At 69.5% G+C, this 55,984-nt stretch carries 53 protein-coding genes, 1 tRNA gene and 2 pseudogenes (1 of these 56 running past the window's edge); 37 read left to right on the top strand and 19 right to left on the bottom strand.

From position 1 onward, the window contains the following. Window positions 1–242 (top strand): annotated as a pseudogene (locus tag BL254_RS15925) (hypothetical protein); the annotation flags it as partial. 136 nt (window positions 243–378) lie between these two features. Here the strand turns inward: BL254_RS15925 and BL254_RS15920 are convergent. Both BL254_RS15920 and BL254_RS28460 read right to left on the bottom strand, forming a co-directional pair. Beyond that, window positions 379–957, bottom strand: a complete 579-nt coding sequence (locus tag BL254_RS15920; protein ID WP_076843806.1) for a bifunctional 2-polyprenyl-6-hydroxyphenol methylase/3-demethylubiquinol 3-O-methyltransferase UbiG — start codon at window positions 955–957, stop codon at window positions 379–381. Window positions 958–1,313: 356 nt separating this feature from the next. Then, window positions 1,314–1,514: a hypothetical protein gene (locus BL254_RS28460; RefSeq protein ID WP_235433739.1), complete on the bottom strand. Its 201-nt coding sequence runs from the start codon at window positions 1,512–1,514 to the stop codon at window positions 1,314–1,316. Here BL254_RS28460 and BL254_RS29500 point away from each other — a divergent pair. The 3 genes from BL254_RS29500 to BL254_RS15905 all read left to right on the top strand — a co-directional run bounded on the left by BL254_RS29500 (window position 1,431) and on the right by BL254_RS15905 (window position 4,248). After that, complete coding sequence (locus tag BL254_RS29500; RefSeq protein ID WP_371390748.1) at window positions 1,431–1,616, top strand: hypothetical protein; 186 nt, start codon at window positions 1,431–1,433, stop codon at window positions 1,614–1,616. The two genes, BL254_RS28460 and BL254_RS29500, sit on opposite strands and share 84 nt — an antisense overlap. A gap of 92 nt (window positions 1,617–1,708) precedes the next feature. Then, a complete protein-coding gene (locus BL254_RS15910; RefSeq protein WP_254858201.1) occupies window positions 1,709–3,532 on the top strand; it encodes an ATP-binding protein in 1,824 nt (607 codons plus the stop codon). A 50-nt stretch (window positions 3,533–3,582) separates the two neighbouring features. Further along, window positions 3,583–4,248, top strand: a complete 666-nt coding sequence (locus tag BL254_RS15905) for a response regulator transcription factor (RefSeq protein ID WP_371390742.1) — start codon at window positions 3,583–3,585, stop codon at window positions 4,246–4,248. Window positions 4,249–4,424: 176 nt separating this feature from the next. Here the strand turns inward: BL254_RS15905 and BL254_RS15900 are convergent, their stop codons facing one another. Then, the gene (locus BL254_RS15900) at window positions 4,425–4,787 is read right to left on the bottom strand and encodes a response regulator transcription factor (RefSeq protein WP_047224492.1); all 363 of its coding nucleotides are present in this window, start codon (window positions 4,785–4,787) and stop codon (window positions 4,425–4,427) included. 695 nt (window positions 4,788–5,482) lie between these two features. Between BL254_RS15900 and BL254_RS26190 the strand changes: the two genes are divergently transcribed. Beyond that, on the top strand, window positions 5,483–5,923 hold the full coding sequence (locus BL254_RS26190; protein ID WP_139342347.1) for a hypothetical protein: 441 nt from the start codon (window positions 5,483–5,485) through the stop codon (window positions 5,921–5,923). A 70-nt stretch (window positions 5,924–5,993) separates the two neighbouring features. Here the strand turns inward: BL254_RS26190 and BL254_RS15890 are convergent, their stop codons facing one another. Continuing rightward, window positions 5,994–6,404 (bottom strand): VOC family protein, encoded by a 411-nt coding sequence (locus tag BL254_RS15890; protein ID WP_047224494.1) that lies wholly within the window; start codon window positions 6,402–6,404, stop codon window positions 5,994–5,996. Window positions 6,405–6,462: 58 nt separating this feature from the next. After that, window positions 6,463–6,555 (bottom strand): annotated as a pseudogene (locus tag BL254_RS29495) (AraC family transcriptional regulator); the annotation flags it as partial. Window positions 6,556–6,576: 21 nt separating this feature from the next. On the opposite strand from BL254_RS29495, the gene BL254_RS15885 reads away from it, so the two are divergent. Continuing rightward, window positions 6,577–6,840 (top strand): DUF2277 domain-containing protein, encoded by a 264-nt coding sequence (locus tag BL254_RS15885; RefSeq protein WP_047224521.1) that lies wholly within the window; start codon window positions 6,577–6,579, stop codon window positions 6,838–6,840. 266 nt (window positions 6,841–7,106) lie between these two features. Here the strand turns inward: BL254_RS15885 and BL254_RS26180 are convergent, their stop codons facing one another. The 3 genes from BL254_RS26180 to BL254_RS15865 form a co-directional block, all read right to left on the bottom strand. Beyond that, a complete protein-coding gene (locus BL254_RS26180; protein WP_076843802.1) occupies window positions 7,107–8,099 on the bottom strand; it encodes a hypothetical protein in 993 nt (330 codons plus the stop codon). Beyond that, a complete protein-coding gene (locus BL254_RS15875) occupies window positions 8,096–9,496 on the bottom strand; it encodes a DUF6114 domain-containing protein (RefSeq protein ID WP_139342346.1) in 1,401 nt (466 codons plus the stop codon). Before BL254_RS15875 ends, BL254_RS26180 begins: the two co-directional genes overlap by 4 nt. Window positions 9,497–9,695: 199 nt before the next feature. Next, window positions 9,696–10,370: a hypothetical protein gene (locus BL254_RS15865; protein ID WP_157180587.1), complete on the bottom strand. Its 675-nt coding sequence runs from the start codon at window positions 10,368–10,370 to the stop codon at window positions 9,696–9,698. Between the two features lie 275 nt (window positions 10,371–10,645). On the opposite strand from BL254_RS15865, the gene BL254_RS15860 reads away from it, so the two are divergent. Together BL254_RS15860 and dnaE are read left to right on the top strand one after the other, a co-directional pair. After that, entirely contained in the window at window positions 10,646–11,308 is a 663-nt protein-coding gene (locus BL254_RS15860) for a Uma2 family endonuclease (protein WP_157180588.1), read from the top strand. A gap of 398 nt (window positions 11,309–11,706) precedes the next feature. Further along, complete coding sequence (dnaE, locus tag BL254_RS15855; RefSeq protein ID WP_076843796.1) at window positions 11,707–15,270, top strand: DNA polymerase III subunit alpha; 3,564 nt, start codon at window positions 11,707–11,709, stop codon at window positions 15,268–15,270. A 159-nt stretch (window positions 15,271–15,429) separates the two neighbouring features. Here dnaE and BL254_RS15850 read toward each other — a convergent pair whose 3' ends face one another. Next, the gene (locus BL254_RS15850) at window positions 15,430–15,783 is read right to left on the bottom strand and encodes a zf-TFIIB domain-containing protein (RefSeq protein WP_175648388.1); all 354 of its coding nucleotides are present in this window, start codon (window positions 15,781–15,783) and stop codon (window positions 15,430–15,432) included. 293 nt (window positions 15,784–16,076) lie between these two features. Here BL254_RS15850 and BL254_RS15845 point away from each other — a divergent pair, with 293 nt between their 5' ends. Further along, window positions 16,077–16,919 (top strand): enoyl-CoA hydratase-related protein, encoded by an 843-nt coding sequence (locus BL254_RS15845; RefSeq protein ID WP_047224499.1) that lies wholly within the window; start codon window positions 16,077–16,079, stop codon window positions 16,917–16,919. Here BL254_RS15845 and BL254_RS15840 read toward each other — a convergent pair. The 5 genes from BL254_RS15840 to BL254_RS15820 form a co-directional block, all read right to left on the bottom strand. Further along, complete coding sequence (locus BL254_RS15840; RefSeq protein ID WP_200902516.1) at window positions 16,868–17,989, bottom strand: CaiB/BaiF CoA-transferase family protein; 1,122 nt, start codon at window positions 17,987–17,989, stop codon at window positions 16,868–16,870. The genes BL254_RS15845 and BL254_RS15840 overlap by 52 nt on opposite strands. A gap of 41 nt (window positions 17,990–18,030) precedes the next feature. Then, window positions 18,031–18,795, bottom strand: coding sequence for an SDR family NAD(P)-dependent oxidoreductase (locus BL254_RS15835; protein WP_047224500.1), 765 nt, complete (start codon window positions 18,793–18,795; stop codon window positions 18,031–18,033). Between the two features lie 79 nt (window positions 18,796–18,874). Continuing rightward, on the bottom strand, window positions 18,875–19,918 hold the full coding sequence (locus BL254_RS15830; protein ID WP_076843794.1) for an ABC transporter permease: 1,044 nt from the start codon (window positions 19,916–19,918) through the stop codon (window positions 18,875–18,877). Then, window positions 19,915–21,552: a sugar ABC transporter ATP-binding protein gene (locus BL254_RS15825; protein WP_052914850.1), complete on the bottom strand. Its 1,638-nt coding sequence runs from the start codon at window positions 21,550–21,552 to the stop codon at window positions 19,915–19,917. The genes BL254_RS15830 and BL254_RS15825 overlap by 4 nt, the downstream gene beginning before the upstream one ends. Before the next feature lie 95 nt (window positions 21,553–21,647). Next, window positions 21,648–22,784: a substrate-binding domain-containing protein gene (locus BL254_RS15820; RefSeq protein WP_175648386.1), complete on the bottom strand. Its 1,137-nt coding sequence runs from the start codon at window positions 22,782–22,784 to the stop codon at window positions 21,648–21,650. Window positions 22,785–23,619: 835 nt separating this feature from the next. Between BL254_RS15820 and BL254_RS15815 the strand changes: the two genes are divergently transcribed. Then, window positions 23,620–25,554, top strand: a complete 1,935-nt coding sequence (locus BL254_RS15815) for a GAF domain-containing protein (RefSeq protein ID WP_254858194.1) — start codon at window positions 23,620–23,622, stop codon at window positions 25,552–25,554. On the opposite strand, the gene BL254_RS15810 is transcribed toward BL254_RS15815, so the two are convergent. Further along, entirely contained in the window at window positions 25,467–26,522 is a 1,056-nt protein-coding gene (locus tag BL254_RS15810; RefSeq protein WP_254858192.1) for a CaiB/BaiF CoA-transferase family protein, read from the bottom strand. The genes BL254_RS15815 and BL254_RS15810 overlap by 88 nt on opposite strands. 305 nt (window positions 26,523–26,827) lie before the next feature. Between BL254_RS15810 and BL254_RS15805 the strand changes: the two genes are divergently transcribed. Beyond that, the gene (locus BL254_RS15805) at window positions 26,828–27,988 is read left to right on the top strand and encodes an acyl-CoA dehydrogenase family protein (RefSeq protein WP_047224503.1); all 1,161 of its coding nucleotides are present in this window, start codon (window positions 26,828–26,830) and stop codon (window positions 27,986–27,988) included. Window positions 27,989–28,122: 134 nt separating this feature from the next. Here BL254_RS15805 and BL254_RS15800 read toward each other — a convergent pair whose 3' ends face one another. Together BL254_RS15800 and BL254_RS15795 are read right to left on the bottom strand one after the other, a co-directional pair. Continuing rightward, entirely contained in the window at window positions 28,123–29,751 is a 1,629-nt protein-coding gene (locus BL254_RS15800) for an NAD(P)/FAD-dependent oxidoreductase (protein ID WP_076843790.1), read from the bottom strand. A 23-nt stretch (window positions 29,752–29,774) separates the two neighbouring features. Further along, the gene (locus BL254_RS15795; RefSeq protein WP_047224505.1) at window positions 29,775–30,350 is read right to left on the bottom strand and encodes a cupin domain-containing protein; all 576 of its coding nucleotides are present in this window, start codon (window positions 30,348–30,350) and stop codon (window positions 29,775–29,777) included. Between the two features lie 395 nt (window positions 30,351–30,745). Here BL254_RS15795 and BL254_RS15790 point away from each other — a divergent pair, with 395 nt between their 5' ends. From BL254_RS15790 to BL254_RS15755, 8 genes are all read left to right on the top strand, one after another. Beyond that, a complete protein-coding gene (locus BL254_RS15790) occupies window positions 30,746–31,972 on the top strand; it encodes a cytochrome P450 (protein ID WP_076843828.1) in 1,227 nt (408 codons plus the stop codon). Next, window positions 31,969–33,060, top strand: a complete 1,092-nt coding sequence (locus BL254_RS15785) for a hypothetical protein (RefSeq protein WP_047224506.1) — start codon at window positions 31,969–31,971, stop codon at window positions 33,058–33,060. Before BL254_RS15790 ends, BL254_RS15785 begins: the two co-directional genes overlap by 4 nt. A 119-nt stretch (window positions 33,061–33,179) precedes the next feature. Continuing rightward, on the top strand, window positions 33,180–34,784 hold the full coding sequence (locus BL254_RS15780; RefSeq protein WP_256386253.1) for a class I adenylate-forming enzyme family protein: 1,605 nt from the start codon (window positions 33,180–33,182) through the stop codon (window positions 34,782–34,784). Then, the gene (locus BL254_RS15775) at window positions 34,781–35,590 is read left to right on the top strand and encodes an enoyl-CoA hydratase/isomerase family protein (protein WP_076843786.1); all 810 of its coding nucleotides are present in this window, start codon (window positions 34,781–34,783) and stop codon (window positions 35,588–35,590) included. Before BL254_RS15780 ends, BL254_RS15775 begins: the two co-directional genes overlap by 4 nt. A 13-nt stretch (window positions 35,591–35,603) precedes the next feature. Then, the gene (locus tag BL254_RS15770) at window positions 35,604–36,410 is read left to right on the top strand and encodes an SDR family NAD(P)-dependent oxidoreductase (protein WP_076843784.1); all 807 of its coding nucleotides are present in this window, start codon (window positions 35,604–35,606) and stop codon (window positions 36,408–36,410) included. Then, the gene (locus BL254_RS15765; RefSeq protein WP_083731130.1) at window positions 36,407–37,423 is read left to right on the top strand and encodes a phosphotransferase family protein; all 1,017 of its coding nucleotides are present in this window, start codon (window positions 36,407–36,409) and stop codon (window positions 37,421–37,423) included. The genes BL254_RS15770 and BL254_RS15765 overlap by 4 nt, the downstream gene beginning before the upstream one ends. Next, window positions 37,417–37,887 carry a hypothetical protein gene (locus BL254_RS15760; protein WP_047224509.1) on the top strand — a complete coding sequence of 157 codons (471 nt, stop codon included), beginning with the start codon at window positions 37,417–37,419 and terminating at the stop codon, window positions 37,885–37,887. The genes BL254_RS15765 and BL254_RS15760 overlap by 7 nt, the downstream gene beginning before the upstream one ends. Continuing rightward, window positions 37,877–38,815, top strand: a complete 939-nt coding sequence (locus BL254_RS15755; protein WP_076843782.1) for a PDR/VanB family oxidoreductase — start codon at window positions 37,877–37,879, stop codon at window positions 38,813–38,815. Before BL254_RS15760 ends, BL254_RS15755 begins: the two co-directional genes overlap by 11 nt. A gap of 217 nt (window positions 38,816–39,032) precedes the next feature. Here BL254_RS15755 and BL254_RS15750 read toward each other — a convergent pair. Next, window positions 39,033–39,105 (bottom strand) — tRNA-Asn (locus BL254_RS15750). A gap of 289 nt (window positions 39,106–39,394) precedes the next feature. Between BL254_RS15750 and BL254_RS15745 the strand changes: the two genes are divergently transcribed. From BL254_RS15745 to nusB, 16 genes are all read left to right on the top strand, one after another. Then, entirely contained in the window at window positions 39,395–39,694 is a 300-nt protein-coding gene (locus BL254_RS15745; RefSeq protein ID WP_047224511.1) for a hypothetical protein, read from the top strand. 169 nt (window positions 39,695–39,863) lie between these two features. Further along, entirely contained in the window at window positions 39,864–40,235 is a 372-nt protein-coding gene (locus tag BL254_RS15740) for a helix-turn-helix domain-containing protein (protein ID WP_047224512.1), read from the top strand. Window positions 40,236–40,515: 280 nt separating this feature from the next. Beyond that, the gene (locus BL254_RS15735) at window positions 40,516–41,448 is read left to right on the top strand and encodes a PaaX family transcriptional regulator C-terminal domain-containing protein (protein ID WP_047224530.1); all 933 of its coding nucleotides are present in this window, start codon (window positions 40,516–40,518) and stop codon (window positions 41,446–41,448) included. Between the two features lie 96 nt (window positions 41,449–41,544). Beyond that, a complete protein-coding gene (locus BL254_RS15730) occupies window positions 41,545–43,125 on the top strand; it encodes a replication-associated recombination protein A (RefSeq protein ID WP_076843780.1) in 1,581 nt (526 codons plus the stop codon). Between the two features lie 289 nt (window positions 43,126–43,414). Next, window positions 43,415–43,936, top strand: a complete 522-nt coding sequence (locus BL254_RS15725; protein WP_076843778.1) for a DUF948 domain-containing protein — start codon at window positions 43,415–43,417, stop codon at window positions 43,934–43,936. Beyond that, on the top strand, window positions 43,936–44,226 hold the full coding sequence (locus BL254_RS15720; RefSeq protein ID WP_076843824.1) for a DUF6167 family protein: 291 nt from the start codon (window positions 43,936–43,938) through the stop codon (window positions 44,224–44,226). The genes BL254_RS15725 and BL254_RS15720 overlap by 1 nt, the downstream gene beginning before the upstream one ends. A gap of 48 nt (window positions 44,227–44,274) precedes the next feature. After that, a complete protein-coding gene (gene ruvX / locus BL254_RS15715) occupies window positions 44,275–44,769 on the top strand; it encodes a Holliday junction resolvase RuvX (protein ID WP_047224513.1) in 495 nt (164 codons plus the stop codon). After that, complete coding sequence (mltG, locus tag BL254_RS15710; protein ID WP_047224514.1) at window positions 44,766–45,959, top strand: endolytic transglycosylase MltG; 1,194 nt, start codon at window positions 44,766–44,768, stop codon at window positions 45,957–45,959. The genes ruvX and mltG overlap by 4 nt, the downstream gene beginning before the upstream one ends. Then, on the top strand, window positions 45,956–47,059 hold the full coding sequence (locus BL254_RS15705; protein ID WP_076843776.1) for a shikimate dehydrogenase: 1,104 nt from the start codon (window positions 45,956–45,958) through the stop codon (window positions 47,057–47,059). The genes mltG and BL254_RS15705 overlap by 4 nt, the downstream gene beginning before the upstream one ends. A gap of 64 nt (window positions 47,060–47,123) precedes the next feature. Next, window positions 47,124–47,930, top strand: a complete 807-nt coding sequence (locus BL254_RS15700; protein ID WP_083731128.1) for an A24 family peptidase — start codon at window positions 47,124–47,126, stop codon at window positions 47,928–47,930. 82 nt (window positions 47,931–48,012) lie between these two features. Then, window positions 48,013–49,248 (top strand): chorismate synthase, encoded by a 1,236-nt coding sequence (aroC, locus tag BL254_RS15695; RefSeq protein ID WP_076843775.1) that lies wholly within the window; start codon window positions 48,013–48,015, stop codon window positions 49,246–49,248. 25 nt (window positions 49,249–49,273) lie between these two features. After that, window positions 49,274–49,978, top strand: coding sequence for a shikimate kinase (locus BL254_RS15690; protein WP_076843773.1), 705 nt, complete (start codon window positions 49,274–49,276; stop codon window positions 49,976–49,978). Between the two features lie 35 nt (window positions 49,979–50,013). After that, a complete protein-coding gene (aroB, locus tag BL254_RS15685; RefSeq protein WP_076843822.1) occupies window positions 50,014–51,144 on the top strand; it encodes a 3-dehydroquinate synthase in 1,131 nt (376 codons plus the stop codon). Window positions 51,145–51,276: 132 nt separating this feature from the next. After that, window positions 51,277–51,759 (top strand): type II 3-dehydroquinate dehydratase, encoded by a 483-nt coding sequence (locus BL254_RS15680; protein ID WP_076843771.1) that lies wholly within the window; start codon window positions 51,277–51,279, stop codon window positions 51,757–51,759. A 248-nt stretch (window positions 51,760–52,007) separates the two neighbouring features. Then, complete coding sequence (gene efp / locus BL254_RS15675; RefSeq protein ID WP_013874519.1) at window positions 52,008–52,571, top strand: elongation factor P; 564 nt, start codon at window positions 52,008–52,010, stop codon at window positions 52,569–52,571. Then, complete coding sequence (nusB, locus tag BL254_RS15670; RefSeq protein ID WP_013874518.1) at window positions 52,568–52,984, top strand: transcription antitermination factor NusB; 417 nt, start codon at window positions 52,568–52,570, stop codon at window positions 52,982–52,984. Before efp ends, nusB begins: the two co-directional genes overlap by 4 nt. Before the next feature lie 521 nt (window positions 52,985–53,505). Here the strand turns inward: nusB and BL254_RS15665 are convergent. Next, window positions 53,506–54,006, bottom strand: a complete 501-nt coding sequence (locus BL254_RS15665) for a transcriptional regulator (protein WP_013874517.1) — start codon at window positions 54,004–54,006, stop codon at window positions 53,506–53,508. 310 nt (window positions 54,007–54,316) lie between these two features. Between BL254_RS15665 and pyrR the strand changes: the two genes are divergently transcribed. Both pyrR and BL254_RS15655 read left to right on the top strand, forming a co-directional pair. Then, on the top strand, window positions 54,317–54,943 hold the full coding sequence (gene pyrR / locus BL254_RS15660) for a bifunctional pyr operon transcriptional regulator/uracil phosphoribosyltransferase PyrR (protein ID WP_076843769.1): 627 nt from the start codon (window positions 54,317–54,319) through the stop codon (window positions 54,941–54,943). Between the two features lie 132 nt (window positions 54,944–55,075). Beyond that, window positions 55,076–55,984, top strand: the 5' portion of a protein-coding gene (locus BL254_RS15655; protein WP_047224519.1) for an aspartate carbamoyltransferase catalytic subunit. Its footprint extends 15 nt past the window's final position; only the first 909 of its 924 coding nucleotides appear in the window; the start codon lies at window positions 55,076–55,078; its stop codon lies beyond the right edge, outside the window.

The following is a 55,984-nucleotide window of genomic DNA, read 5'->3' as shown; positions in this document are numbered from 1 at the left end:
GTGCGGGACTGCGCTCAAAATCCCCGAAGATGGTCCGTCAGGAGTTCTGGGGACTCCTCCTCGCCCACTACGCAATCCGCGCGCTCATGGTCGAGGCCGCTGACACCGACGGGATCGACCCCGACCGGCTCTCGTTCCAACGAACCCTGAACATCGTCCGCCGCCAGATCACCGATCAGGCGGCCTTTTCCCCCCTCGACACTCGCGCGGGCGATCACCAGAGCCATCGCCGAGATCCTTGAACGAATCACACGGGAGCGCAGACCCCGACGCTACCCTCGCGTCAGCAAGAAAGGAAACCGACACAACTTCCCGACCAAGAAGTCATCCGACGGAGGCGTGCGTTTCGCTCCAACGATAATGATCACCGGGCGGATCTTATCTTAGCGGCATTGCTCCCGAGGCTTCCGGACCTTCATCGAAGTAGTCGTGCGTGACCGTGCTTCCGGTCTCGTCGTCGAGGACGAAGCTGAAGGGATGGAACTCCGCGAGGTACAGGCACCCAACGGGAGCCAGTAGTTCAGCGACCACCGACGCCCAGCGGCTGATGTCGGGAAGCCAGTTCAGTGCCCCGAAGCTGGCATAGACAATGTCGAAGGTCTCCACCTCGACCGCCGAGACCGCGTCGTAGACATCCGCGRTCAGGAAGCGTGCGTCGATGCCGAGTTCGGTCGCGAGTCGTGAAGCCGCTCTGATCGCGGGTGGAGAGAAGTCCAGTCCGGTGACCTGCGCTCCTCGTGCCGCCCACGACAGCGTGTCCCGGCCAAAGTGGCACTGCAGATGGATCAGGCTCTTGCCCCTGACATCCCCCACCTCGGCTGTCTCGAAGTCCTTCAGAGAATCGGGCCAGGCACGAAATCCCTCCATGTCGTAGAGGGCCGCACCCAGATGAATYGGCACCCGCTCATCCCAGTATGCCTTGTTCAACTCCCGCCAGTGCCCTGCCAGGTCACCCATGAATCCGAACGATACACAGAGGCAGACTGGCGCACTACCAGAGCCTCGGCAAGATCGTATAGGGTGGCGACTCGTTGCGCTGGGTGGTTGCTCTACCGCCAGTCCTGGGCATCCTGGTTGCTCGCGCCCGCCGCGGAGGCCGGCTGGCACGTCGCCCGGCGCGCCAACTGCACGCCGGGTATTCTCTCCGGCGGTTCGAGCGACGATTCGGAAATCCAGCGGCGATGCGGCGGCGGCGCGTCGCAGAACTTGAGTTGATGGAACCCAGGCCTGTCGTTGCGAAAGAAGTGGCCTCCCGTTCGGGACAGTGAAAGCGCGACCAATCAGAACCCGAAAGATAAGGCCATCATGTGCCATCATGCCAGACCGCCGCCGCCCCGTCGAGAACGCCGGCGCCAGCCGACGAGGAAGACGTCGGCAGTATTCTTTCCGCGCTGGGCCAGGTAGCGGATTTCCGGAAACCGCGCGGGAAGATATACGAGCTGTGTTTCGTGCTCGCCGTCACGGTCATCGCCACGTTTGCGGGCGCCACCGGCTTCCGTGAGATCGGCAGCCACGCGCCCTGTAGTCCCAGCTTCGGTGGCATCCTGGCACCTTGGCCCAGTGCGCCGTGCTTGGTTACGGCCCTCGTCAGAGCTACCGGGGTGGAGACACAGTGATCGACTGTGGCGGTCGTCGACGGTGATGTCGCGGTAATGTCGTTGACAGTCGCGGAGGGCGCTGTGACGATCACTCTGTGAGAATCGAGGGGGTGGCAGGACGGGCTTTCGTGCCTCGTCCGCTGTTGTCTTTCCGTGCTCTGCTGACGCCAACGCTGGTGGTGTATCTCGCGGTCGGGTTCGGGGTGCTGCTCGGGGTGTCCGGGCTGGTGTTCAAGGTGCGGGACGGTTCGCATCCCATCGTGGACACCGTTCTGGGAGCCACCGGCGGTTTCCTCTTTCTCGCCGCCGGGGCGGTGGCGCATGCCCGCCGGCCGATGAACCGGGTGGGGCTGCTGATGGTCCTGGTCGGTGTCGGCTTCTTCGCCGAGGACCTGCAACTGTCACGCACCCCGGTGATATACACCGCCGGGTTGTTGCTGACCCGGGCGTCGAGCGGGTTCGCCACCCGCCTGGTGCTGGCCTTCCCGAGCGGGCGCCTGGCCTCACGGGCACAGCGGCTGCTCGTCGCAGCCGCGTATGCCACGGTCTTCGGACTTCCCCTGGTCGCTGCCCTGTTCTTCGACAGCCGCCAGCGTCCCATCCCGATTCCGAACCTGCTGCTTGTCGCCGACAACCTGCCATTGACGCGGGCAGTGAACCACATTGAGGAGAGCATCGGCGCAGCGATCGGCGTGGGCGTGCTGGTGGTGCTGGTCCGCCGCTGGGTGACGGCCAGCCGGCCGCTGCGGCGGGTGCTCGCACCGGTCTTCCTCACGGCTCTGGTGGGGGCCGCCGCCACGGTGGCTGGCGGGGCCGTGGGCTCGGCGGATCCGCGGCACTCGACGTTCCTGTGGGTCTACTGGGTGGCGTTCTGCCTGCTGCCGTTGGCGTTTCTCGGCGGGGTCCTGCGGGTCCAGTTGGGACGCACCGCCGTCGGGGATCTGCTGGGACGGTTGCGCGAGCCGCTGTCACCCGCCGACCTGCAAAGACTCCTGGCGCGGTCGTTGGGCGACCCGTCGTTGCGGGTCGGCTACTGGCGGCCGGAGTCCGAGGCGTTCATCGATGGGGACGGCCGTCCGCTGCGGATGCCGGAGAACGATGCGGAGCGCGCCGTGTGGCCGGTGGAACGCGACGGCCGGCGGGTCGCGGCACTGTTCCACGACCCGGCGCTGCGGGAGGACCCGCACCGCCTCGAGGCGATGGCCGCCGCGGCCGGGCTGGCCCTGGACAACCAGCGGCTGGCCGCCGAGGTGAGAGCCCAGCTCGCCGAGGTCCGGGCCTCGCGGATGCGGATCGTCGCCGCGGCCGACGCCGAACGACGCCGCCTCGAACGCGATCTGCACGACGGCGCGCAGCAACGGCTCGTGGTCGCGCGGCTGTTGTTGCGCCTGGCCCAGGAGCGCCTCGACGGCACCGTCGACGAGCAGAGCACGGCGTTGCTCGCGCGCAGCGCCGACGGGCTCGACGCGGCCATGGACGAGCTGCGGGCACTCGCCCGCGGCATCCACCCCGCCATCCTCACCGACGCCGGCCTGCTCCCCGCGCTGCGGGCGCTGACCGAGCAGACCCCGCTCGACGTGCGGCTGACGGCGACCGCCGTACCCGTGCTGACCCCCGCCGTGGAGGCGACCTGCTACTTCGTGGTGGCCGAGGCGCTGACCAACGCCCTCAAGTACGCCCACGCCGACCAGGTCCGGATCGACGTCGAACACGCCGACGGCCGGCTGCGCGTCGAGGTCACCGACAACGGAATCGGAGGGGCCGACATCACAGCCGGAGCAGCCGGAACGGCAGGGGCAACGGGAACAGCCGGCACGGGCCTGCTCGGCCTGCGTGACCGGCTCTCGGCACTCGACGGCATGCTGACCGTGCACAGCCCCGCAGGCCACGGCACCATCGTCCGTGCGCTTCTCCCGACGGGTGATCCGCAATGAAACCCTTGCCGTCCTTGCCGTCCTCGTCAAGCCGGTCCGCGGGATTACGGGTGGTGCTCGCCGACGACGCGGTGTTCCTGCGGGAGGTTGTCGCCGAGCTGCTCCGCAGCCACGGATGCGACGTCGTCGCGCAGGTCGCCGATCCGGCCGGTCTGCATGGCGCGATCGCCGCGCTGCGGCCCGACGTGGCGGTGGTCGACATCCGCATGCCTCCCACCCACCATCTCGAAGGGCTCGAGGCGGCTGTCGCCATCCGCCGGGATCACCCCGACGTCGGCGTCCTGCTGCTCTCCCAGTACCTGGAGTCCCACTATCTGCCGACCCTGTTCGGCGCGGGCGCCGGGAGCATCGGCTACCTGCTCAAGGAACGGGTCGCCGGGACGGCGGTCTTCCTGGACGCGGTCCGCCGGGTCGCGGCCGGCGGCTGCGCCCTCGACCCCGACGTGGCGGCGCTGCTGGTCGGCGGCCGGCGCCGACGTGACCCGCTCGACACGCTGACCGACCGTGAACGCGAAGTGCTCGCCCTGATGGCCGAGGGGCGCTCCAACCGCTCCATCAGCGACCATCTCGTTCTCACTCCCAGAACGGTCGAGTCCCACGTGCGCAGCATCTTCACCCGGCTCGGCCTGCAGCCGCAGCCCGACGACCACCGCCGCGTCCTCGCCGTCCTCACCTACCTCCAGGCCACCGGCACGACCGCCACCCAAAGATTGTGATCATGGTGACCGGGCGGGCCTGCCGCGGCCGGCGGCTCGCGAGCGTCGCCAGGCGGCACATGACGGACGCCGGCTACCAAAGAAGATCGCCGCGAGTTTGTTGTTCGGCACGCTTTTCGGGCTGCTGGGCGTACAAAACGACAAACATACGGGGATCTTCCCCGGCGGCCAGGGGATCACTGGCATGTGGTGGTCAGGCGCGTGAGCGCCGTCGACGACAGCTCGGATTTGAGCAGGAAGCCACATGCCCCGCCGTCGGCGATGCGACTGCCGTAGTCGGTGGCGTCCCGGGCCGAACACAGCACCACCTTGACCGTCGGCATCCTCGTACGGAGCTCGCGGCAGACCGTGAACCCGTCGATGTCGGGCAGGCGCACGTCGAGCAGCACGATGTCCGGCCGCAGCCGGGCCGCCTCGACCAGCCCGTCGGCTCCGGTCCCAGCCTCCCCGACGACCCGGTATCCACCGGTCTCCAGCATCACGCGGGCGACCGCCCGGAAATCCGCAAGATCGTCGACAATCAGAACAGTGGACGCCACCGACCGACGATCCCACCACGACCGCGTCCCCACGTCCGTGCCAGCCCTGAAGCGGAGGGCGTCATCCGGGCTGGCCTCACCCGCTACCCATGCTGGCCGGCGAGCACCCGCATGGCCGAATCGTCGCGTGGCCGAATCGTCGTGCCCAACCATCCGGGCTGACGGCCTTCGGTTTTCAGTGTTGGCACGGATGTTCCCGCGACCGATGCCCGTGAGGATCGATCTGACGATCGTGGCAGGGCCTCGAAACGGCGGTGGCACCGATCAGGAAGTGCCGCCAGTGAGTCATGACATGTTGTGGGGGAAGAGACGTGATGCGCACGGTCGGCCGGCGTTGTCGGAGATTTTCGTACCGGCGGACGAGGGCGCGGGAGGCACTGTCGGTCCCGCGTTTCGTCGTCCGTCTCCCGGCGCTTCTTCCCAGGCATGCGCTGGCCGGTTTCCTGGCGCTGTCCCTGCTTGCCACGGGCTGTCTGGACGATATGGGGGGCAGCGGTGGTTCGCGGCCGAGCGGCGGGCCGACCCGACAGAACGGGCAGAACGGGCAGAACGGGCAGGACCGGAAGCCGAAAGGGCCGGTCTGCCCCACGCCCGGGCGGCTCACGAAATCCCAGCTTCCCAAGTTTCCGTCGGCGGACGCGGTCAGCGTGATCAATCAGAATCCATGCGTCAGCATCGCGGGTCTTGCCGATCAGATGATCGGTTTCATTCCCAGGGGACGCGCGGGGGAGTTCGCGCAGTTCCGCGGCGGGCTTGAGCAGTTCATCAAAAGGGTGAACGCGGCCAACGACGTGGTGGACTGCGCCTACGAGACCGACCATCTGGCGATCGAGGTGTACCAGCATGATGACTGGCACTGGTCACTTGGTATGGTCGCGGTCGTCCGTGGGGATCTCGACGCGCTGGTCGACGGCGCGGCCTGCTGGTTGCTGAAGAGAGTGCCGTTCCCAACCGGCGGATTCGGATTCCGCGGCGAGAAGCGCGAGCCCGACCCTGCCTTCTGCGCCGACGCCGTCAGCAGAAAAAGCAAAAGCGATCGTTTCACGGTCATGTGGATCGGATCCTCGGATCTCATGTGCAAGAGCCTTGCCTACCTGGCGAATCCCGCTCAGCCGACGCCCTCGAGCGCCGGCTGAGGTGTCACTCCGAATCCTCGGATTCAGCGCGGCATGGTGTGCCCAGGATTCTCCATGTCGATTCTCCATGTCACGAAGGGTGTCCTCCCCGGGGTGCGCCGGTGTAGGTTCCGAAGGCCCACAGGTTGCCCTCCGGGTCTCGTACCACGAACTCACGAGAGCCGTAGGGCGTCTCGTTGATCTTGACGATGATGTCGGCGCCCGCGGCCAGTACCCGCTCGTACAGCCGATCGGGGTCGCTGGTCACCACATAGCCGCCCGCCGTGCCGGGCTCGCGCGTCCAGTGGCCCTCGGGCTTGTACGCGCCGAGCATGACGCCGCCGGATCCCTCGGGCCAGAGCAGTTCGGCGTGTTCGACGGTCTCGCCTTCACCGTGGCGTGCGACAAGGTCGAAACCGAAGGTCCCGACCAGGTAGTCGATGAGCACGGCGGGGTTGTGGGCCTGCAGGGTGAGCCACACGGTGGGATTCGTATCGGGCATGACCTCATTCTGACCGCCGGCCGTATCCTCCGTCCGAATGGTTTCGGAACTCTTCGGTGAGCGGGTGGACAGCGAACTGGACTCCGGCCTGGCCGCGACGCTGACGTACGTGACCCGCCCGCACGCGCGGGCCGCCCAGCACATACGGATCTGTGGGGAGACGGTGAGGATCATGTGTCGTAACATCACCGAACTGCGGGGCCTTCAGCCGCCGGCGACCGACGAGGAGATCGAGGCGGCCGCCCGCCAGTTCGTCCGGAAGGTCAGCGGTCTGCGCCAGCCTCCGGCCACGGCCGGGGACGCGTTCGAGACGGCGGTCGCCGAGGTGGGCGCCGCGGTCCACCGGCTGCTCGACACGCTGCCGGCCCGCCGCCAGCCGCCGGCCACACTCCCGCCGCTACGACGCCCGGAGATCCGCGCCCGCCTGAACACGTGAGCATCCCGGGTACCAGCCGGCCGGCCCGCACAGGCCGGCCCGGCCGCTGCCCAGACGTCCGTCGATGCCGTCGATGCCGGCCATCAGGCGCCGCGGGCGGCGTCCGCGGCCAGCCGCGGGGAACATGATCTGGGCTGTTTTGTCGTTGTGTACGGTTTTCGGCCCCAGTGGCGTACACAATGACAAACTCGCGGCGATCTTCTCTGCCTCCGTCGGGCGCGGGGCACTCGGAGAGCGTCACGAGGGTCCGGATCACGAGGTCCGGATCACGAGGGTCCGGAGAGGACGCAGAGAAGGTCCAGGGGATGACACCGTCGGGACGGCGTCGGCTGACCGGATGCCGGTGTCGTCGGTGCGGGGGCAGTCCCCGGCGGTGGCGCGGCCGGGCCTGGGGTTCCCGCACCGCCCGCGCCGGAGGCGGTCGCTGGCGCTGTCGCTGGCGTTGTCGCGGGGACGGTGGCTGCGGGGGTGACACCGGCCGTTCGTGTGCCCGCGGCGTCGTCCTGTGCCCCGGTGCGCTGCGCCCCACCGCCCTGGGGCACGCCGTCCTGGAACATGGCGTCATGGGAGGCGGAGCCGTCGCAGTACGCCGGCGGCGCGTCCAGGCCGGGGGAGTAGCCGCCGGGGCGCAGCAGTACCGAGGCGCCGGTCAGGCGCAGCCTGGGCATGGTGATCCGGCCGGACTCGCTGTATATCCGGCCCAGCGTCAGCAGGACGTCGCCGCGCCTGACCAGGCCGACCACCGCCGAGACGACGGTGTCCCGATAGCCGGTGGCGGGATCGACGTCGAGCGCACGGTTCAGTGACGGGTCCAGCAGCGGCCCCGTGCCGCGGCCCGAGCCGTGGACGCCGGCATCCCGTACACAGGTGAAGGGCGCGGTGATTTCGCTTGCCTCCGAGGCCTCGCTCCCCGCCGCCGCCGCGGCCTCCGCCGGCATGCCGGTCGTGGTTATCGTGTTCGCGGTCACCTCCAGCGTCCACGTTCCGAGCGTGCCGAGGCGGATTTCCTTCTCCAGACGGAAGTCAGCGGCGCTGACCAGGTCGCCGATGCGCAGCAGCGCGGCCGGTGCGCCGTCCGCCGGGCTGGTCGTGCCGTCGAGCGCCAGCTGTCGCAGTTCGATGTCCCGGCCCGTCCAGTGGAACGTGTTGGTGCCCCCGGCGTGTGCCGAGGCGGTGCCGGCCATGCCGATGATCAGGACGGCCGAGCCCACGACCAGCAGGGACAACGACGCGCCGAGGTGGCGTGGGAAACGGGTCACCGGGCGTCCGGGTCCGGTGCCGAGCCCGTGGCGCGCCGGCCGGATTCGGCCGCGGAATCCAGGACGGCGGAATCTGGGGCGGTGCGGGGCAGGACCCCCGCGGCTGGCAGCGGAGAAGGCGGAACAGCGGAATCGGGAGGCGGGGAATCCGCGGCCGCGGGCTGGGCATCCGAAACCGAGGAACTCGTGACCGCGGCCGCGGGCCGGGTGTCGGCAGGCGGGGAGCCCGCGGCCGGGGCGGGCGCTGCCAGGGATGACGCCGTCGGGGCGGTGACCACGCGCAGCGAGACCGTCCGTGTGCGTGGGATCAGGTCGTGGGGTGCGCGGCCGGTCCACAGCAGAAGCAGCCAGCCGGCGGTGACGACGGCGGCACACAGCGCGGCCGGGCCCAGACCGACGTGCCGGGGGAGCGGCAGCACGAGTTCGACGGTGCCGACGACCTCCACCGTGCGCAGTGCCTCGCGGAGCACCGCCCGGGCGGCCGGCACCGCCGCGGTGCCCGTCGCCGCCGCGGTGCCTGACACGGCGGTGCCTGACACGGCGGTGCCTGACACGGCGGTGCCTGACACGGCGGTGCCTGACACGGCGGTGCCTGACACGGTGCTGCCTGTCGCCGGGCCGGCACCCGGTGCCGCCGCGGCTACAGCGCCCTCCGCCGTGAACACCCGGATGCCGAGCAGCAGCCGGCCCGGGGTCAGGGCGGCGGCGACGCCCGGCCCGACAACCAGCAGCCAGGCCGCCAGGTGCAGCGCGTACCAGACGGCGATGCGCTCCTTGACCGGCCCGTTCAGGACGGTCGCGTACAGGCCGACGACGATGACGCCGGCCAGCGCCAGGTCGATGGCCGCCGCCGCGGCCCGCACGCCGACGCGGGCGGCGCGCACGGCGAGGAACGCGCCGTCCGGTGGCGGGGTCCACGCGGCGGCGAGCGACCCACCGATGATCGCCAGCAGCGAGCCGGCCCCCAACCCGCCGGCGGCGATCGGGAAGGCGATCAGGCCGCCGATGACCGACAGCAGGCCCAGCGCCGCGCACGCGCCCGGATACCAGAGCATCAGCAGACCGAACGCGACGATGAACAGACCGACAGCCAGCCCGTACACGGCAACGTCGGCGGCGAAGAAGGCCGGACCGAACGAGAAGCTGAAGTAGCAGATGGCGGCCCCGCCGGCCATGGTCGGCACGGCCGCCCGCCACGGTGTCCCCGCCGCCGACAGCCGGTCGTCGGACAGCGGCCGGGCCGTCGCCACCACGGGCCGGCCGCGCTCGCGGTGGCGACGGGGCGGCTTCGCCGGGTGGGCCGGCCGCGCCGGGTGGGCCGGCTTCGCCAGGTGGGCCGGGCGGGGCGGCGTGGCGGACACGTTCGTTGCCGCCCCTGCTGGCCGTGGCCGGGCCATCAGGCCACCGGGCCCGCGTCACCGGACCGTTTCGTGGCCGGAGCCGGACCTCCTGCCGGCGACGGCCGCGAAACCGCGGAGCGGGAGAACCAGGCAGCAAAAGCGGTAAGAACGGTGTGAGCCGCAAAAGTGGTGAAAAGGTGGGGCCGTGCCGTCCGGTCGTTCGTGTGAGGGCCGTCCGGCCGCTTGCGCGAAGCATTCATGCCAGGCAACGGAATTTCTGCGGGTCGTAGCCGCCGCGCTCGATGCCGACCTGGAGGTTGCCCAGCGAGAGGCCGGTCGACCGCAGGCTCGTCGCCTCGACCCCGACGCCGACCAGTACGACCCGGCCGGCATCCAGCCGGATGGAGGCGAGCGGAGCGCCGCCGGCGGCGTCGATGGCGACCCCGTGGAAATCGATCGATTCCACGCAGATCCGGGACGCGCCGAGCGTGAGGTCGGTCACCTTTGTTCGTCCGGGGGCGTTGATCCGTAGTTTCCAGGTACCCAGCCCGCCGGGCAGTTCGAAGGCCTTCTCCAGGACCAGCCCGTCGATCAGCGCCTGTTTCATGCGGATTTCGCCCGCCGGCAGCTGGCCGCCGTCCGGGGACGAGTTCTCGTCGATGCTGGGCACCAGCGTGAAGCTGCCCGGCCGTGCCGGCTCGCCGGTGTCGATCGAGGCGCCGGCGACGCCGAAGGAACCGACGTTGCCGAGCGCGAACGGGAGGGCCGCGCTCCCCGACAGGACGACGACGACCATCGCCAGCAGCAGCGTGAACGCCACTCCGCCCACCGCCAGCAGTCGACTTCGGCTGATCATTGTGTACGGCTGATCATTGTGTACCTCGCCCGTGCGCGGGGGTGTGCTCCCGTCGAGGTTGGTCGACCGGCACATCCGCCGCCCCCCTGACGCTCACCGGCTGAGAATTCCACCGTTCCTGCGCAAGTGTCAATGAATCGGATGATTCGGCCCACGGGCTTGCCGTGGCCTACCGGGCGGACATCCGCCGGGTGGGCATCCAGCGGATGGAGATCTGGCAGGCGGAGATCTGACGGGTGGATGTGGAGATCTACCGGGCGGGCATTGGCGACGCATCGCCATAGAGGCGCCACGCCATGGCGTATGCTCCACAGCAAACGTGCCGTCCGGATCTGCGGAGGAGTGGCACCATGACAGCTGTGGCGGTAAAGCATGACCCGGTTTCCCACGAGCCGGCCAGCGGGCCGGCCGGCAGGCCGCTGGACATCGCCGGCCTGGCCGGCTGGCCGCTGCCGGTCGGCCAGGTCGACTTCGACGAGGGCCTGGCCTTCCTGCGGGCTGTCGAGCCCGGCGGCTACACCGTGGACGTTCTCGAGCACGCGCCCCACGACCGGCGGCGCTGGGAACTCCTCGACGGTGTCGTCGTCGTGAGCCCCGCCCCCGACTACCGCCACCAACGGGTCGTGCTCCGCCTCGGCGCTGTCCTGCTCGCGGCCGAGCGGGCAGGCCTGCACACTCTGATCGCGCCGTTCGACGTGCCCGTGTCGGTGACCAGGAAGTTCCAGCCGGACGTCCTCGTCATGCCCGACCAGGAGGCGGTCCTGCCCGTCCTCGTGGTCGAGGTCCTCTCCCGTTACGGCCGCACGTACGACACCCGGCACAAGCGGACCGCCTACCAGGAGGCCGGTATCCGCTCCTACTGGATCATCGATCCGCAGGTCCCGTCGGTGACCGTCCACCGGCTCGGCCGTCACGGCGTCTACGAGGTCGTCGACACCATCCGCGGCGACGACCGCCGCGAGCTCACCGAGCCCTTCCCCGTCACCGTGCGCCCCGCCGATCTGTTGCTCTGAGCGGCCGCGCCGGCCCGAGCGGCGCACCCACGATCACGGGGCCGGGCTCCGGGCCCGGCCGGCTGGGCGACCGTACGGTCCTTCCGCTGTCGACGGCCCGGCTGTCCGGAGCGCACACGGATGCTCGTAGCCGCCCGTGATCGGCCGAGAACGGTGTGGCTGGCTTCCAGTGTCAATTCTTCGATCTTCCGGCGTCTGGTGGGCGGGGCGTGGMAATACGTAGAACAAGACGTGTCAATACGTAGGATCAGCGTCCTGATTTGCGATTGTTGATCGAATTGTGATAATGAGAGCGGCTGTCCGACGCGCCTACTCGACGCGCGATGCGGGGAGGCCCCGGGCGGAAGCGCCCAGGCGTTAAGGTCTTCGTCGAGGCCGTACGGTGCGAAAGGGGACCAATGTCCAAGGGTGATTCCTTCGTCCACCTGCACGTGCACACCGAGTACTCGATGTTGGACGGTGCGGCGAAGGTCGGTCTGCTGTTCGCCGAAGCGGCCCGCCTGGGCATGCCCGCGGTAGGGATGACCGACCACGGCAACATGTTCGGTTCCTACGAGTTCCACCAGGCCGCGAAGAAGGCCGGCGTCAAACCGATCATCGGTATAGAAGCCTATGTCGCGCCGGAGACCCGGCACCACAAGAAACCCGTCTTCTGGGGTGACGGCGGGCAGCGCGACGCCGATCCGGACGGCGAGGGCGGCGACGTCTCCGGGGGTGGTGCCTACACCCACATGACAATGTTGGCGGCCAACTCGACGGGGCTGCGCAATCTTTTCCGGCTGAGCAGCATCGCCTCGCTCGACGGCTATTACCGCAAGCCCCGGATGGACCGGGAGCTGATCGCCGAGCATGCCGAGGGCATTATCGCCACGACCGGCTGTCCGTCCGGCGTGGTGCAGACCCGGCTGCGGCTGAACCAGTTCGACAGGGCGGTGGAGGCCGCGGCCACCTACCGGGACATCTTCGGCCCGGAGAACTATTTCCTGGAACTGATGGACCACGGGCTCGCGATCGAGCGGAAGGTCCGCGACGGGCTGCTCGACATCGCCCGCCGGCTCGATCTGCGGCCGTTGGCCACGAACGACAGCCACTATGTCACCAAGGACCAGGCCGACTCGCACAGCGCGTTGTTGTGCGTCGGCACCGGGAAGCGGCTCGACGACCCGAAGCGGTTCAGGTTCGACGGCGACGGCTACTACCTGAAAAGCACCGAGGAAATGCGCGACATGTGGGACGGGCAGGTTCCCGGCGCGTGCGACAGCTCACTGCTGATCGCCGAACGGGTCCAGCCGTACGACGACGTCTTCGCGTATGTCGACCGGATGCCGCGGTTCCCCGTCCCGGAGGGGGAGGACCAGCTTTCGTGGCTGCGTAAGGAGGTCGCCCGCGGCGTCGAGCACCGGTTCGGCGCGAATCCGCCGCAGGAGGTTCTCGACYGAGTCGAGTACGAGATCGGCGTCATCGCCAACATGGGCTTCCCGGCCTACTTCCTCGTTGTTGCCGACATCTGCCGGTACGCCCGGGAGAAGGGCATCCGGGTCGGCCCGGGGCGTGGTTCGGCGACCGGGTCGATGGTCTCCTACGTCCTCGGTGTCACCGAACTCGACCCGATCGAGCACCGGCTGATCTTCGAGCGGTTCCTCAACCCCGAACGCATCACCCCGCCGGACATCGACCTCGACTTCGACGAACGTCGCCGCGGTGACATGATCCGTTATGTCACCGAGCGGTACGGCGAGGACCGGGTGTGCCAGATCCTCACCTTCGGCACGATCAAGGCGAAGGCCGCGGTCAAGGACTCCTGCCGGGTGCTGGGCTACCCGTACGCCCTCGGCGACAAAATCACCAAGGCGATGCCCCCGGACGTGTTCGGTAAGGGCATTCCGCTGTCCGGCATCCTCGACCCCGCGCACGAGCGGTACAGCGAGGCCGCCGAGGTGCGTGGCCTCTACGAGAGCGACCAGGACGTCCGCAAGATCATTGACACCGCGCGTGGGCTGGAGGGCCTCACCCGCGGCACGGGGGTGCACGCGGCCGGGGTGATCCTCTGCTCCGAGCCGCTGCTGGACGTCCTGCCGATCCACCGGCGGGACGCCGACGGCGCCATCATCACGGGTTTCCCGTTCCCGCAGTGCGAGGACATGGGCCTGTTGAAGATGGACTTCCTCGGCCTGCGCAACCTCACCGTCATCGACGACGCGATCCTCAACGTGCGCAAGAACCGCGGCATCGACATCGACCTGCAGAAGCTTCCGCTGGCGGACACCCCGACCTTCCAGCTGATGGCCCGTGGGGACACCCTCGGCGTCTTCCAGCTCGACGGCGGCCCCATGCGCAGCCTGCTGCGGCTGATGGCCCCGACGAAGTTCGAGGACATCGCCGCCGTTCTCGCGCTGTACCGGCCGGGGCCGATGGCGGCCAACTCCCACATCGAGTACGCCGACCGCAAGAACGGCCGCAAGCCCATCACCCCCATCCATCCCGCGCTCAGGGATCCGCTGGAGGACATCCTCGGCGAGACCTACCACCTGGTGGTCTACCAGGAGCAGGTCATGACCATCGCGCGGGAGCTCGCCGGCTACAGCCTCGGCAGTGCCGACCTGCTGCGCCGCGCCATGGGCAAGAAGAAGAAGGAGGTCCTGGACGCCAACCACGCGGAGTTCATGGCCGGCATGGCGAAGAACGGCTACTCCACCGAGGCCGCCCAGGCGCTGTGGGACGTGCTGGTCCCCTTCTCCGGATACGGGTTCAACAAATCCCACACGGCCGGTTATGGCGTCGTCTCGTTCTGGACCGCCTATCTGAAGGCGAACTTCCCGGCCGAGTACATGGCGGCGCTGCTGACCTCCGTCGGGGACGACAAGGACAAGATGGCGGTGTATCTCGCCGAATGCCGCAAGATGGGCATCCGGGTGCTGCCGCCCGACGTGAACGAGTCGACGCTCTACTTCACTCCGGTCGGCGGCGACATCCGTTTCGGTCTCGGCGCGATCCGTAACGTGGGGGCGAACGTCGTCGCCTCGATCGCCGCCTCCCGGGAACGGAAGGGTGACTAYGCGTCGTTCCCGGACTTCCTGGAGAAGGTCGAGATCGCGGTCTGCAACAAGCGTGTCGTCGACTCCCTGATCAAAGCGGGCGCGTTCGACTCCCTCGGGCACAACCGCCGCGCCCTGTCACAGGTCCACGAAACCGCGGTCGACGCCGTCATCGGCACGAAACGCAACGAGGCGTTCGGCCAGTTCGACCTTTTCGGTGGCGGTGGCGGTGACGAGCCGGACGAGTCGATGAAAATCGGCCTCGGGCTGGATCTCAGCGCCGCCGAGTGGCCGCGCCCGGAACTTCTCGCGCAGGAACGCGAAATGCTCGGCCTGTACGTCTCCAGCCATCCGCTGGAAGGCACCCAGCGGATTCTGGACCGCAACCGGGACACCCGGATCATCGACCTTCTCGACAGCGGCCGCGGCGAGGGCGAGGTGCAGATCGCCGGCGTGATCGCGAAGATCGACCGGCGGGTCAACAAGAACAACGGCAACCTCTGGGCCATCGTCACCGTCGAGGACCTGGACGCGTCGGTCGAGGTCCTGTTCTTCCCGAAGAGCTACGAGGTGTACGCCGAGCAGCTCATACCCGACGCGGTGGTCTCCGTCCGCGGCCGTATCAACGAACGCGACGGATCCATCAGCATATTCGCCCACGACCTGACCACTCTCGACGTGAGCGTGAATCCGGACGCCGGACCGCCGGTGCTGATTTCCCTGCCCACGCACAAGGTGACCCCGAGCCTCGTCGACGAGCTGCGCCTGATCCTGTCCACCCATCMCGGGAACACTCCGGTGCACATCCGGCTGGAAAGCCCCCGCCGCAGCAATCTCCTGCTGCGTCTGGGGCCGGAGGTCGACGCGTCCTCCGCGTTCTGGGGCGACCTGAAAAGCCTGCTCGGCACGAAGGCCGTCGCCTCCTGACCAACCCGGCCGTCCGCTCCCTCGATGTTGTCCCCCGTGATCGGACGTCGCCACGTGAAAGGGCCCCGGTGCCGCGACCGGATATTCGGTGCGGCCCCGGGGCCCTGTCACGTGACGACACGGGATACGGCCGTTGAGAAACAGCCCTTGCGGATCCGGTCAGGAGGAGAAGAACAGCTTGGCGAAACCGTGGTGGCCGTGACCATGGTGGCCGTGATGGCCGTGCCCGCCGTGGTGACCCCCGTGCGGTGCGCCCCACGCGGGCTGCGCGTACTGCGCGGGCTGTGTGTACTGCGGCGGGGGCGGCGGAGGCTGGTTGAACTGCCCTTCAAGCCGGCTGATGGCTTCCAGCTCCCCGTAGTCAAGGAAGATTCCCCGGCAGTTGTCGCACTGCTCGATCTGCACGCCGCTGCGGTTGTAGGTCCGCATCACCCCGCGGCACTTGGGACACTGCAGTGTGTAGCTCACGACGAAACCCACCCATCTCGCACTCGCTCGCCTGGTGCGGCCCATTAGATCATTCGATTCGCCAGTAGCGTACCGGGTGTCCCGGATGCGACCAGGGGACGTCACACCGACCTGTCGGTCGCGGCTCGGACCGTCGGCGCGGCTGGGTCGTACCCCCACACCGGACACGGAACCGTCGCCACCGAGGCGGACCGCGCCGGGCGTACCGCCCACGAGATCGCTGACCAGCTCGGTCGCACCCGGATCGGTGGTCGTGCGCCTCCCGAGCGCCAGCGTTCCTGTACGCGCGTACATATTCGCTCCGAACGACCCTCCCCTGGCCGCGACAGAATCAGGGGATGCAGAGTGCGTTGACCGCTGAAATCGAGATCGATCATCACGGACCTGTTGCCGTGGTGCGGTTCAACAGACCCGACACCCTGAATGCGTTCACCCGCACGATGGGGGATGCGTATGCCGTGGCGATGCGTCAACTGGACCGGGATCCGCTCGTGCGGGCAATTGTTGTGACCGGCAGCGGCCGGGGCTTCTGTTCTGGTGCCGACGTCGAGGTGCTCCGTGGCGGTCCAGCCGCCATACGCGCCTTCATCCCGGCGCGGGAGGACATGCCCAGCTTTGTTCATCGCCTGTCCACCCCGGTCATAGCCGCGGTGAACGGGCCGGTGGCGGGAATCGGTTTCGCGTACATGATGGGCAGCGACGTTCGGTTCGCCGCGCGTGAGGCGAAGATCGCCACGACGTTTGCCCGCCTCGGGCTGGTCGCGGAATATGGCCTGTCGTGGCTGTTACCGCGTGCGCTCGGTGTCGGCCGTGCGCTTGATCTGCTCCTGAGCGGAAGGGCGATCACTGGCGCCGAGGCCCTCGAGATGGGGCTTGTGCAGTTCGCCGTGCCGGTCGCTGACGTCTTCACCACGGCTGTGGAGTACGCGACCGACCTCGCCCTGAACTGTGCGTCGACCTCACTAGCAGTGATCAAGGCGCAGGTGTACGCCGACCTTGAGGACAACGAGACGCGGGCGCTGGAGCGTACGGTCCGGCTGATGGATCGGTCGTTCGACGGTCCTGATCTGGCTGAAGCCCTGTCCGCAAGAAGCGAGAGTCGTCGGCCGCTGTTCGGCGCGGCAGCCGGTTACGTGATCGCCCCTGACGCGCGAAGTGCGGCCAGCCCGGTTTCGTCGTAACCCAGTTGCCGCAGCATCTCCGGCCCGTCGGTTGCGGCATTGCCGCCCGCGGCGAGGGTCGTCGGCGTGCCGGAGAACCTGGGTGGAGGCAGCGCGACCAGCGTGTCCTCGAACTCGGTGTAGGCCTGTCTGGCGACGTTGTGTGGGTGTTCTGGCGCTTCGGTGAGGCTCAGGACGGGTGCCACGCAGGCGTCGAGGGGTGCGAACAGTTCGGCCCACTCGTCACGGGTCCTGCTCCTGAAGGTGTCGGTGAGCCATGACTCGACAGCATCCGACTGGCCGCGATCGTACGGTGACGGCACCTGCGTAGGGTCGGATCCGATGGCCTCGCAGAACGTCTGCCAGAACTGCGGCTCGAGCGCGCCCATGGCCACCCAACGGCCGTCGGCGCACTCGTAGCACCGGTAGTTCGGACTACCGCCGTCAAGCAGGTTCGATTCGCGCTCGTCGCGCCACGAGCCGGAGCCGAGCAGCGTTCGCGTCATCGTTCCGAGATATGCGGCGCCCTCGACCATCGCGGCGTCAATGACCTGGCCGGCCCCGGACGTCCGGGCGTGAAGTACCGCCGCCAACAGCCCCATACCGAGGAAGAGGGATCCGCCGGCGAAGTCCGCCAGGTAGTTCACCGGCGGTGTGGGCGCTCCATGTCTGGTGCCGATTCCGTGCAGAAGGCCGGAGATGGCGAGGTAGGTGATGTCGTGGCCGGCGGTCCGCGCGAGTGGTCCGTCCTGGCCCCAACCGGTCAGGCGGCCGTAGACGAGCCGAGGGTTGCGGGACAGCGCTTCATCGGGGCCAATGCCGAGGCGCTCGGCGACGCCGGGACGAAATCCTTCGATCAGAACGTCTGATCGCTCGGCCAGGCGCAGGACGACGTCGCCCGCGCCGTGCGCGTGAAGGTCCAGTTCAAGGTGTCGTCGTCCGCGGCCGAGTGGGCCGGCGATGAACACCTCGTCAAGACTGCTGCGCTTTGCCGCCGGTTTCTGAATACGGACCACGTCCGCACCGAGGTCCGCCAGCAACATGCCGAGAAACGGCACAGGTCCGATGGCCGGTAGTTCCAGCACTGTCACGCCACTGAGCGGACCGTCGAGGCTGCCATGCAGGGGTGTCCTCACCGGGGTGCCAGCCGAATCGCCCCGTCGAGCCGGATCACCTCGCCGTTGAGCATGGGGTTGGCGACGATGTGCTCGACCAGCGCCGCGTACTCGGTCGGCTCGCCCARCCGCGACGGATGGGGCGTCTGGGTGCCGAGAGAGTCCTGGGCCTGCTGCGGCAGACCCTCCAGCATCGGAGTCCTGAACAGGCCGGGAGCGATCGTCACGACCCGGATCTGTCGGTCGGCCAGATCTCGAGCGAGCGGAAGGGTCATCCCCACCACGCCGCCCTTGGACGCCGAGTAGGCCACCTGTCCGATCTGTCCGTCGAAGGCCGCCACCGACGCGGTATTGACGATCACACCGCGTTCGCCGTCGACCAGTTCCGCCCTGGCGATCCGCTCCGCGGCGAGCCGGATCACGTTGAACGTGCCCACCAGATTGACATGGACGAGCTGGGCGAACTGGGCGAGAGGCATGACCTCGCCGCGGCGCGACAGGATCCGGCCGGGCGTGCCAACGCCGGCACAGTTGACCACGATGCGGATGTCGCCCAGTGCGGCGGCGGCGTTCAGCGCGGCCGTGACGGCGTCCTCGTTCGTGACGTCGGTCGGCGCGAAGACCGCCTCCGTCGGGAGGCCTTTGGCCACGTCGTCTCCGGGCGCCGTGGGCAGGTCCAGAACCGCGATCCGGGCACCGGCCTCTGCCAGCGCGGTCGCGGTCGCTCGGCCGAGTCCGGACGCCCCGCCCGTCACGATCGCGACACTGTCTTCGATCTTCACGTTTCTCCCATCCGACTGTTTCCAGGTTGGCCAGGTTGGCCAGGTTGGCCAGGTTGGCCAGGACCGAACGGTGCAGGGGTCACGCGCCTCGCCGCCTGCGTCTGAATGCCGCTGACGCGCCGACCGCGAGGATCAGCGCGCCGCCGTCGGCAACACCGCTGACCCACGTTGCGGCACCGCCGAGGGTCAGGCCGCTGACGATCACGGCGACCAGGGCCAGACCGAGGATCGTTCCCACGACGTTGAACTGACCGGGCGCCCACGTGGACGCTCCCAGGTAGACGGCGGCAAGAGCTGGGAGAAGGACACCGATACCGGTCGTGCCGGGGGTCGCGCTGCCCTGCTGCGCCAGCAGGAGCACCCCGCCAGCCGCGGCGAGCCCTCCTGACGTCATGTAGCTCGCCAGCACCAGTCGGTCCACTCGCACGCCGACCAGGCGGGCTGCCGGGCTCGACGACCCGACAGCCACGAGCCTGCGACCGAACGGCGTCTGCGCGACGACGTATCCGATCACCAGCGCGATGAGCAGGGCGACGACGGTCAACCACGGGATCTTCCAGACCGTGGCGGTCCCGAAGTCGACCAGCTTCTGCGAGAAGCCGGAGGAGATGCTGAGGTTGTGGCTGTACCAGCTCTGCATCCCGTCGAGCACGGTCGCYGATCCGAGGGTGGCGATGAGCCCGTTGAGCCCGAACCGTGTGACGAGCAGCCCGTTGACGGCTCCGATCAGCAGACCCGTGACCAGAACCACCAGTACGGCCTCGAGCAGGTTCCATCCGTTGCGCRCCATGAGGCCCGCGGTGAGCATCGACGCCAGGCTGGCGGTGGACCCGACCGAGAGATCGAAGTTGTTGCTCAGGAGTGGGACCATCAGCGCCAGCGCAATGATCAGATTCACTGACTGTGAACTACCGATGATCTGCCAGTTGTGTACGGTGGCGAACGTGTCGGGGAACCGCACCGACCAGGCGACGATGATGGCAACGATCAGTACCAGGAGGCCGAACCGCTCGCCGAGGGCGAGCCACCGCGCCCCGCCCGGCCAGTTCRCACGGCGTGGCGGACGTCCTGAGCCAGGGGGTGCGGGACTGTTCGGACGCTGGTCGGTGRCAGTCGCTGTCATGATGTTCGAGGCTCCATGCTGGTCGGTGGGTGGGTGGCGGGTGTCCGTGGGCCGAGGGCGCGCGACGTCGGCGTGCGCGCTCCGGACGGTGCGCCCAGCCCGTGACCGAGTTCGGTACAGCGCCGCACGGTCAGGTCGGCGTCTGACGCCTCGCCCGTGATCCGCCCGCTGTGAACACCGACCACCCGGTCGCACGCGTCGACGAGTTCCTGAGGATCGGAGCTGACGAGAAGCACCGCGGTTCCGGCGGCCGCGACTTGGCGGACGAGCTGGTGAATCGCTGTACGGGCGCCGATGTCGACGCCCTGGGTCGGCTCGTCGAGCAGCAGCAGCCGCGGCGCCAGTTCCAGCCAGCGCGCCAGCACCACCTTCTGCTGGTTTCCGCCGGACATGGTGGCGAAGTACGCTTCGGGCCCGTCGACCTTGATCTTGTATCGCTCGATGACGCTCTGGGCGTCGGAACGTTCGGCCGCACGCCGCAGCCAGACCCGGTTCCAGTAGCGCCGCAGGCTCGGCGCGCTCAGGTTCGCGCGTATGGAAAGCTCGGCGAACGCGGCCTGTCCGGCGCGGTCCTCGGGGACGTAGGCGATGCCACCCCTGATGGCGGCGGGGACGTCGTTGGCTGTCAGCTCGACGCCGTCGAGGGTCGCTCGACCTCCCCGAGCCGGCCTGACCCCGAACAGCGACTGCAGCAACGTCGACCGTCCCGAGCCGAGCAGCCCGGCGATTCCGACGACCTCCCCGGCACGCACCTGAAGGCAGATGTCGTCCAGTGATCCGACCGCGAAGTTCTCAAGCCGCAGACGGACCTCGGCCTGGTGGGCAGCGACAGCATTCCTGCTCGGCGCGATCGGAGCATGCCCCGTGATCAGTTGGACGAGGATGCTCTCGTCGAGGTCCGCGGCGTCACAGGTCCGGACATGCCGCCCGTCTCTCAGGAAGGTCGCGCTGTCCGACACCGCCAGCAGCTCGGACAGTCGATGCGACACGAAGACGACGGCGTGGCCGCGCCGCGCGTAACCACGCATGGCGTCGAGCACCGCCTGCGCCTCCTCGGCTGGAAGCGACGCGGTGGGCTCGTCGAGGACCAGCGTGCCCCGCCCGGCCTCGGCCTCGTACTGCAACGCGCGGGCGACCGCGATCATCGTCCGCGTGGCGGGCGGAACCTGCGCCATGATCGTCTTTGGTGAGACGTCGATCTCGAACTGCTCCAGCACCTTCTGGACGCGCCGGTGCAGCGCCCGCCACGAGACCGGAGCCAGGCTCCTCGCTCCGAAGGTCGAGCTGACGGCGAAGTTCTCGGCCACCGTCATCGACGGGAACGTGCCCACCGCCTGATGGACGAAGTAGAGCCCGTTCGAACCGGCCCACCCCGGGTTCGTCCGGGTCGCGTCGTGGACGTGGCCGTCAATCTCGATCGTGCCGCTGTCAGCCTGGTGCACCCCGGCCAGGATCTTGATGAGCGTCGACTTGCCCGATCCGTTTCCGCCGCACAGCGCGTGTACCGAGGCGCGGGGGACCTCGAAACTGACATCCCGTAGCGCGCGGGTGCCACCGAAGGTCTTGGAGACCGCGTTGACGCGGATCGCCGGAGCGGTGGTCTGCGGAGACTGCGCCTCGCCGACGGCGGTCATCTGTCCTCCTGTGTGGTCCGGCTGTGTGGTCCGGTATGGCGATGTCCGTGCCGTCCCACGGATCCCGGACGGCACGGGCATCGCGGCGGTTGACGTCAGCCGGTCCAGTTCGCGGTGAACGCGGCCCTGTAGTCGACCGACGGCGTCCAGGACTGACTGTCGGAGGCGGGCAGACCGTGGTCGGCGTCGATGATCTGGAAGCTGGCCCCCTGGTTCGGGATGGTCGTCTCGCCGGCCAGAACCCGGTTCATCGCGTCCGCGCCCTCCCAGCCGAGCCAGTTCGCGGGAACGCCGACGGCGGCGGTGACCACCTTCTTGCGAATCAGGGCCACGGTCGACGGGTAGCCCTCGCCGGCCACCACGACGAGATCGGAGTTCTGGCTTGCGGTGATGACCTGGGAGATCTCGGCCATGGTGGTGTCGTCGGGAGCGTCCACGACGTTCGCCTCAGGATGCTTCTGCAACGCCGTGGCAACCTTCTGCGCCGTCGTCGCCGGGTTGCCAAGGTCCTGGCCCGTGATATCGACCGTGTCGACGATCTGGCATCCGCCGCACCTGGCCAGTTCTTCTCGATATCCGGCCTCCTCGTACTGGGTGACGACGAAGTCCGGGTGCGTGATCAGTAGGACCTTCGCCCTGCCTCCGGTGGCGGCGATCGCATAGTCGGCCTTCAACGTGCCCCACCTGGTACCGAACTGGGGAGGGGTGCCACTGGAATTGATGGTCGCCGAGTACAGCGACGCGCCGCCGCCTGCTTTGGGGTCGTCGCAGTCGTAGGYCCACACGGCCACCGTCGGAATACGGGCGTTCTTCGCCGCCTGGAGCCCCGCCCTGGCCGGTGGGCAGTCGATCGCGATGGTGATGATGCCGTCCGCGTGTGCCGCGACCGCCTGGTTGATGGCGGCCGTATAGCCCGCGGGACTGGCCTTGCCGTCGGCTGTCGTGACTTTCCAGTCCAGCACCTTGGCCGCCTCCTGGATGGCCGCGGCGGGTTCAGAACAGCCGAACAGTGCCGAGGAACACGGAATCACCCAGATGTTCTTTCCCTTCTGGGCGCTGGGACCGCCCTTGGGGGGTGCGCTGTAGAGGCCTTTGTAGGCCGCGTCGACCGCTTCCCGCGCCGTGGCGGTGTAGTCCCCGGATGCCGACGTGGCGCCGCTGCCCGTGGAGTCGGGTAAGTCCGGTCCGGAGGAGGAACACCCGGCTGCGGCAACAAGCGCCACCGCGGTCATGGCGGCKAGCATGCCGGATTTCGAACGCCTCACTGCCCTCAGATGGATCATCGTTCTCCCTGTCGGTGGTGTCTGGATCGGGATGGGAGGCAGAGCCGGAGGCCGCGGCCTGCCCCGACCGGGGAGATCAGGGTCTGGGCCTCGGCGGGCGGGGGCGTTGATGACCGGGCCTGCCAGCAGCGTTGCGGCGTTACCCACGGGGTCGGCCAGCCGCGGGCCGCGCGTAGCGTCGTTGGCCAGGACGGCTGTTCGGGTGGGTGGGAGGGGCGGTGTCCTCTCTCTCGTCGTTCGTGCCCGCCGGAGGGCTTCCGCCGCGGGAGCCTTCCGGCGAAGCAGGTGGACGCGCCCGTCGCGTCGGTACTCCCTGGAATTCGCGGAAGCTGGAACTGTGCTCCGGCTCACAACCTGGCTGAGCGAGGGCGAACGCTAGCGGCGGATCCCCAGGTGCGCAGCCACGCCGCATCCGGCCTTTTGGACCCCGCTCCAAAACCCGCTCCGGCGGGACCACGGGCGACGGTTGAACACTGGCCCCCTGCCGACGGCGGAAACGGACCCCGGTTGACGGTGGGGGTGCTGAGAGTGCAGGACTGGGCGGAGATCCGTCAGCTGACTCGTCGGCCGCCGCGGGCGAACAACCGGCGTCACCGGCAGCGCCACCGCCGGTCGAGGGGCCGGGCCCGGGCGCCGTTGACAGAGACCGTTGCTGGCTGTTTGCTGCCATGGAAGGCATCCGCATCCATGGTTCAGGCGACCTGCGGACGGGGGTCTCGGACAGGACATGAACGGGGCTTGTCAGGCCGAATCGGAGCATCGACAGATACCAAACGTGACCGGTATGCGGCAGCCGTCCGAGTGCGCCTCCGAGGTGGGTGGCGAGCACCGGGAACACCGGGAACTTGCCGCGTTCCGGAAACTGGCTGGCGCGCTGGCCGAAGAACGTGACCTTGACACGATCTTCCATCTCATTGTCGACACCCTCAGCGAGCTGACAGGCGCCGACCGGTGCAGTCTGCATCTGCGCGACCGGGAAACCGGTCTGTTGCACGGCAAGGCCGCGCACGCTGYCCGGGACATCGACATACCCGTAAAACAGCTGGTCAGTGGAATGCCCGGGGACAACTTCACCCGGGAAATCCTCGACACCGGCCGGCCCGTGATGCTCACGAACACGCTGGTGGATCCCCGGCCGGTGCACGCCGCGATGCGTCGCTGGCGGGCACGCTCGGTGCTGGGAATCCCCATGAGGCTCCGCGGCGAGGTAATCGGGATTCTGTGTCTCGACACCGAGGACACCACGATGGAGTTCTCACAGTCGGACCAGGAGCTGGCGTTGTCGTTCGCCGAACTCGCGGCCACGGCGATCAACCAGGTTCAACTGACCTCCCAGCTCAGGGACAGCCTCCACGTACAGGCCAGACAGCTGGAGATGCTGCAGCGCGCTCGTCGCATGGAGGGGCAGCTCGCGGATATCGCGCTGAGCGGCTGGGGGGTTCGCGAACTGGGGGAGACGGTCGCGCAACTGCTGTCGAAGCCCTGCGCCATCTACGACGTGGACTTTCGCTGCCTGTCCTGCGCCGGCGCGGCAGACGATCTGCGCGTGAAACTCCGGTCGTTGGGCAACATGCGGCATCATCCCTCGGTCGAGCCCGTCATGGCGTCGCTCGAGTCCGGACGCCCGCAGTGCATTCCGCCACTGCCGCAGGCCGGCATCAACCATCGGCTCCTGTTGACCTCGATCGAACTCAATGGGCAGCGGCAGGGCTACGTCGTTGTCGTCGAGGCCGCCGGCCGGTTCGGTCAGCTCGATGAAGTCATCGTGCGCAGGGCCGCGCACAACATCGCTCTTGAGCGTTTGCGGAGCAGGTTCGACCAGGACATGGAATGGCATGCGGTCGAGGCCCTCGTGGGAAGCCTGATCCGTGGCGAGCGGGATCTCGGGGAACGAGCTCGCTCGYTCGGCGTCGACCTCACCGCGCGGCGGGTGGTCTGCCTCGTGGCCGCGCGGGACAGCAGTTCGGCAAACCGCGTCGTGTCACGGCAGGTGGCCCAGATCCTGACCGACCGGGAATCACCGTCAAGCGCGCTGGCGGCCTGGTCCGGCAGCGACATCGCAGTGATCATTGAGGTGCCGAAGGACCACGACCGGCGTGAGGCGATCGAATGGGTGAGGGTCCGGCTGCGTACCGTGCTCGCCGAACTCAGCCCGGAAGGCCAGCTCTGTGCGGCGATCTCGACGGTGGTGGAGGCTCCCGGGGATGACCAGCGAGCCCATCGTGAGGCCCAGCAGGTCCTGAAGTGCATCCGGGAGCATCTCTCGGACGCCGAGCCGGGAGTGCTTGCCGCCGACGATCTCGGCGCGGCACGACTCCTGTTGGCCTCCACCAGCCGCGACGAGGCCCGTCAACTCGTTCTCGACACGTTCGGGCCCCTGCTGCGAGATCGGTCCGTCAAGTCCGTGGAACTGATGTCGACACTGGAGCCGTTCCTGCGGCTGGCCAGAAACGTGCGYGACTGCGCCGACGAACTAGGCGTCCATCCCAACACGGTGCGCTACCGGCTCACCAACATCGAACGCCTCACCGGTCTGCGCGTCACCACTGACGACAGTGACTATCTGACCGCGCAGATGGCAATGGCGATCGTTCGCCTCGGCGGCTGCCCGGCGGTTGCCGCCGGCGTCGGCTACCCGCCCGAGGCGTCGCCGACGAGCCGCGGCAGGTCGATGCCGAGTTCGGCGAGCACGTCGGCCGTGTCGTCGTCACCGGGCTGAGGTTCGGCGATCGGTTCCGACCGCGTGCGACTGAAGCGTGGTGCTGGCGAGGGAAGAACGGCATCGCCCACCCTGGTGAAGACCGCCCGGGTCACGTTGTGTGGATGAGCGGGCGCCTCCGACATCGTGAGAACGGGAGACAGGCATACGCCGGCCTGCTCGGCCCGGGCGCACCACTGCGCCTGGGTGCGTTGCCGGAACACCGTCGCGAGCCGCTCCCGCCACCATGGCCAGTTTGCCCGATCCCATCTGTCGACCGATTCGCCGTGCAGCCCCAGCAACCGCAGGAGGGACTCCCAGAGCCTGTCCTCGACCGCCCCCACCGCGACAAGGCGGCCGTCGGCGGTCTCGTACACGTCGTAGAAAGGTGCCCCCGAGTCATTGAGGTTGCTGCCACGCTGTTCCACCCACCTGCCTTCGTTGCGCATCTCATGGCTCATGGTGCTCAACAGGGCCGCGCCGTCGACCATCGCGGCGTCCACCACCTGTCCCACGCCGGACGATCGTGCCTCCAGCACGGCTGAGACGACGCCGAGGGCCAGGAACATCGCACCGCCACCGTCGGCAAGAAGGTTCATCGGAGGGAAGGGCAGGCTCTCGGCTCGTCCGAGGTGGGCCAGGACTCCCGAGACGGCCAGATAGTTGATGTTGTGCCCGGGCTGCGCCATCAGCGGGCCGGTCTGACCCCAGCCGGTCAACCGCCCGTAGACAAGGCGTGGATTGTGCGGTGCGCAGTCCTCCGGCCCGAGGCCGAGGCGTTCCATCGAACCCGGAAGAAAGCCTTCGATCACGGCATCGGCACGCTTGATGATCTCGAATGCGGTGGCGCGGCCATCGGCGGACCTGAGATCCAGCCGCACCCGCCTTCGACGGCGGCCCAGCCCGGCGTCGGACAACGGCGTGATGTCGTCAGCCTCGCGGGGACGATCGACAGCGATGATTTCGGCGCCCAGATCCCCCAACAGCATTCCGCAGAACCGAACCGGCCCCCGACCGCCAAGCTCAAGAATCCGGACTCCTCGCAACGGTCCCACGGCAGGATCCTCCGGATGGTAGGTGATGAGTGGCAATGCGTAACGCCAGTCGCCGCTCACAGAGCAGACAGCACTGGAAGCTATCGCCGTCGCATCCCGCCCGCCCGATCACCTCCTTCTCGTCGTTTGTTCGCGTGACCAACCGGGCCCGCCCTCGTGGACGGTGGGCCCGGTTATACCTGAAAGGGCCTTCGCACCTGCCTGGCCGCACCATCTGGGACAGCGCTGGGAGGCGCCACATGACAGGGACCTTCGCACCCGTCCGAGAACACGACGCGGAGTTGGCCGCGTTCACCGAGATGGTCCGGACGTTCGTGGCACGTGAGATCACCCCCCACCACGCCCGGTGGGAGAGCGACGGGATCGTTCCGCGGGAACTGTGGCGTAAGGCCGGCGCGGCCGGGTTGCTGGGTCTCGGGCTTCCGGCCGAGTACGGCGGCGGCGGCGCGAGCTATCGGTTCAACGCGGTTGTCGACGCCGAGCTTTACCACGCCGGCGCCACCGGGCCGGGATTCACGGTCCACAACGACGTCTGCGGACCGTACTTCGCCGAACTGGCCACTCCTGAGCAACTGGGGCGCTGGGTGCCGGGCATGACGTCGGGTGAACTCGTGGCCGCGATCGCGATGACCGAACCCGGAGCGGGCAGCGATCTGCGGGGCGTCCGGACGAGGGCGACACGAACCCCCGGCGGATGGCTGCTGAACGGCGCGAAGACCTTCATCAGCAACGGCATCCATGCGGACCTGGTCATTGTTGTCGCGCAAACCGGGTCGGACGGCGACGCCGGCCTGAGCCTGCTGGTCGTCGAGCGTGGGATGGCGGGCTTCACGCGCGGCCGCAACCTCGGCAAGGTCGGGCTCCACGCACAGGACACGGCTGAGCTGTCGTTCGACAACGTCGCGGTCCCGGACGCGAACGTGCTCGGGCAGCCGGGCAAGGGGCTGCGCTACCTGATGGCGAACCTGGCGCAGGAGCGGCTCACCATCGCCGTGCAGGCGGTCGCGGCAATGGAGGGCGTCCTGGCGGACACCCTCGACTACGTCAGGACGAGGACCGCCTTCGGCCAGCCGATCGGCCGGTTCCAGCACAACGCGTTCCTGCTCGCGGAGCTGGCCACCACGGTGAAGGCGGCGCGGGTCTTCGTCGACTGGGGGGTGGAGGAGCACCTGGCCGAAAGCCTCGGTGCCGACACGGCCGCCATGATAAAGCTGCACACCACCGAGGCCCAGCAGCGTGTCGTGGACAGGTGCCTGCAACTGCACGGGGGCTACGGCTACACCACGGAGTATCGGGTGGGGCGGGCCTGGGCAGACGCCCGCGTACAGACAATCTATGGCGGTACCAGCGAGATGATGAAGGTTATCATCAGCAGGGGGCTCGGGCTGCACAAAACGTGAGAAGCCGATGCCCCCGGATATCCGCAGTTCCCGCGCCGTTCACCATCCGATGCGCAGAACATGAAAAACCGGTGCCCCGCCCGAATCCTCCCCGGGCGGGGCACCGGTTTTTACCGGGCGGCTCTACCGGGCGGCTATGCCGGTACGGGCGACCTGCTCAGGGTGAAACCGGGGAAGCCGCCGTCGGCCTCCTTGTCGACGGCGGCGCGATAACTGCCCAGGCCGCCGAGGTAGCACAGTGTGCTGGGTTTCTTGCCGGGCACGTTCGCCCCGAGAAACCACGGCCGGTCTCCCATACCCTGCGGCAGGAGAGTGGCGTTCAGGATCGTGTCGCACTGCTCCGACCAGGCCCGGGCGGCTTCCTCGGTGGCCTCTACTCGCTCGGCGCCCTGCTCGATCGCGTGCGCCAGCAGCTTGCCGATCAGTTCGACCTGCGTCTCGATCACCGGTGGATGGCTCGCGAACGGTGCCTGCGGCCCGAGGATCGCGAAAAGATTCGGAAAGCCCGGGGACGCGATGCCCAGCAGGGCCTTCGGGTCCTRTGCCCACTGCTCGGCGATCGTCCGGTCCCCGACCCCGTGCACGTTCATGCTGGCAAGCGGTCCGGTGATCGCGTCGAAACCGGTCGCGTAGATGATCACATCGAACTCGTACTCCGCGGTCCTCGTCCGCAGACCCGTCGGGGTGATCTCCTGGATCGGATCGTCACGGACGCTGACCAGCGTCACGTTGGGCCGGTTGTAGGTCTCGTAGTAGAAGTTGCCCAGCGGAGGACGCTTCCCGCCGATCGGGTGCGTCTTCGGGCACAGCAGTTCGGCGGTCGCGGGATCCCTGACGATTGCGCGAATCTTGCGCCGCACGAACTCCGAGGCGGCGTCGTTGACCCGTTGGTCGACGAGCATGTCGTCGAAGGTCTCGAATATGTAGTGGAAGCCGCCGGCTTCCCAGCCGGCTTCCAGGACGCGTTCGAGTTCGGCGTCGTCGACCTGCGCGCCGAGGCGGTTCGCCGGCTCCATCGGGAAGGCGAACACGTGGTTGAACGTCTTCTCCCAGACGTTCTCGAAGTCACGCCGCAGCGCCTGCTGCTGTTCCGGGCCCAGCGCGTGGTTGCGCCCGGGTAACGCGTAGTTCGGGGTGCGTTGGAACACCGTCAGATGCTCCGCGACCTGCCCGACCGACTGGATCACCTGGATGCCGGTCGCGCCGGTGCCGATGACAGCTACGCGCCTGCCTGCGAAGTCGACCGGCTCCTTCGGCCACTGCGACGTCACGTACGACTCGCCCTCGAAGGAGTCCGCGCCCGGGAACGGAGGCTTGTACGCGATGCCCAGCCARCCCAGGCCGGTGATGAGCCACCGGCTGGTGATCTGTAAACCGTCCTCGGTGGTCACTGTCCAGCGGTTGGTCGCCTCGTCGAAGTAGGCACCGTCGACCCGCGTGGAGAAGCGGATGTGCTGGYGCATGTCGTGCTTGTCCGCGACCGCCCGCAGGTATTCCAGGACGTCGGGCTGAGCGGTGTAGCGCTCGCGGAAGTCCCACCGCTGCCACAGCTCACGGTCGAACGAGAAGCAGTACGCCCAGCTCTCGGTGTCGGTGCGGGCGCCGGGGTAGCGGTTCCAGTACCAGGTGCCTCCGACGTCGTCCCCGGCCTCGAACACCTGCATGCTCAGGCCGAGCTGTCGCAGCAGGTGAATGGTGCGAAGCCCGGCGAAGCCCGCGCCGACGACGACGGCATCGACTTCCGGGAGAGTTTGCGTAGGCATTACGCCATGTCCTTTCTTGGTTTTCAGTGGCCCTGGGCGGGCTGCTGGGCGTCCAGGATCACGTAGGCCAGCGTGGCCGGAACTTTTCCGTGGTTGCGCCACCCGTGCCTGGCGCCGTTCTGAACCACACACGTGCCCGGGGGGAGGTGAATCTCGGTCCCGTTGTCGAGTTCCACCCAGAGGTCGCCATCGATGACGATGACGTAGTCGATGCTCCTGGTCTGGTGCATTCCCGGAGCGTCGGGCTCGAACACGCCGAGCAACCCTGGCACCTTCGCTTCGGCCTCGGCGACCTGGGACTCGAGGGTTGCCGCGTCCGCGCTGGGTTCGTGTGGTTCGGCACCTGGTTCGGCACCGTCCTCCGGCGGGAGGCGAAACAGTCCGAAACGTGTTCCGCCCGGCCCGGGGAAGAAGGCCGCGTTGTCGGGCTTCGGGTCGCTGAGCGGGCTGCTGAGTGGGCCCTCAGTTCCCCACACCTGGAACATCTGGACACCAGGCATGATCGCCAGTTCGACGGGTGGCAGCGGCGCGTCCTCATGGGCGATGGAGGTTCCCGTGCTGTCGACGCCGGTCACGACGCGTCTGATGGAAAGAGTCATGGCGGGTACTGAGCCTTCCCTGTAATGATTGGTTACTTTTTGTAATTGACGGCGGCGGTGTCCGTGGTGGTCGCCAGGTGGTGCGGTGGTGCTCGACATGGAGGATCGCGAGGGCGGCCCGGGCGATCAGGCTGATCTTCCAGAGGCCGGGACCGATGGTGCGCGGGGCGGAGAAGGCGCTCCTGGCCTCCTCCCTTGCCTGTCACGGCAGGTAGCTGTCACGGAAGGTAGTTGATCTTTGCGGGGAAAGGTTCACTGTGACATGGATCGCACTCGAGGGGGAGTCGGTCGGCACGAGGGATTTGTGCGCGGCTCCAGATCGTGCGCGTCGCGGCCGTCGAACAGCCGACCGACGGCGTGCCATTCTCGTGCTTTCCGAGAACCTGGAGAGTTCGATGCCGACCGCGTACGATCCCACTGATCCCATACAACTGCGCGATCCGTATGCCATATTCGCGGAGCTGCGCACCGCCGGCGGTGTGCATTGGTGCGAGCCGCTGTCGGGCTGGATCGCGGTGGACTGGGCCAGTGTTCAGACTGTGGTCACGACGCCGGTGGTGTTCTCGGCGAATCGTCTCCTGCCGGTGCACGAACGGCTTTCCGAGGAGAACCGCGCGACAGCGGCCGACGTGCTGCGCTGGCTGTCACTGTGGATGGTGTTCCAGGATCCACCGAACCACACCCGGCTGCGCCGCTACCTGTCGACGGTTATCAACCCTCGCATGGTGGAGTCCCTGCGGACGTCGATCACCGAGATCACGTCGGACCTGTTCGACAGCCTGCCGAAGGACCAGCCGGTCGACTTCTTCACCGAGATCGCTCTTACCCTGCCGGGTTACGTCGTCATGGATCTGCTCGGCGTCCCGCGCGACCGGCTGGCCGAGGTCAAGCAGTGGTCGGACGAAATGATGCTGTTCATCGGCAGCTYGCGAGGCGTCGACGACAAGTACGAGAGAGCTCGGCACGGCGCCTGTTCGATGGCGGACCTGTTCCGCGAACTGATTGACGAACGCCGGGTTCGCCCGCACGACGACGCACTCACCCGCATGATCACCACCGAGGTCGACGGCGAGACGCTCACCGAGGACGAGCTGATCGCGAGCATGATGATGATCGGCAACGGGGCGCAGGAGACGACCGCTCACCTGTTGACCAACGGCCTGATCGCCCTGCACCAGCACCCGGACGTCGCCGCCAAGCTGGCGGCTGACGTCGACGGGCTGATCGTCCCCGCCGTGGACGAGTTCCTTCGCTTCGACTCGCCGGTGCTGTCCACCGGGCGCCTGCTCGCCACGGATACGGAACTCGGTGGGCAGCGCCTCAGGGAGGGCGATCGGGTCTTCGCGATGCTCGCGGCCGCGAACCGTGATCCTGGCGTCTTCGCATCGCCGGACGAGATCGTTCTCGAGGGCCGGGCGAACGGGCATCTCGCCTTCTCGAAGGGTGTGCACTTCTGCCTCGGCGCGCCGCTGGCACGCCTGGAGGGGCAGATCGCGTTCAGGCACATGGTGGAGCGATTCCCCCACCTGCGGCTCGCCGAGCCCCTGGACACGATCCCGTGGACGAACTCGCTGGTCAGCCGCGGGCCGCTGCGGCTGCCGGTCGTGCTCGAGGACGCGTGAACACCCCGCTCGTCCCGCTTGACGACGAGTTCGTCCACTCGACTCCGTACCCCGTCTCGCACCCGCCGACCTCCGCGTCGAACGATCCGCGGTTCTTCGAGCGGTACTGGAACGTGTGGCACGACGACACGGGCGACCTGCTCCTGGCCGTGGGCGGCAGCTGTTACCCGGTCCTTGGCCGGGTCGAGTCGTACGCGATCGTCAACTTCCGCGGCGACCACCGCTCGGTGCGGTCCTTCCGTCCGCTGTCGCCGGAGCCGGCGGACCTCACGGTGGGCCCGATCCGCCCCACGATCCTCGCGGGGCTCCACCGCTGGCGGCACGTCCTCGAGCCGGGGGAGTGGGGCTTTTCCTACGACCTGGAGTGGACCGACACCCGCCGCCCGACGTATGGCGCCGCCTGGGGGCCGCAGGTGCAGTCCGGCGAGCGGCAGGTGACCGCAGGATTCGAGAGCTTCGGCCAGGTCGCCGGCTGGATTCAGGTCGGTGGCACCCGGGTGGACTGGGCGCCCGGCCAAGCACACGGCACCCGGGACCGCCACTGGGGCGTCGGCCGGGGCGTCGGTGGCCCGGCGCTCAACGGCGGGCGCGTGCACCGGCCCGGCTGGAAGGGCGGCATCTGGATCGACCTGCACGACGTCGGCCTCTGGGGCAGGAAGCTGCTCTACGGCTTCGACGACCCTCGCCCGGGCAGCGGCTCCGTGCACAGGATCGAACGCCGGCTGCGCTTCGAACCCGACACGCACCTGTTTCTGGCGGGAGTCATCGACCTGACCTTCGACGACGGCGCCCACCGATCCCTGCGCCTCGAGCGGCTGGGCAACCAGACCGCCTTCATGCGCTGTGGCTTCTACGGCGGCACCCCGGGCGCGGGGCTGCATCCCGGTGCGTACAAGGGCCCAGAACGGACCGAATGGGATCGATTCGATGTGAATGACCCGCACGTCCGCCTCGCTCTGCGGGGGCTGGACGAGCACCACTGCGCAGTCATCGACGGTACGAGAGCAACGACGGGCATCCTGCAACCGGTTGAGCCAGACGCGTACGAGGCCTGTCGTGAGGGTCGGCCCGGTTGGGCCCTGTGGTGACGCGGCTTTGGTGACGGGCGGCTTTGGTGACGGGCGGCTTTGTAACCCGGAACAGGGACGTCAATGGTGCGACCCTCGTCACGGCTTCCGTTCGTGGCTACCGTGCGTCCTCACCGAGCATGCGTTCGGACGGATCGGAGATCAGGAGATCACCCGTGAGCCTGAAGTACGACTTATCGTTGATGTGCCCGGATGTGATCACGCACAATGCGCGAGTCAGCGGGGATATGGTAGCCGCCGTATTCGAGGACGAACGACTCACGTGGCGCGAGCTTGACGAGCGGACGAACCAGTTCGCCAACCTGCTGCGGGCGGAAGGGCTCGACAAGGGTGACAAGGTCGCGCTGTTCATGCCCGCGTCGCTGAACGCGTTCGTCGCGTTCTGGGGAAGCGCGAAGGCCGGATGCGTGACGGTGCCGTTGAACGTCATGCTCGACGGGGAGTCGCTGGTCCGCCTTGCGGCGGATTCCGACGCGGTCGTCCTGGTCGCCGATCCGGAGACCGAGTCGATCATCGACTCCATTCGCGCGCGGTTACCGCTGATCGGCGACTCCCGCTGGCTCACGTTCGGCACGGCCCATGACCACTGGCGGTCGGTTCCGGATCTGCTGGCCGAGTCCCCGGTCACGCCGTGCGGAGTGAAGATCGACCCGTTCGACATTATCACCATCCTCTACACCTCGGGGACCACCGGACACCCGAAGGGCATCGAGCACACCCACGTCAGCCGCATGATGTACCCGTACGGCTTCGCGATGGGACTGAAGATCGACCGCTACTCGGTCGCCGTCCTCGGCACGCCCCCGTACGCGTCCGGAACCTGGATCACGATGATCCCGACGATGTACCGGGGCGGAACGGTCGTCATCCTGCGCAGGTTCACCGCCCAGGCGTTCCTGGCGGCCGTGGAGCGCGAGCGCGGCACCCACGCCTTCCTTGTCCCCACCCAGTGGACTGCCATTCTCGAACACCCCGAGCTGCGCAACCATGACGTGAACAGCCTGCGCTGCATCGTCACATCCGGTCAGCCGATCGCCGAGAAGACGTATCACGCGCTGGAGGACGCCTTCCCGAGCGCCGGCATTCACGAGGTGTATGGCTTCTCGGAAGGATTCGCGACCCTGCGGCTGCCGGCGGACGCGGTCCGCGGCAAACGCACGTCGGTCGGCAAACCCCTGATGCTGGAGGACATCCGCATCATCGACGAGGCCGGCGCGGAACTCCCCCCGGGCGAGAGCGGCGAGATCGTGGTGYATTCGATCGGGATGATGACCGGCTACTACAAGAACCCCGAGCTGACCGAGGAAGCGACGTGGACCGCCCCGGACGGTCGCGGCTTCATGCGGACCGGGGACATCGGCCATCTGGACAAGGACGGTTTCCTGTATGTCTCGGGCAGGCTCAAGGATATGATCAAATCCGGTGGTATCAACATCTTCGCTGTGGACGTCGAGCGGGTCTTCATGCGCCATCCGGACGTCAGCGAGGCCGCGGCCATCGGCGTGCCGCACCTGAAGTGGGGCGAGACGCCCCTGGTGGTCGTCATCCCACGCTCCGGCGCGGAAATCGACCCGGAGGAGCTCCGGCAGTGGGCCAACGAACGCCTGGCCAAGTACCAGCGCGCCAGCCATGTCCTGGTCCGCGGGGAGCTGCCGCGCGCGGTTTACGGCAAGGTCGCAAAGGCCGAGCTGCGCAGGGAGTTCGGATCGGGGGCCGGGCTGTGACCGACATCCGCTACCCCGACTACKAGAGCCTGGAACTCGACTGGCCCGAGCCGCACGTCCTGCGCGTGACCCTCAGCCGCGGCAGGATGAACTCGCTCGACTTCCAGATGCACCGGGACCTGAGCTCGATCTGGCGCCTGATCGACGAGGATCCCGAGGTGTCCGCCGTGGTCCTCGCCGGAAAAGGACGGGCATACAGCGCCGGCGGCGACTTCGACATGGTGCAGCGCATCATCGACGACTACGACTTCCGCTGCCAGATGTGGAAGGAAGGCCGTGCCCTGGTGCAGAACATGCTCGACTGCGGCAAGCCCATCGTGTCCGYGATCAGCGGAGCGGCGGCAGGCGGCGGGCTGGCCACCGCCCTGCTGGCGGACGTGAGCGTCGCCGGCCGCACCGCCAAGCTCGTGGACGGGCACACCACCCTGGGCGTGGCCGCCGATGACCATGCGGTCGCGATATGGCCGCTGCTGTGCGGACTGTCCAAGGCGAAGTACTACCTGATGACCAGCGACGCCATCACGGGCGAGGAAGCCGAGCGCATCGGGCTCGTGACGTTCTGCGTCGACGACAACCTGGTCGACAAGCATGCTCTGCACATCGCGTCCCGGCTCGCGCACGGGGCGCCGAGCGCGATCCGCTGGACCAAACAGTCGCTCAACAACTGGGTTCGCGCCGCATGGCCCTCGTTCGAAGCCTCCCTGGCGTTCGGAATCCTGGGCTTCACCGGACCCGAGGCGACCGAAGGCCTGGCCGCTCTGCGCGAGAAGCGCGCACCGAACTTCGTCCAGCGTTCCTACATCTGAAGGCGAGTGTGACATGCCCAGCACAGCGGTGGCCCCCCCGCGGCGGCCGGCCCTGCCCCTCAACGAACGCACCTACATCGTCACGGGCGCCGGCGGCGGCATCGGCGGTGCCGCGGCGGYCAGGCTGCTCCGGGTGAGTTCGAACGTCGTCGCGGTCGACCTGAGCTCGCGTCGGCTCAACGGCACGATCGAGTCCACCCGCGGGCTGCCCGGAACCCTGCGGACGATCAAGGCTGACGTGACCTCCGAGGCGGGGGTTCAGGAGGCGGTCGACTTCGCGGTGACGGAGTTCGGCTCGGTGCAGGGCGTGGCGAACGTCGCCGGCGGGATGGTCAACATCAACCGTGACGTCTATGACGTGCCGCTGGAGTCCATCTCGTTGGACAGCTGGGTGCAGATGTATGCGCTCAACGTGAACAGCGCCTTCCTGATGTGCCGCGCGCTGGAAAAGCACTTCGTTGCGCAGGGCTACGGAAAGATCGTCAACGTGGCCTCGCTGGCTGCCTTCGCCAACCGTCTCGAACTCGGTAACGCCGCCTACAACTCGGYCAAGGCCGCGGTGGTCGCGCTCACCCAGAGCGTCAGCGTGCAACTGGGCCGTCAGGGGATCCGGGCCAACTGCATCGCCCCGGGGCTGGTCCTCAGTGACCGGGTACGCGCGTGGATCGACGACGGATACCTGAATCGGCACCTCGAGTACACGGCACTCGGTGACGTGCCCACACCGGAAGACCTCGGCGAAGGCATCGCGTTCTTCCTCGAACCCCAGTCCGATGCCATCACAGGCGAGACCCTGCGAGTCGCAGCCGGCGTCCGATGACCCGACCCACCCTTCCTCAGCACGCACCGGCCCAGCTGGCCGCTCGCGTGCGGGAACTGCTACGTCTGCGCCTGCCGGAGGCCGGGGAGGTGACCGTTTCGGAGCCGGTGCGGGTCTTCGGCGGGAACGCCCGCATCGCGTGGGCCTGCGACGCCCGCTGGGCCTTGGGCCGGGACACGCACGCGAGCAAACACGAGGAGCCGTTGATCCTGCTCGTCCGTGCCCCTGGCTCGCAGGTACAGACCGACCCGGCACACGAGTTCGTGGCACTGGACGGGCTGGCCGAACGTGGCGTACGGGCGCCGAAAGTGTGGGCGCACGACCCGGACGGGCATCTGTTCGGGGCACCCGCGGTGCTCCTCCRGCGGCTGCCGGGCCGAGCGGACGCGGTGGAGTACCTCTCGGCCGACACCGAGCTGGGCCGTGYGCGAACCCTGGACCTGGCCCGGGCGGCAGCCGAGCTACACGCCGTCACACCGGCCGCGGGAACCGGTGAACCGCAGCTGGCCTACTGGCGCGCACGATTCGAGGACTGCCGCCTTGAGTCGTACCCGGCGCTGTCCTGGCTGTACGACTGGCTTGACGACAATGCCACCCCACCCGCGCGACCAGCGCTCGTGCATGGTGACTTTCGGCCGGGCAACGTCCTCTACGAAGGCGCCCGCATCGTCGGTCTGCTGGACTGGGAGATGGCGCACGTCGGCGACCCGGTCGAGGACATCGCGTGGGCCTACCACGCCCTGTGGAGCCCGGAGCGGTTCGTGCCACTCGAGGAGTTCGTCGCGGCGTACGAAGCGGCCGGAGGCGTACCTGTCACCGGAGCGGCACTGCGCTGGAACCGCGTCTTCTGCGAGGTCAGGTACGCCACGATCAGCCTGCAGGCAGCCCGTGCGGTCATCGACGGCCGTAGCCACAACCTACGGCTGATCGACCGAGCCCGAACCGTGATCCCTTCCGTCCAGGCGTGCCTGGAGTGGATCGGAGCCAGCAGGCCGTTGGAGACGCCATGCTGAGACCAACCCCCGGCGAGCTGCTCGAGGGGCTTCGCCGTGAACTGCGCGACGAGGTTCTGCCTGCCGTGCCCGCCGGGTCCGCCGCCCGCCAGCTGCGCGCGGCGATCCATGTCCTCGGCAGGCTCGCGGACACGTGGGATGTGCAGCATCACTATCTGGAAACGGACAACGTCGACCTGGAGGTGACGCTCGCCAGCCTCGCCCGGCTCGCCGGTGTGCAGCGCACGAGGCAGCCACGCCGGCCGCAACCTGCGCCCGGCGTCACGGATCGTGGGCTGAACGATCTTATCGCGCGCAACGATTCACTGCAGAGGGAACTCGAACTGCTACAGAACCGGCACCGTGAGAGTCGGCACCATGCCGCCGGACGTGAGGACGAGGAGTTCGGTTGCGTTCTCCTCGAACTGCACCAGCGAAGGACGAACCGCGCAGCAGCCGCCGCAGGAGTAGCTCATGACCGATGACACTCGCGAAGTCGTGGTAACCGAGCGAGTCCAGCACGCCCACGACGTCGTGGGACTCACCCTCGCCGACCCCTCCGGCGCCGCCATCCCCGACTGGCAGGCCGGCGCACACATCGATCTGCTGCTGCCCGAGGGACGCGCACGCCAGTACTCCCTGTGCGGCAGTGACGGGGCCTGGAGCATCGCGGTGCTCAACGCGCCCGACGGCCGTGGCGGATCGGCCTGGATCCACGACAACATCCGCGAAGGCGACGTGATTCAGGTCCGGGGCCCGCGAAACAAGTTTCCACTCGCGGCCGCGCAACGGTACGTCTTCATCGCCGGCGGCATCGGGATCACGCCGATCATCGCCATGGTCCGGGAGCTGGAGCGCCGGRAAAACCAGAACTGGCGGCTGACCTACGGCGGCAGGTCCCGCGAGTCGATGGCCTTCCTGCACGAGCTCGAGGGCAGGGGCGAGCGCGTGACCATCGCACCCCAGGACGAGACCGGGCTCATCGACATCCCGGCGGCGCTGGGCCAACCACGGATCGGAACCGCGGTCTACTGCTGCGGACCAGAACCGCTGCTCAGGGAGGTCGACCGTGCGTGCCGTTCCTGGCCACCCGGGACACTGCACGTCGAGCGCTTCGCTCCGGTCGAGGCCGACGACACGGGCGACCGGCCCTTCGAGGTCGTGGCCGAGCGCTCCGGTATCACCGTGATCGTTCCCCCTGGCGTTTCCGTGTTGGACGCGCTCGCCGACCAGGGCATCCACATCGCCACCTCGTGCGGCGAGGGCGTGTGCGGCACCTGCGAAACCAAGGTGTTGGCGGGCGAGGTCGACCACCGGGACTCGCTCCTGACCGAGGAGGAGCGCACCGCCAACACCGTGATGATGGTGTGCCGCTCACGCGCACGCGGCGCACGGCTCGTCCTCGACGTCTGACCGCGGGGCCAGAAGTCCAGATCGCCCACCGTGAACGGTTCTGTGATCCACACCGCTCGAGCGGGACGACGCTCCGGTCGGCACGAAGACTTATTGATCAGTCCGCAGGGCAGTTAAAGATCAAAAATCTTCACGGCTGGACGGGGTGGGACTGACGGCCAAAGCGTCACCACTGCGGTGATCGCACAAGGCTTCGAGCCTCCGACCTGGGCTTGTGCTCCCGCGACAGGACTCGAACCTGTAACCTGCCGGTTAACAGCCGGACGCTCTGCCAATTGAGCTACGCGGGATCGCGACGCTCCAGACGATGACGTCGGGAGCATCTGACTGGGCAAGGTTACCTGAGGTTCGCGCGGATGGTTCAGCGGGGTAGTAAACACGGGTCGGTCGGCTGGTTGACCGTCGGCGTGCGGCCGCTCGGGCAGGATGGTCATGGTTGCGGGCGCCCTGCCCGTTGTTGTCCGGTGACGGCGGCCACCGGGTGTGGGTGGCGACCGTGCGCGGGCGCCGGCGGCCAGGAGCGTTCATGCGTTCGTGAAGGTCGGCAAGGGTGCACAGTGACACCGAGCGGGAGGCAGCATGCACGTCAGACCCGGTTTCATCGTCGGTTTCGGGCTCGGCTACCTGCTGGGGGCCCGCGCGGGCCGGGAGCACTATGACGCGATCATGCGTCAGGCGCGCGCGGTCCGGGAGCGTCCGGAGGTGCAGAGYGCGGCCGGAGTCGTCTCGGCCCAGGCGGGCAGCCTGCTGGAGCGGGCTCGCCGGACACTTGGAAGCGTCACCGGCCGGGGCGAGCGGACGGCGCCGGCCACCGGCACCTTCGTYGGCACGGTCGGGGCGCACAGCCCGAACGGTTCCGGCGCGATCCGCACACCCTGACCACGGCGCGCGACATAGCGCGACACGGTACGTGATGGCGTGCGGCGCGCCATGTGACAGCCCGTGATGCGTGTTGTGACATATTGCGTGACGGCGTGTGACGTAATATGTAACAACACGCCGAATAATACGTTACAGTGTGTGATGATATGTATGACGGCGGGGTGGCATGGCACGTGAYGGTGCGCGAGCGGACGCGGCCTCCCAGGGTGTGGCCGCGCTGGCCGAGGTGATCGACCTGCTGGGCAGGCGGCACGCGCTACCGGTGTTCTGGATCCTGCGGGACGGGCCGACGGCGTTCCGCTCCCTCGCGGCCCGGCTGGACGCCACCGAGTCGCACCTGTCCCAGCGGCTGCGCGAGCTGCGCGAGGCCGGGATCATCGAGGTGGGCGAGGCCGGTGACTACCGGCTGAGCGCGCACGGACGGCGCCTGCAGGGCGTGCTCGAGCCCCTCGACGGCTGGGCGCGTCAGTGGTCCCGGCTCGGCCCGCGTGGGCGGGTGCCACGGGGATCGGCGACCCACGGCCGCGGGGAGTCGTGACCACGGGCCGCCACGGGCCGCCACGGCGGCGAGGAAGTACGACCGCGAATCCACGGGGTGTCGCGTCGCGTCGCGCCGCGTCCGGCCTCAGGCCGGGCTGACGGGACGCGCGAACCCGCCGGACCTGTCGGTTCGGCATACCGGCGCGTGGCAGCTCTGGATGTATCGGCTCGTAATATCGTCTTCCGTGGTAATCACCGGACCCGTCGTCACCCGGGACCATACGTCCAAAGTCGATCTTCCGCGCTTTCGGCTCGGCGCCCAGCCGCAACGTCTGCTCATGACCCTGCTCGGCGACTACTGGCACGGGTGCGAGGAGCACATACCGTCCGCGGCGCTGGTGCGTCTGCTGGCGGACTTCGACATCTCGACGGTCGGCGCGCGCGCGGCGCTCAGCCGGCTCGCGCGCCGTGGGCTGCTGGAGTCCTCGCGGGTCGGCCGCAACACCTACTACGGCCTGACCGGCCAGGCGGCCGAGGCGCTGCAGGACAGCGCCGTGCGCGTCCTGTCGTTCGGGCAGGCCGGAACCGGGTGGGACGGCAGGTGGGTCGTTGCCGCCTTCTCGCTGCCGGAGGAGCAGCGTGACATCCGCCATGCCGTTCGCAACAGGCTGCGCTGGCTGGGTTTCGCGCCGCTCTACGACGGCATGTGGGTCTCCCCCCGGCAGGAGGCGGAGGCGGTCATCCGGATGTTCGCCGAACTCGGCGTGCCCAACGCGACGGTCCTGACGGCGGTCGAGGCGACCGGGGTGGTCGAGACGGCCGGGACGGGCGGGATGAGCGCGATGGCCGTGGCGGTCGGTCCCAGAAGGCCGATCGAGGCCTGGGACCTCACCGAACTGCGCGCCCGTTACGAGGACTTCATCCGCACCCACACCCTCCTGCTCGGACGGATCAGGGCCGCCGACGTGGACCCGGCGGAGGCGCTGGTGGCCCGGACCGCGGTCCTGGACGCCTGGCGGCGCTTCCCCGGCCTCGACCCCGACCTGCCGCTGAAGCTGCTGCCGCCCCAGTGGCCGCGGGTACGGGCGCACGCCGTCTTCGCGGAGGTATACGACGAGCTCGCGCCGTTCGCCGTCGACCGGGTACGGCAGGTGATCTTCTCGGTCGCTCCGGATCTTGCCGGCCTCGTCCGCCATCACACGGTCGGCCGTCCCGGCGCCGGCTGGCCCACGCCCGTGCCGGCCCACGGCCACCCGGCCGTCACCCGGTAGGCACGGCCGACAGGTACGGCAGGCCGGCCCGTCACGCGCCGGGAGCGGCCGCCCGCCGCCCGCCGCCGGGTGGCAGGGCCGGCATACGGTAGGTGGGTGAGCCTGTTCGACGCCGGGCTCGAGCAGGCCCTGGCGACGTCGGGTCCGCTCGCGGCCCGGCTGCGCCCCCGCACCCTCGACGAACTCGTCGGGCAGCGTCACCTGCTCGGCGCGGGCAGCCCGCTGCGGCGCCTGGTGGAAGGCGGCGGCACCACCTCGGTCCTGCTCTGGGGGCCGCCGGGCAGCGGCAAGACGACGCTCGCGCACATCATCTCCGGCTCCGGCGGGCGCCGGTTCCGGGAGCTGTCCGCGGTCACCGCCGGTGTCAAGGACGTACGGGCGGTGATCGACCAGGCGCGGGACACGCTCGCGGTGTCCGGCGTCCGCACGGTCCTGTTCATCGACGAGGTGCACCGTTTCACCAGGACCCAGCAGGACGCGCTGCTGCCGGCGGTGGAGAACGGGCTGGTCACCCTGGTCGCCGCTACCACCGAGAACCCGTTCTTCTCCGTGGTGGCACCGCTGCTGTCCCGGTCGCTGCTGCTCACCCTGGAGCCGCTCACCGAGGACGACCTGCGCGTCCTGGTCCAGCGGGCGCTCGACGACCGGCGGGGGTACGGCGGCCTGCTGACGATGGACACGGACGCGGTCACCCATCTGCTGCGCCTGGCCGGCGGGGACGCCCGCCGCGTCCTGACCGCCCTGCAGGCCGCCGGCGACGCCGCCCTCGCCGCCGCGGCGACGGCGGGCCCGGGCCCGGCCGCCACCGCGGCGGCGGGCACCGGCGGCGACGGGTCGGGGGCGGGCCGCCCGCCCGTCCGGATCGACCTCGCCACCCTCGAACGGGCGGTGAACCGGGCTGCGGTGCGCTACGACCGCGCCGGTGACCAGCACTACGACGTGTCGAGCGCGCTGATCAAGTCCGTGCGCGGCAGTGACGTCGACGCCGCCCTGCACTATCTGGCCCGGATGCTGGAGGCGGGGGAGGATCCCCGGTTCGTCGCCCGCAGGATGATCATACTGGCCAGTGAGGACGTGGGCCTGGCCGAGCCCGGGGCGCTCGGGGTGGCCGTGGCCGCCGCCCAGGCCCTGGAGATGGTGGGCCTGCCCGAGGCCCGGCTCGCGCTCGCGCAGGCTGTGATCCATCTCGCGCTGGCGCCGAAGTCCAACGCGGTCATCCGGGCCGTCGACGCGGCCGTCGCCGACGTCCGCGCCGGGCGTGCCGGGCCGGTCCCGCCCCACCTGCGGGACGCGCACTACCCGGGCGCGGGCCGGCTGGGCCACGGCGACGGCTACCGGTACCCCCACGACCATCCGGGCGGGGTCGTGAGCCAGCAGTACGCCCCCGACCCGCTGGTGGGAGCGAGCTACTACCAGCCGAGCGGGCACGGGTTCGAGCAGCGGGCCGGGCAGCGGCTGGCGTTCCTGCGCGAGGCCCTCCGCGGCTCCGCCACCGCCAGCCCCGCGCCTGGCGGCGCCACCACTGCCACCACTGCCACGACCGGCAGCGCAGCCGCCGCGCCCGCCGCCGGGACCGAGGCCGGTGCTGTGGTCGGGGCTGTGGCCGGGGCCGCAGCCGGGGCAGATGTGGACGAGCCATCAGAGGCGAGTGACCACGAAGCCGGTCGCGCTCGGTAGGGTCACTCCAGGAACGTCGAGTTCGACGCTCCGTCGACCGTTGTCCGGGGGCTGTGGGTGCTCTCCCGCGGTGTTCCAGGGCCCGGGCCCGGCGGCGGCGTGGGGGAAAGATGACCCGCGTCGCCACCGGCCCGTCGGGGAGGGCCGTCGTCGCGGTGCYGGTGCGGCCGGTGTAGGGGGCCTGGTCGCGGAAATCCTGGACGTTCGGTCGCGCAGTTTGTCACGAATGTACGGCTTGTCACAAAGGTGTGGCCGGGTCACGGCCCCTGACAGCGGAGGCAGGGCACACATGTCCGGTGGTGCGATCGCGGRACTGATCGCGGCGGGGGCGTTCTCCGTGCTCGTCCTGTTCGGCTGCTACGTGTTGTTCAAGCTCGGGAAGATCTTCGACGAGGCGGCCGCCCGGGTCCGTCAGACCGGGCTGGCCATCGACGAGGGCACCGCGCGCGTGCGGCAGGCGGGCGCGACGGTGGACGAGGTGAACCAGGCGCTCAGCCACGTGAACAAGGAACTCGACCGGGTCGACGCCATCACGGCGAACGTACAGACGATCTCGACGAACATCTCCTCGCTCACGTCGCTGTTCGCGGCGACGGTCGGCGGCCCGGTCGTACGGGTCGCGGCGTTCTCGTACGGGGTCCGGCGGGCGGCGGCGAAGCGGGCCCGCGCCGACATCGAGTCACAGATCACGACGGAGATCAAGGCGGAGCGGGCGGCGCAGCGAGCCTCCCGGCGGGCCGCCCGGCGGGCCGGCTCCGCCGCGCCGGCGGCCACGGTTCGCGGGGCCGACGTCGACAGCCGGAGCGCATGATGCCGCGGGTGTTCTACATCGCGCTCGGCGCGGCGGTGGGAGTGGTGACCGTGCGGCGTGCCGCCCGCGCCGTCTCCACCCTCACTCCGCAGCACCTTGCCGGGTCCCTCGTAGAGTCGGTGCAGGATTTCCTGGCCGACGTCCGGGAAGGGATGGCCGAGCGGGAGGATGAGCTTCGCCAGGCGCTGGGGCTGGATGACACCGGGCCGGACGACACCGGTGACGCGCGCGGTGCCGGCGGCCCGCCCGGCGCCGACRCCCCGGGTATCCCCGGTGCCCGTTCCGCGTGAGCGCGTCCCGGTATCGGCCCAGGCATCGGCCCGCCCCGGCGGTCCGCGATGAACCGCCGGACGGGGGTGCACGTCGGTATCGATGTGGGCACAGTCAGAATAGGGGTCGCGGCCAGCGATCCTGACGCGAGGATCGCGTTCCCGGTGACGACGCTGCGACGGGACACCCGGCTGAACAGCGATCTCGACGAGATTGCGATGATTGTGCGCGATCGTCATGCGGTGGAGGTCGTCGTGGGTCTCCCGACACGGTTGTCTGGTCTCCCGGGGCCGGCGGCCCGTAAGGCCCGGGAATACGCCGACCTGCTGGCGGCCCGCGTCGCCCCTGTCCCGGTGCGGCTCGTCGACGAGCGGCTGACCACGGTCGTGGCCCACCGCCGGATGGCCGAGCGTGGCCTGCGCGCACGGGACCGTCGCGCAGTCGTAGACCAGGAGGCAGCGGTGCAGATCCTGCAGTCCGCCCTGGACATCCCGCATGACGCGGGGGCGTCCGATGCCGTGGCCACCCGGCGTGAGCCGGATCGCCACGCGGACGACACGTGATCGGGGACGACCTCGACGAGCTGCTCGATGACACATCAGGCAGCCGGGCGTCGTACCGCGGGCGACCCACCGGTGGTGGCCGTGGTAGCCACGGTGGTCATGGCGGTCGCGGCGGCCGTGGCCGGGCTCGGCGGCGGGGCCGTACCGCGCCCAAGCTTATCGCGATCCTGGTGGTGGTGGCCGGGATCCTCTGCGGTGGGATCTACGGCGCGGGCAAGGTGATCGGGCGCGTCACGGCCGGTGAGTCGGCGATCGACTATTCCGGGCCCGGTGACGGCTCGGTCATCATCCAGATCCAGGCCGGCTCGACCGCCCGGGACATCGCCCGGGTGCTCGCCTCCGCCGAGGTCGTGCGGACACCGGCCGCCTTCGTCAACGCGGCCGCGGCCGACGAACGGTCGCGTTCCATCCAGCCCGGCTTCTACAGGCTCAAGCAGCACCTGCGGGCGGCCGACGCGCTGGCCACGCTGCTCGACGTGAAGTCCCACACCCTGTTCCGGCTCACCATCACCGAGGGCATGACCGTCAAACAGGTGCTCACGACGCTGGCGGAACGCACCGGCCAGCCGCTCTCCACGCTCGAGGAGATCGTGAAGAACCCGGGCGAGCTCCAGCTGCCGTCGTACGCGACCGGTGTCGAGGGCTATCTGTACCCCTTCACCTACGATCTGCGACCAGGCGCCTCCGCGACCGCCACGCTCAAGAGCTTCGTCGACAGGTTCAGGACGGAGACGGCCGCTCTCGATATCGAGGCGGGCGCGGCCGCGCTGGGGCGCACCCCTCAGGACATCATCACGATCGCCTCCATCATCGAGCGTGAGGTGAAGAACCCGGACGAGGGGCCGAAGGTCGCCCGGGTCATCTACAACCGGCTCACCGACACCTCCGGCCGGTTCCGCCGCCTCGACCTGGACTCGACCACCCGGTACGCCCTCAGCGAGTACGAGGGCCCGCTGACCCAGAGCCAGCTCGCCAGCAACAACCCCTACAACACGCGCAGGGTGGCGGGCCTGCCACCGGGGGCCATCTCCAACCCGGGGAAGTGGGCGCTGGAGTCCGCCCTGCACCCGGTCGACGGGCCGTGGATGTACTTCGTGTCCCTGCCGAGGTCGAACGTGACGATCTTCGCGACGACGGACCGGGAGTGGCAGGAGGCACTCGCCCGCTACCGCTCCGAGGGCGGGTCATGACCGCCAGAGGCCACCGGCCGCGAGCGGCCGTCGCGGGAATGCCGATAGCGCACTCGCTGTCACCGGTGATGCACCATGCGGCATATCGCGCGCTGGGAATCGACTGGGACTACACTGCGGTCGCCTGCGACGACAGCGCGATCGGCGACCTGATCGCGCGGGTGCGCACCGAACCGGGCTGGGTCGGCCTGTCGCTGACCATGCCGCTCAAACGGGCCGTCCTGGCCTTCCTCGACCGGATCGACGACACCGCCGCGGCCGTCGGCGCCGTCAACACCGTCGTCGTCGAACGCGATGGCTCTCACGGCAGTGGCTACCGCGGCAGTGGCCACCGCGACGCCGGACGCGATGCCGGAGGTGCCGTCCAGCGGGACGCCGGCCGGGATGCCGGGGAGGACCGCGCTGCCAGGCGGGCTGCCGGGCACGCCGCCGGGCAGGAACGTGCCGCGGACGCCGGGCCCGTGCGGCTGGCCGGCTTCAACACCGACGTCGCCGGAACGGCGCATGCCGTGACAACGGTCCTCGGCAACGGGCGGGCACCGCGCAGCCCGCTCGTCATCGGCGCCGGGGGCACTGCCCGGGCCGTGCTCGCCGCGCTTGCCGCGCTCGGCGCCGAGCGGGCCGACATCCTCGCCCGCCGCCCGCCGGCCGCAGCCCCCCTGGCCGAGATCGGCACCTCTCTCGGGCTGGCCGTCACCGTCCACCGCTGGGACACCACCGGCACCGGGCCCGCCGCGCCCACGCCCCAGGCGAAACCGTCGGACCTGTCGGATCCGACGGACCTTGTGGACCTGGCGGACCCGGTGGACCCGGTGGAGCTCCTTGCCGCCGCCGACGTCGTGCTCGCGACCACGCCGGCCGGCGTCACCGACGAGCTCGCGCGCAGGCCGTGGCCCGCCTCGACCGCCCTGGTCGAACTGCTCTACCACCCGTGGCCCACCCGGCTCGCCGCCGCCGCGCGGGCGGCCGGGGCGCCGGTCGCCGGTGGGCTGGTCGTGCTGGCCGCCCAGGCGGTCGGGCAGGTCCGGCTGTTCACCGGCGCCGAGGTGGACGTGGACCTGCTCCTGACCGCGGGCGAAGCCGCCCTGGCGGCACGGTGAACGTCCCGCCGCCCGGATCCGCGGGCGTCACCCCCGCCGGGCCCACCCATCCGCCATATCCGCCGTGCCCGCCGGACTCGTCACGCCCGCCGCGCCCGCCCTGCCCGACACATCCGCCGTACTCGACACGTTCGTCGTACCCGCCGGGTCCGCCCCGTCCGCCCCGTCCGCTGTGCCCGTGACACCGGCCGTGCCGGGCGGGTCGGCCATGTCGACCGGGTCGGTCGTGCTGGTTGTCGCGATCGTCCTCGCCGTCCTGTGCGTCGTCCCGGGGCTGACCCGCATGGTGGGCCTCTTCGGGCCGGTGGCGGGGGAACAGCCGCGCCGGCCGGCGCCGACCCCGGACACCCTGGGCCTGCTCACGGCCACCGTCGTCGTCGCGTTCGCGGCCAAGCTGACCGATCATGTCGCCTGGCTGCCGGCGTACGCCTACCTCGGGGTGGTCGGCGTGCTCCTGGCCGCCGTCGACGCCCGGGTCCACCGGCTGCCCGACGTGATCACCCTGCCGTCCTACCCGGTCCTGGCCGGGCTGTTCGGCATCGCCGCGGTCCTGGACGGCGGCCCGGGGCGCTGGGTGCGCGCCGTCCTCGTGGCAGTGGCCGTGCTCGCCCTGTTCACGGCCTTCTGGGCGCTGCCCGGCGCCGGTCTGGGCTTCGGCGACGTGAAGCTGTCCGGTCTGCTCGGTGGCGCGCTCGGCTGGCTCGGCGTCCCGGTGGCCCTCACCGGGCTGCTGGCCGGGATCGCCCTTGCCGGGGTGTGGGCGCTGGTCCTGATGGTGACGCGGCGGGCAGGCCGGCGGACATCGATCGCCTACGGGCCGTTCCTACTGACGGGGGCGTTCGTCGGCGTCCTCGGCTGGAACGCGGGATAGCCTCCCGGACCATTCCCGTCTCGCGGGCATCCCGGTCGAAGGAGCTGGTTCCGGCGCGCCGGTGGCGTGGAAGACTGGCCTCATGCTGCGTTGGTTGACTGCCGGGGAGTCGCACGGGCCGGCTCTGGTGGCGACCGTGGAGGGGCTGCCGGCCGGTATCCGGGTGTCCAGCTCCCTGATCGCCGACGAACTCGCCCGACGTCGGCTCGGGCACGGGCGGGGCGCCCGGATGAGCTTCGAGCGGGACGAGGTCGAGCTGCTCGGCGGGGTCCRCCACGGCCTGACCCTGGGCGGCCCGGTGAGCGTCGTCGTCCGCAACACCGAGTGGCCGAAGTGGCGGGAGGTCATGGCGCCGGATCCGGTCGACGCCGAGGGGCTTGCCAGGTTGGCCCGCAACGCCCCCCTGACCCGCCCCCGGCCCGGCCATGCGGATCTTGCCGGTATGCAGAAGTACGGGTTCGACGACGCCCGCCCGGTGCTGGAACGGGCCAGCGCCCGGGAGACTGCGGCCCGTGTCGCGCTGGGCACGATCGCCAAGGCCCTGCTGCGGCAGGCGTACGGCATCGAGGTCGTCTCGCACGTGGTGTCGATCGGCGCTGTCGAGGTGCCGCCCGGCTCACCGTTGCCCCAGCCGGCCGCGATGGACGTGGTGGACGCCGACCCGGTCCGCTGCGCCGACCCGGCGACGAGCGTGCGGATGGTCGCCGAGATCGACGCCGCCCACCGGGACGCCGACACCCTGGGCGGGATCGTCGAGGTGCTCGCCTATGGCTGCCCGCCGGGGCTGGGCAGCTACGTGCACGGCGACCGCCGCCTCGACGCGCGGATCGCCGGGGAGCTGATGGGCATCCAGGCGATCAAAGGTGTGGAGTTCGGCGACGGCTTCACCACGGCCCGTCGCCGCGGGTCGCAGGCCCACGACGAGATCGAGTCGGTGCCCGCCGGGGACGCCCCGGAAGCGGCGGCGCACCCTGGGGGCATCTACCGGGTGCGGCGCGCCACCGACCGCGCCGGCGGTGTCGAAGGGGGGATGACCACCGGGGAGCCGCTGCGGGTCCGGGCCGCCATGAAGCCGATCTCGACGCTGTCCCGGCCCCTGTCGACGATCGACGTCGCCACCGGGGAGCGGGCGGTCGCGATCGCGCAGCGCTCGGACGTGTGCGCGGTACCCGCCGCCGGGGTGGTCGGCGAGGCCATGGTGGCGCTGGTGATCGCCGACGCGGCCCTGGAGAAGTTCGGCGGCGACTCGGTGGAGGAGTCCCGCCGCAACTGTGAGACGTACCTGAAGTCCCTGATCGTCAGATCGGAGCCGATATGATCGCCGCTGTCCTGGTGGCGGCCCGGTGACCGGCTCTCCGGACGCCGCCGGCGCCGCTGCCACTGGCGCCGCTGACAGCGGCGCCGCCGACGGTGTCGCCCTTGGCAGCGTTGCCGCTGAGGGTGCCGCCGCCGGCAGCGCTGCCGCGGCGGCCCGCGTGCGGCGGCCGGTCGTGGTGCTCGTGGGCCCGCCCGGGTCGGGGAAGACCACGGTCGGACGGCTGCTGGCGCGGCGGCTGGACGTGGCCTTCCGGGACACCGACGTCGACGTCGAGGCCCGGGCCGGGCGGTCCGTCGCCGACATCTTCGTCGAGCTGGGGGAGGAGCACTTCCGCGCCCTGGAACGGGAGGCCGTCGCCCACGCCCTGGCCGAGCACGACGGGGTGCTCGCCCTCGGCGGCGGGGCCGTGCTGGACGAGGCCACCCGGCGGTCGCTGCGCGGGCACACCGTCGTCCACCTCGACGTCGGGGTCCACGACGCGGTGGCCAGGGTCGGCCTGGCCCGGGACCGGCCACTGCTGGTCGAGGGGCCGCGCACCAGGATCGCCGCGATGCTGCGAGCCCGCGCGCCGTTGTACGCCGAAGTCGCCTCCGCGGTGGTGGGCACCGTGGGGCACACACCTGAGGAGGTGGTCGGGTTGGTCGAGAAGCTGCTGGTGGACCACCGGCATCACGATCATGTTGTCGCGTCGCCGGCGGGCCGGCTGCCCGGGCCGTTGGTCAGGCCGTGACGGCATCGTCCACGGCCCCGGTCCCCGCCGCCCCGCTGGGGTCCCCGGGGGAGCYGGCCGCCGGCGACGCGGTGACCCGCATCGAGGTCGCGCCCACCGGCGAACGTCCCTACCAGGTCGTGGTCGGCGCGGGCCTGCTCGGTGAGCTCGCCGAGCAGGTCGCCGGCCGTACCCGGGCCGCGGTCATCCACCCCCGCGCGCTGCGGGCGACCGCGGAGGCCGTGGTCACGGATCTGCGGGAGACCGCGAAGGTCGAGGCCCACGCGGTCGAGGTCCCCGACGGCGAGGAGGCCAAGCAGGCGCGCGTCGCCGGTTTCTGCTGGGACGTCCTCGGCCAGGTCGGCCTCACCCGCGACGATGTCGTGATCGGTCTCGGCGGCGGGGCGACGACCGACCTCGCCGGCTTCGTGGCGGCCACCTGGCTGCGCGGCGTCGACCTCGTGCAGGTCCCGACCACGGTCCTGGGGATGGTGGACGCGGCGATCGGCGGCAAGACCGGGATCGACATCGACGCCGGCAAGAACCTCGTCGGGGCCTTCCACCACCCGCTCGCCGTGTTCGCCGACCTGGCGACGCTGGCGAGCCTGCCCGCCAACGAGCGGATCTCGGGCCTGGCCGAGGTCGTGAAGGCCGGTTTCATCGCCGATCCGGCCATCCTCGACCTGCTCGAGGACGACCCGAGCGGGCTGCGCCACCAGCGTGAGCTGATCGAACGGTCGATCCGGGTGAAGGCCGCGGTGGTGTCGGCCGACCCGCGGGAGGCCGGCCGGCGGGAGATCCTCAACTACGGGCACACCCTCGGGCACGCCATCGAGAAGGTCGAGGGGTTCAGCTGGCGGCACGGCGCCGCGGTGTCGGTCGGGATGGTCTTCGCCGCCTCGCTGAGCCGGCTCGCGCTGGGGCTTGACGAGCCCACCGCCGACCGGCACCGGGCGCTGCTCGAACGGATCGGGCTGCCCACCGTCTATCGGGCGGACCACTGGCCGGCGCTGCTCGACGCGATGCGGCTGGACAAGAAGAGCCGCGGCCGGCGGCTGCGGTTCGTCGTCCTCGAGGGGCTCGGCCGGCCGCGCATCCTTGAGGACCCGGATCGGGCGCTGGTCGTGGCCGCGTTCTCGGAGGTGGCCCGGGAGCTGTCGGACCTCCCCGGCGGGGACGAGCGGTGACGGCACCGTGACGCCCGCGGGCCAGGCGCACGCGGGCGAAGGCCCGTCGGGCCCCGGCGCGCCGGGGCCTGCCCACGAGGACGCGGCCATGAAGGCTCAGCCGCTGAAGGCTCAGCCGTTGAAGGCCCGGACGTGAAAGTTCTGGTGCTCAGCGGGGCGAACCTCGGCCGGCTGGGGCTGCGGGAGCCGGCGGTGTACGGCAGCCGCAGCTACGCCGATCTGGTGACGGCCTGCCAGAAGCTGGCCGGGGAACTCGGCCTGGCGGCGGACTGCCGGCAGACCGACGACGAGGCCACGATGTTGCGCTGGCTGCACGAGGCCGCCGACCTCGGCGTCCCGGTCGTGCTGAACCCGGGTGCGTGGTCGCACTACTCCTACGCGCTGCGCGACGCGGCCGCGCAGGTGACGGGCCCGCTGATCGAGGTCCACCTGAGCCAGACCCATGCCAGGGAGGAGTTCCGGCACCACAGCGTGATCAGCGCGGTGGCGACCGKGACCATCACCGGTCTCGGTTTCGACTCCTACCTCCTCGCCCTGCGCACGATCGCGGCCCGCACCCACGGTGCCAGCGCACCAGCGGATCCACCCCACCCAGCCGACCAAGCCCCCGCCTGACACCCCGCCCTCTCCCGGACGCTGCGTAGTCATCCACAACCGTCGTAGCACTGCGATGCCGACCGGGCAGGCGGTGCGCGACTGGCCGCCATCCCCGGGCTGCGCCGAAGGCGCTGCCCGGGGAGGCCGTGCAGGGGGCGGGGTCCTCGGGCCGCGCCGAAGGCGCTGCCCGGGGCAGACTAGACTTTCGTGGGATCCCCGTCAGTCGAACGGACCAACCTGCTGGTCCGGCTGGAGAGTTGTGCGCAGTGGCAACCACAAATGATCTGAAGAACGGCATGACGCTCGACCTCGACGGCACCCTGTGGAACGTCGTCGGGTTTCAGCACGTCAAACCCGGGAAGGGCGGGGCCTTCGTCCGGACGACGTTGAAGAACGTGCTGACCGGCAAGGTTGTCGACCGTACCTTCAACGCCGGAGTGAAGGTCGAGGTGGCGACCGTCGACCGGCGTGAGATGAGTTTCCTCTACCGCGACGGCGCTGATTTCGTCTTCATGGACAGCGAGTCGTTCGACCAGATCCCGATCCCGCCGGCGGTTGTGGGCGATGCGGCGGACTACATCCTGGAGAACGCGACGGCGACGGTCGCGCTGCACGACGGGGAGCCGCTCTACGTGGAGCTGCCCGCCAGCGTCGAACTGGTCATCGCGGCGACCGAGCCCGGTGTCCAGGGCGACCGTTCCACYGGTGGCAACAAGCCGGCGACGCTGGAGACCGGTGCCACGATCCAGGTGCCGCTGTTCATCACCACCGGGGAGAAGGTCAAGGTGGACACCAGAGACGGCCGTTACCTGGGCCGGGTGACGAGCTGAGCGCCCGGTCGAAGGCCCGCAAGCGCGCTCTCGACATCCTTTACGAGGCGGACCTGCGCGGGAGCAGCTTCACCGAGACGCTCGCGCAGCGGCTCGCCCAGTCCGATCCGCCGGTGCCCGAATACACGGTCTCGCTCGTCGAGGGTGTCGTCGAGCGGCTTGCCGACATCGACGAGATGCTTTCCGACCATGCCGAGGAATGGACCCTCGAGCGTATGCCGCCGGTGGACCGCAACATTCTGCGGATCGGCGCGCTGGAACTGCTGTGGCGTGAGGACATCCCCGACGGGGTGGCCATCGACGAGGCGGTGGCGCTGGCCGGGCTGGTGTCGACCGAGCGGTCGCCGGTCTTTGTCAACGGGCTGCTGGCGCGCCTGCTCGACCTCAAACTGGGCCGGACCTCGCGCTCGTAGGAGCACCCGCGTGCTCGTAGGAGCAACTGCGCGCTCGCAGGAGCCTCGTAGGAGCACAGAGGAGCACAGAGGAGCACAGAGGAGCACAACGGCTCGTAGAAGGCCCGTCATGGGAGACCCATGGGAACAGGGAGGCCCGCCGCAACAGTGGCCTCTTGCGGGAACAGCGTTGAGGTCCTGTTCGTTCGAGAGCTGGGTAGTCCCCGGCCCGGTCGGATGACATCCTGGGGATGTCCCGACCAGGCCGGGGACGAACCGGCTAAACCTGTTCACCTTCCGTCGGCGGCAGGAGGAAGCGAGCTGCCGCCGTCAGCCGCCCGGGCCTGTTGACGCCCGTGACGGTGGTGTGCGCGGAGACGACAGTGGCTCCGCCGGTGGCCGAGCGGACCTGCGAGCAGGTCTGGTGGCCTCGCCGCGAGTGGTCCTGTCGGTGGCCAGYCGGATCCACGCTCACGTTCCGCGGCGACGCGAAAAAGTTGTCCGCGCCGCCTACGGTCAGGCGGGGCCCGGGCGGCGGCCGGTCAGGCCGATTCGCTGATTCCGGCTTCCTGGCCCTGCTCCGGGCTCAGGACGCCCCATGAGACGAGCTGCTCGGTGAGCTTGCTCGGCGAGGTGTCGTAGATGACCGCCAGGGAACGCAGGTCCTCGTACCGGATGGACAGTACGCGGCCGTTGTAGTCCCCGCGCTGGCTCTGGATGGTCGCCGCATAGCGGGCGAGTGGGCCGCCGTGTTCCTTCGGAACCTGGGAAAGCCGTTCCAGGTCGAGGACGATGCGCGGAGACTGCTCGAGCGGAGCCACGGTGGAACCCTCGGGGAGGAGCTCTCCCACGGGGACACCGTAGAACTCGGCCAGTTCGGACAGGCGCTGCACCGTAACAGCGCGATCTCCGCGTTCGTAGGAGCCCACGACGACAGCCTTCCAGCGCCCGTGCGACTTCTCCTCGACGCCATGAAGCGAGAGCCCCTGCTGGGTGCGTATTGCTCGCAGYCGAGCACCGAGCGCCTTCGCATAGTCGGACATCGGAGTGCCCACTCCCGTCGTGGTCGATCAGGTGGAACCGGGGCTCTTGCCGCCGGTGGTTACCGATAGTAGTCCTGGGTCGGTTGTCGCTCACCACCAGGGGGGTCGTGTCGACACTTTCTTTGTACCACTTTCTGTAGCCCATCGATTGCACTAGGCGTTACGGGTAAGGAATTTCTGTGTCACGGACCGTTCGTGTGCGGGCGGTTCCTGTTAGGTAACGTGCAGTGACAATGCGTRCTGCCTGATACCGTCATCCGGACCGCTCCTTTAAGGACCGTCCCGTGAGGCGGGGAAGGAGGGCCCGGGTATGACCACGCCCGCCCCAGGTAGGCCCACCCCGGACAGGCCCACCCCAGGTACGTCCGGATCAGGCACCCCCGGCGGCCCCGGYACGGCCCGCACGGTGCTCTCCGGCGCGGACATCGGCCGGGTGCTCACCCGGATGGCCCACCAGATCCTGGAGAAGACCGCCGGTGGGAACGGTGTCGTGCTCCTCGGTATACCCACCCGCGGCGTCCCACTGGCCCGCCGRCTCGCCGACCGGGTCCGGGCGGTCGAAGGCGTCGAGCTCGGCGTGGGCTMGCTCGACCCGACCATGCACCGTGACGACCTCCAGTTGCGTGCCGTCCGGCCGCTGGCGGTGACCGACCTGCCGGACGGCGGGATCGACGGCCGCACGGTGATCCTGGTGGACGACGTCCTGTTCTCCGGCCGGACGGTGCGGGCGGCGCTCGACGCGTTGGCGCAGTTCGGCCGGCCCCGGGTGGTGCAGCTCGCGGTGCTGGTGGACCGCGGGCACCGGGAGCTGCCGATCCGGGCCGACTACGTCGGCAAGAACATGCCGACGTCCAGGCAGGAGGCCGTCGCGGTCCGCCTCACCGAGACCGACGACCGGGACGCCGTGATGATCCTGTCGGAAGGAGCGGGCCGATGAGTCCGGGGGGCGCGCCGGAGCGCCCGGCGTGCCGGCACGGYCAGGCCGTTCCGCCGCCGCCCGCCGCGACCGTGAGCGGGCCGGCCGCGAACGGGGGCCGGCCGTGAGCCGGCCCGAAGCGGCAGGGCCGGCATGATGCGCCACCTGCTGTCCACCCGGGATCTCAGCCTGGACGACGCCCTGCTGGTGCTGGACACCGCCGAGTACATGGCCACCGTCGCCGACCGGTCGGTGAAGAAGTTGCCGACCCTGCGCGGCCGTACCGTGGTCAACCTCTTCTTCGAGGACTCGACCCGGACCAGGACGTCCTTCGAGCTCGCCGCCAAGCGGCTGTCCGCGGATGTGATCAATTTCTCGGTCCGGGGGTCGAGCGTCTCCAAGGGCGAAAGCCTCAAGGACACCGCCCAGACCCTGGAGGCGATGGGGGCCGACGCCGTGGTCTGCCGGCATCCGGCCAGCGGCGCGCCGCACCGGCTGGCCGCCTGGGTGCGCGGCAGCGTGCTCAACGCCGGGGACGGCATCCACGAGCATCCGACCCAGGCGCTGCTGGACGCGTTCACCATCCGCCGCCGGCTCGGCCGGATCGAGGGCCTGTCCGTCACCATCGTCGGTGACGTCCTGCACTCCCGGGTGGCCCGCTCCAACGTGTGGCTGCTGTCCACGCTGGGCGCGGCCGTGACGGTGGTCGCCCCGCCCACCCTCGTCCCGGTCGGGGTGGAGCAGTGGCCGGTGACGGTCTCCTATGATCTGGACGCGGTCCTGCCCGGCAGCGACGTGGTGATGATGTTGCGGGTGCAGCGGGAGCGGATGACCGCGGCGTTCTTCCCCACCGAGCGGGAGTACGCCCGCCGGTACGGTCTGGATGCCGACCGACTCGCGGCGATGCCGCTGTCCGCGCTGGTCATGCACCCGGGGCCGATGGTGCGCGGCATGGAGATCGCCTCGGATGTGGCCGACTCGACCCGCTCGACCGTGGTCGAGCAGGTCGCCAACGGCGTAAGCGTGCGGATGGCGGTTCTGTATCTGCTTCTCGGCGGTACC

Origin of the sequence: Protofrankia sp. BMG5.30 (genome assembly GCF_001983005.1) — a bacterium.
Classification (GTDB): Bacteria; Actinomycetota; Actinomycetes; order Frankiales; family Frankiaceae; genus Protofrankia; species Protofrankia coriariae.
The sequence above is the reverse complement of the archived record's forward strand: the minus strand, read 5'-3'. Positions and strand labels throughout refer to the sequence as shown.

Coding starts and splice junctions, on each gene's coding strand:
- ruvX (WP_047224513.1), top strand. CDS start 44,275: ATGAACCGCCGGACGGGGGTGCACGTCGGTATCGATGTGGGCACAGTC.
- BL254_RS15825 (WP_052914850.1), bottom strand. CDS start 21,552: ATGACCGCCGTCGGCGAGGCGCAGTCTCCGCAGACCACCGCTCCGGCG.
- BL254_RS15860 (WP_157180588.1), top strand. CDS start 10,646: ATGACAGCTGTGGCGGTAAAGCATGACCCGGTTTCCCACGAGCCGGCC.
- BL254_RS15845 (WP_047224499.1), top strand. CDS start 16,077: ATGCAGAGTGCGTTGACCGCTGAAATCGAGATCGATCATCACGGACCT.
- BL254_RS15705 (WP_076843776.1), top strand. CDS start 45,956: ATGACCGCCAGAGGCCACCGGCCGCGAGCGGCCGTCGCGGGAATGCCG.
- BL254_RS15735 (WP_047224530.1), top strand. CDS start 40,516: ATGACCCTGCTCGGCGACTACTGGCACGGGTGCGAGGAGCACATACCG.
- BL254_RS15850 (WP_175648388.1), bottom strand. CDS start 15,783: ATGGGCCGCACCAGGCGAGCGAGTGCGAGATGGGTGGGTTTCGTCGTG.
- BL254_RS15805 (WP_047224503.1), top strand. CDS start 26,828: ATGACAGGGACCTTCGCACCCGTCCGAGAACACGACGCGGAGTTGGCC.
- BL254_RS15760 (WP_047224509.1), top strand. CDS start 37,417: ATGCTGAGACCAACCCCCGGCGAGCTGCTCGAGGGGCTTCGCCGTGAA.
- BL254_RS15875 (WP_139342346.1), bottom strand. CDS start 9,496: ATGGCCCGGCCACGGCCAGCAGGGGCGGCAACGAACGTGTCCGCCACG.
- BL254_RS15890 (WP_047224494.1), bottom strand. CDS start 6,404: ATGCCCGATACGAATCCCACCGTGTGGCTCACCCTGCAGGCCCACAAC.
- BL254_RS15810 (WP_254858192.1), bottom strand. CDS start 26,522: ATGCTGTTGGGGGATCTGGGCGCCGAAATCATCGCTGTCGATCGTCCC.
- BL254_RS15885 (WP_047224521.1), top strand. CDS start 6,577: ATGTGTCGTAACATCACCGAACTGCGGGGCCTTCAGCCGCCGGCGACC.
- BL254_RS15865 (WP_157180587.1), bottom strand. CDS start 10,370: ATGTGCCGGTCGACCAACCTCGACGGGAGCACACCCCCGCGCACGGGC.
- BL254_RS15795 (WP_047224505.1), bottom strand. CDS start 30,350: ATGACTCTTTCCATCAGACGCGTCGTGACCGGCGTCGACAGCACGGGA.
- BL254_RS26190 (WP_139342347.1), top strand. CDS start 5,483: ATGATCGGTTTCATTCCCAGGGGACGCGCGGGGGAGTTCGCGCAGTTC.